Genomic DNA, 55174 nt, shown 5'->3' on the forward strand with positions numbered 1-55174 from the left:
CGGGACGGCCTGTCCCGCGCCATGCGCATGCTGCTCGGTCATCGTGTACGGATCTCCGTCATTCTCCTGATCGGCCCGCCTGAGCGGCCTGGTGCACCTCATCGAGCACACCGGGCAGCACCCGGAGGAACGCGTCGGTCTCCGCGTCGCCCACGACCAGCGGCGGGGCGAGGCGCACCACCCCGGGGACGGCCGCGTTCACCAGGAGCCCGGCCTGCTGCGCCGCGCGCTCGACCTTGGCGGCCAGCGGCTCGGTGAGCACGATACCGATCAACAGCCCGGAACCGCGCACGTGATCGACGAGCGGGTGGTTCAGCGCGGCCACGCCCTGCCGCAGTTTCTCGCCCTGCCGCTTGACGTTGTCGAGCAGGTCCTCGGCCGCGATGGTGTCCAGGACGGCCAGCGCGGCGGCGCAGGCGACCGGGTTGCCGCCGAAGGTGGTGCCGTGACTGCCGGGGGTGATCAGCTCCGCGGCCTCGCCGAACGCGATCGCCGCACCGAGCGGCAGGCCGCCGCCCAGGCCCTTGGCCAGGGTCATCACGTCGGGCTCGACGCCCTGTGCCTGGCACTCGAACCAGTGGCCGGTCCGGCCGACGCCGGTCTGCACCTCGTCGAGGACCAGGAGGGTGCCGGTGGCCGCGGTGATCTCCCGGGCCGCCCGCAGATAACCGGCCGGGGGCACCACGACGCCGTACTCGCCGAGGATCGGTTCGAGGATCACCATCGCGGTGTCGGTGGTGACCGCGGCGCGCAGCGCGGCCTCGTCGCCGTACGGGACGTGGGTGACGTCGCCGGGCAGCGGCTCGAACGCGGCGCGCTTGGCGGGCTGGCCGGTGAGCGCCAGGGAGCCCATGGTGCGGCCGTGGAAGGCGCCCTGGGCGGCGACGACATGGGTGCGGCCGGTGAGCCGGCCGATCTTGAAGGCCGCCTCGTTGGCCTCGGCGCCGGAGTTGGCGAAGAAGACCCGGCCCGGGCGGCCGGCCAGCTCGATCAGCCGCTCGGCCAGTGCGACGGTCGGCTCGGCCAGGAAGAGGTTGGAGATGTGGCCGAGCGAGCCGATCTGCCGGGTGACGGCCTCGACGACGGCCGGGTGGGCGGTGCCCAGGGCGTTGGTGGCGATGCCGCCGACGAAGTCGAGGTACTCGTTGCCCTCGGCGTCCCAGAAGCGGGCGCCCTCGCCGCGGGCCAGCGGCAGCCGGGGGACGCCGTAGCTGTTCATCATCGCGCCCTGCCAGCGCTGGGCCAGCTCCTCGTTGGCGGTCACCGTGCTCCCCCTTCTGCGGACGGGTCCGCGGTCGTCGTGTGGTCGGCGACAAGGGCGCCGGGCGGCGCCGGGTCCTGCGCCGGGTCCGGGTCGGGCACGACCATCGTGCCGATGCCCTCGTCGGTGAAGATCTCCAGCAGGATCGAGTGCGGCACCCGGCCGTCGATGACGCGGGCGGTGCTCACCCCGTGGCGTACGGCGTGCAGGCAGCCCTCCATCTTGGGCACCATCCCGCTGGACAGGTCCGGCAGCAGCATCTCCAGCTCGCTGGCGGTCAGCCGGCTGATCACGTCGTCGCTGTGCGGCCAGTCCTCGTACAGGCCCTCGACGTCGGTGAGCACCATCAGCGTCTCGGCGCCGAGGGCCGCGGCCAGCGCGGCGGCGGCGGTGTCGGCGTTGACGTTGTAGATGTGGCCGTCGTCGGCGGAGCGGGCGATCGAGGAGACCACCGGGATACGGCCGTCGGCGAGCAGCGCCTCGATGGCGCCGGTGTCGATCGCGGTGATCTCGCCGACCCGGCCGATGTCCACCGTCTCGCCGTCGATCGTCGGGCGGTGCTTGACGGCGCTGATGGTGTGGGCGTCCTCGCCGGTCAGGCCGACCGCGAGCGGGCCGTGCCGGTTGAGCAGGCCGACCAGTTCGCGCTGCACCTGGCCGGCGAGCACCATCCGGACCACGTCCATCGCCTCGGGCGTGGTGACCCGCAGGCCCGCCTTGAACTCACTGACCAGGCCGTGCCGGTCGAGCTGGGCGCTGATCTGCGGGCCGCCGCCGTGCACGACGACCGGCTTGAGCCCGGCGTGCCGCAGGAACACCACGTCCTGCGCGAACGCGGCCTTCAGCGCGTCGTCGACCATGGCGTTGCCGCCGAACTTCACCACCACGGTCCGGCCGTGGTGCCGGGTCAGCCAGGGCAGCGCCTCGATCAGGACCTGCGCCTTGGGCAGCGCGGTGTGCTTGCGCGGGGTTCCCCCGGGGCGGGGGTCGGTGGTGGTCATGAGCTGTACGCGCTGTTCTCGTGGACGTAGTCGGCGGTGAGGTCGTTGGTCCAGATCACGGCGGACGCGTCGCCGGCGCCGAGGTCGGCGGTGATGACGACCTCGCGGAAGCGCATGTCGACCAGGTCGCGGTCCTCGCCGACCGAGCCGGCCCGGCAGACCCACACGCCGTTGATCGCCACGTCGAGCGCGTCGGGGTCGAAGGCGGCGGAGGTGGTGCCGATCGCGGACAGCACCCGGCCCCAGTTGGGGTCCTCGCCGTGCACGGCGCACTTCAGGAGGTTGTTGCGGGCGATGGAGCGGCCCACCTCGACGGCGTCGTCCTCGGTCGCGGCGTGCACCACCTCGATCCGGATGTCCTTGCTCGCGCCCTCGGCGTCGCCGATGAGCTGCCGGGCGAGGTCGGCGCAGACCGCGCGGACGGTCTCGGCGAGCTCCTCGTACTCCGGGGTGACGCCGGAGGCGCCCGAGGCGAGCAGCAGCACCGTGTCGTTGGTGGACATGCAGCCGTCGGAGTCGATCCGGTCGAAGGTCAGCCGGGTGGCGTCCCGCAGCGCCTTGTCCAAGGTGCCCGGGTCGGCGTCGGCGTCGGTGGTGAGGACCACGAGCATGGTGGCCAGGCCCGGGGCGAGCATGCCCGCGCCCTTGGCCATGCCGCCGACGGTGAAGCCGGACGGGCCGGTGGCCACGGCGGTCTTGTGCACGCTGTCGGTGGTCTTGATGGCGATGGCGGCCTTCTCGCCGCCGTGCTCGGACAGCGCGGCGGCGGCCGTGCCGATGCCCGCCAGCAGCTTGTCCATCGGCAGCCGCAAGCCGATCAGGCCGGTCGAGGCGACCGCGACCTCGCCCGCGCTGTGGCCCAGCACCTCCGCGACCCGCTCGGCGGTCGCGTGCGTGTCCTGGAAGCCCTTGGGGCCGGTGCAGGCGTTGGCGCCGCCGGAGTTGAGCACCACGGCGGTCACCTCGCCGCCCTTGAGCACCTGCTCCGACCACAGCACCGGTGCGGCCTTCACCCGGTTCGACGTGAAGACGCCCGCGGCGGCCCGGCGCGGCCCGGCGTTGACCACCAGGGCCAGGTCCGGGTTGCCGTTCTCCTTGATCCCGGCGGCAACCCCCGCCGCCGTGAACCCCTTAGCTGCCGTCACGCTCAAGGCGCCACTCCGATCATGGAAAGTCCCGTCGCCTCCGGGAGCCCGAGGGCGATGTTCATGCTCTGTACGGCGCCGCCCGCGGTGCCCTTCGCGAGGTTGTCGATCGCGCTGATCGCGATGACGCGCCCGGCGTCCGGGTCGTGGGCGACCTGGACGTGTGCGGCGTTGGAGCCGTAGACCGAGGCGGTCGCCGGCCACTGGCCCTCGGGCAGCAGGTGGACGAACGGCTCGTCGGCGTACGCCTTCTCGTACGCGGCGCGCACGTCGGCCGCGCCGACGCCCGGGAGCGCCGCCGCGGAGCAGGTCGCGAGGATGCCGCGGGGCATGGGCGCGAGGGTGGGCGTGAAGGACACGCTCACCCGCTGCCCGGCGACCGCGCTGAGGTTCTGGATCATCTCGGGGGTGTGCCGGTGGCCGCCGCCGACGCCGTAGGGCGTCATGGACCCCATCACCTCGGAGCCGAGCAGGTGCGGCTTGGGCGCCTTGCCCGCGCCGGACGTGCCGGACGCGGCGACGACCACCGCCTCGGGCGCCACCAGGCCGGCCACGTAGGCCGGGAAGAGGGCGAGCGAGACGGCCGTCGGATAGCAGCCGGGCACCGCGACGCGCTTGGACCCCTCCAGCGCGGCGCGGCCACCCGGCAGTTCGGGCAGCCCGTACGGCCAGCTGCCCGCGTGCTCCGACCCGTAGAACCGCTCCCAGTCGGCGGCGTCCCGGAGCCGGAAGTCGGCGCCCATGTCGATCACGAGCACATCCTCGCCCAGCTGCTCGGCGACCGCCGCGGACTGGCCGTGCGGCAGCGCGAGGAAGACCACGTCGTGGCCGGCGAGCACCTGCGCGGAGGTCTCCGCGAGCACCCGGTCGGCCAGCGGCACCAGGTGCGGCTGGAGCGCGCCCAGCCGCTGCCCGGCGTTGCTGTTGCCGGTCAGCGCCCCGATCTCGACCTCGGGGTGCCCGACGAGCAGTCTGAGCACCTCTCCGCCGGCGTATCCGCTGGCCCCGGCCACCGCCACCCGTACCGTCATGGCTCCTCCTTCGACGGCATGACTATACGGGCGGGTGCACTTTTATGCAATGAGCCGAACGGGGGTCACCCGCGGGCGCACCCCGGGGCGGGGTCAGCCGGCGGCGAGGCGGGCCACCAGCAGGCCGACGCGGCGGTCGGCCTCGGTCGCAGGCAGGCGCCCCTCGCGGGTGAGGGTGGCCAGGCCGTGCAGGGCCGCCCAGAACAGCTCGGTGAACAGTCCGGGGTCGGCGTCCCCGGCGACCGGGCCGAGGGTTTCGAGCAGGGCGGCGAAGGCGTCCTTGAGCGACGCCGGGGTGTCCTCGCGCGCGAACGCCAGACCGCCGTCGAGCCGGAACAGCGCGTCGTAGACCGCCGGGTTGCGCGCCGCGAAGTCGAGGTAGGCCCGGGCGAGTGCCGCGACCCGGTCGCGCGGCCCGGGCACGGCCGAGACCGCGGAGCGCAGCGCGGCGGCCAGCTCGGCGGCCCCTTCGACGGCCACGGCGCCGATGATCTCGCGCTTGCCCCGGAAGTGGCTGTAGAGGACGGGCTGGCTGTACTCGATCCGCTCGGCGAGCCGGCGGGTGGTGACCGCGTCCCAGCCCTGCCGCTCGGCGATCTCGCGGGCCGTCGCCACGATCAGCCGCTCGCGGTCCGCCCGCTCGCGCTCCTTGCGTTCCTGTACCGACATGAGTCGATCCTAGCACCGCTAGACAACCGAGCGGCAGCAGGTCTAGCGTTGGCCCTAGTCCTAGCAACGCTAGATTCCAGAAGGGGTCACCCATGCTCAACGCACTCGAGGTCGTCACCACCGTGGTCGTCGGCGTGATGGTGGGGGTGGAGTTCTCGGTCGCCTTCGTCGTCAACCCGATCCTCGGCGCGCTGCCCGTCGACAGCTACCAACTCGGCCGCGCCCACGGGGGCCGGATGCTCGGCGCGGTGATGCCGTTCTGGTACATCGGCTCACTCGTCCTCGTCGCGCTCTGGGCGGCGGCGGGCCGGCACCACCAGGGGGCCGGGCTCGTCGTCACCGCCGGCGCGCTGCTGGTCACCAGCGTGGTCATGTCGCTGCTGCTGCTCGTCCCGATCAACAACCGCACCAAGGCGTGGACCCCCGAGAATCGGCCCGCGGACTGGCGGGAGCAGATGGACCGCTGGGACCGCTTCCACTACGTCCGCGTCGCCGTGATCGTCGCGGCCTTCGCGGCGCTGGCCGCCGCTCTGGTCTGAGGCAGGGGCCGGGGCAGGGCGGGACGGACGGGGCCGGGGCCGGGCGGTGTCCGGTTGTCCACAGGAATCCGGGGGCTTGTTCGAGGAGAGGACGGCGACGGGATATCTTGATATCAAGCAATGTTGGAGACTGGACGGAGAGCAAGCGGTGGCTGACTCGACCATCATCTACACGCACACCGACGAGGCCCCGGCCCTGGCCACGTACTCGTTCCTGCCCGTGATCCAGGCGTACGCCTCGACCGCCGGGGTCACGGTCGAGAGCCGGGACATCTCGCTGGCGGGCCGGATCATCGCCGGCTTCCCGGAGTACCTGGAGGAGGGCCAGCGGATCGACGACGCGCTGGCCGAGCTGGGTGAGCTGGCGCAGCGGCCCGAGGCGAACATCATCAAGCTGCCGAACATCTCCGCGTCGATCCCGCAGCTCAAGGCGGCCGTCGCCGAGCTGCGCGAGCAGGGCTACGCACTGCCGGACTACCCGGACGACCCGAAGACCGACGAGGAGCGCGACATCCGCGCCCGGTACGACAAGGTCAAGGGCAGCGCGGTCAACCCGGTGCTGCGCGAGGGCAACTCCGACCGCCGCGCGGCCGCCGCGGTGAAGAACTACGCCAAGGCCCACCCGCACCGCATGGGCGCCTGGTCGGCGGACTCGAAGACGAACGTGGCCACGATGGGCGCCGACGACTTCCGCTCCACCGAGAAGTCCGCGGTCATCGCCGCCGACGGCAGCCTGCGCATCGAGCTGCACGGCGACGACGGCAGCACCAGCGTGCTGCGCGAGTCGGTGCCGGTGCTGGCCGGCGAGGTCGTGGACGCGTCGGTGCTGCGGGTCGGCGCGCTGCGCGAGTTCCTCACCGCGCAGGTCGCCCGGGCCAAGGCCGAGGGCGTGCTGTTCTCGGTGCACCTGAAGGCGACCATGATGAAGGTCTCCGACCCGATCATCTTCGGCCACGCGGTGCGCGCGTTCTTCCCGAACACCTTCGCGGAGTACGGCGCGGTGTTCGCCGCCGCCGGCCTGACGCCGAACGACGGCCTCGGCGCGATCCTGGCCGGCGCGGAGAAGCTGCCGGAGGGCGAGGCGATCAAGGCGTCCTTCGCCGCGGAGCTGGCCGCGGGCCCGGCGCTGGCGATGGTCGACTCCGACCGCGGCATCACCAACCTGCACGTGCCCAGCGACGTCATCGTGGACGCCTCGATGCCCGCGATGATCCGCACCTCCGGCCACATGTGGGGTCCGGACGGCAAGGAGGCCGACACCCTGGCGGTGCTGCCCGACAGCAGCTACGCGGGCGTCTACCAGGTCGTGCTCGACGACTGCCGGGCGCACGGCGCCTTCGACCCGGCCACCATGGGCTCGGTGCCGAACGTCGGCCTGATGGCCCAGAAGGCCGAGGAGTACGGCAGCCACGACAAGACCTTCGAGATCGCCGCCACCGGCACCGTCCGGGTGGTCGACGGCAGCGGTGCGGTCGTGCTGGAGCAGGCCGTCTCGGCCGGCGACATCTTCCGGATGTGCCAGACCAAGGACCTGCCGATCCGCGACTGGGTCAAGCTCGCCGTCACCCGCGCCCGCGCCACCGGCGACCCGGCTGTCTTCTGGCTGGACGCCGAGCGCGCCCACGACGCGGCGCTGATCGCCAAGGTCGAGGCGTACCTGCCGGAGCACGACACCGAGGGCCTGGACATCCGGGTGCTCTCCCCGGTCGAGGCGACGAAGCTGTCCCTGGAGCGCATCCGCCGCGGCGAGAACACCATCTCCGTCACCGGCAACGTGCTGCGCGACTACCTGACCGACCTCTTCCCGATCCTGGAGCTGGGCACCAGCGCCAAGATGCTGTCGGTGGTGCCGCTGATCAACGGCGGCGGGCTGTTCGAGACCGGCGCCGGCGGCTCCGCGCCCAAGCACGTGCAGCAGCTGGTCAAGGAGGACTACCTGCGCTGGGACAGCCTCGGCGAGTTCCTGGCGCTCGCGGTGAGCTTCGAGCACCTCGCGCAGACCACCGGGAACACGCGGGCGCAGATCCTGGCCGACACCCTCGACCGCGCCACCGGCACGTTCCTCAACGAGGACAAGTCGCCGTCCCGGCGGGTCGGCGGGATCGACAACCGCGGCAGCCACTTCTACCTGGCGCTGTACTGGGCGCAGGAGCTGGCCGCGCAGTCCGACGACACGCAGCTCGCGGAGGCGTTCGCTCCGCTGGCGAAGACCCTCGCGGAGCAGGAGGAGGCGATCGTCGCCGAACTGATCGCCGTCCAGGGCTCGCCGGCGGACATCGGCGGGTACTACCAGCCCGACCCGGCGAAGGCGACGGCGGTCATGCGGCCGTCGGCGATCTTCAACGCCGCGGTGGCGTCGCTGGGTTGATCGGCGGACGGGGCGCCCTCCTGTACGAGGGCGCCCCGCCGTGCGGGTCCCGCCGTGTGGGCCCCCGCTGTGCGGCCTCCCCGCTGTGAAGGCGTCCGCCAGGGAGCGCTTCGTGCCGGGAGCGGGTGCGTGCGTGCCCCGGAGCGCAGCTACCTGGTGCTGCGCAGCACCACGTACTTCGGGTTCGCCGCGGCCACCTCGCCGTTGCCGAACAGGCGGCGCAGCCGCGGCAGGTAGGCGAGGTGGCGGTTGGCGACGACCCGCAGCTCGCCGCCCGCGGCCAGCGCCGCGTGCGCCGTGGTGAACATGCGGCGGGCGGCGGCGTCGGTGGTGGCGCGGTGGGAGTGGAAGGGCGGGTTGAGCAGCACCAGGTCGGCGCTGCCGGGCGGCACCGCGGTGAGGGCGTCCCCGACGGCGAAGCGGGCCTTGCTGCCGGGCGCGGCGTTGGCGTGGAAGGTCTCCTCGGCGGAGGCGACGGCCTGGTAGGACTCGTCGGTGAAGAGCACCTCGGCGTCGGGGTTGGCGAGGGCGGCCGCCGTACCGAGGACGCCGTTGCCGCAGCCGAGGTCCACCACCCGGTCCGGGCCGGTGCGGTCCGGCAGGTGCGCCAGCAGCAGGCGGGTGCCGAGGTCGAGCCGGTCGGCGCAGAACACCCCGGCGTGGTTGACGACGGTGCGCCCGGACATCGGGCCGATGCCGTCGGGCAGGGCGTAGCGCAGCGGCCAGGGGTTGGCGCCGCGGGCGAGGCCGGGCTCGGGCGTGCAGAAGACCAGCCGGGCCTTGCGCACCGCGAGCGAGGTGGTGGTGGGGCCGATGATCCGCTCGAAGAGGCGGAGCGTGGAGGTGTGGATCTCGCTGACCATGCCGGTGCCGAGCACGGTGGTGCCGGGGTGGACGGCGGGCGCGAGCCGGTGCAGCTGGTCCTCCAGCAGGGCGAGGCTCTTGGGCACCCGGATGATCAGCAGGTCGATCCGCGCGGGCGGTGCGTCGCGGGTGGTGCGCAGTTCGGCCGGGGCGCTTGCGGGTGCGCCTGCCGGGGCCCCGGGGATGGCGCGCCGCAGGTTCGCCTCCGCGGCCTGGCGGCCGAGGTAGGAGTCCGTGACCAGGGTGGGGCGGGTGGTGCCGCCCGCGGCGAGCGCGGTGGTGAGGGCGCCCCAGCGGTCCCCGACGACGACGGTGCGGCCGCCTTCGGCCGCTCTCCCGGTGTCGGCGAGGTGCTGGAGCGCGTACGCGTCGGCGGCGTCCCAGGCCCGCAGCTGCTCGCGCGGCTCGGCCGGGTAGCGGGTCAGGTCGAGGTCGCCCCACGGCGAGCTGAATCGGTGCATCGTGCGCCCAGCGTATCGCCGGTACGGGCCCCGCTCCGGCCGCGGCCGCGGGCTCCCTCGCGCGGGGGCGTCAGGCGGGGGGCGAGCCGGTGAGCCAGGCGCCGAAGACCGGCAGCGCGCCCGGCCCGTAGTCGGCGTTCATGCCCGCGACGAGGTCGGCGATCGAGACGCCGCGCAGGGACTCCCGCCAGGCCGTGTCCGCCGCGGACATCGCGCGGGAGATGGCGCAGGGCACGGTGCAGGACTCGGGCGGGGTGGCCAGCGGGCCGCGCTGCCGGATCTCCGTGCAGACGAAGGCGCGCTCGGGGCCGTCGACCGCCTCGACCACGTCGAGCACGGTGATCGAGGCCGGTTCGCGGGTGAGGACGTAGCCGCCCGCCTTGCCCTGGACCGACCGCACCAGGCCGGCGCGGGACAGCGCCTGCAACTGCTTGGCCAGATAGCTCGCCGAGACGTCGTGCAGTTCGGCCAGCCGGGTCGCCGGCACCGGTTCCTCCACTGACGTGAGCACCACGCAGCAGTGCAGGGCCCACTCGACTCCGCCGGACATCTTCACCTGATCACTCTAACCAGCCCGCTCGCGGGCCCACTCGGTTCGGGACGCACCACGTCCGCGCCACGCCCGCCCCCCATCTTGACTCGGACAAGTCCCATCCGCGTATAGTCTCGGACAGGAAGTGTCCGAGTTCACGCGGCACCTGGCCCGCCGGGCACGTACGCCTCGGCACGGACGGAACGGCACCCGACGGAAGGCATGTCATGAAGATCGCGGTCATCGGCGGCACCGGGCTGATCGGCTCCCAGGTCGTCACAAGGCTCAAGGCCGCCGGGCACGACGCGACCCCGCACTCGCAGTCCACCGGCACGGACGTCATCAGCGGCAAAGGACTGGACGAGGCCCTGGCCGGCGCCGGCACCGTCGTCAACCTGACGAACTCCCCGACCTTCGACGAGGCGTCCGCCGGCTTCTTCCGGACCTCGATGGACAACCTCGTCGCCGCCGCCGGACGCAACGGCGTCCGGCACTTCGTGGTCCTCTCGATCGTCGGGGTCGACCAGGTGCCGGAACTGGACTACTACCGGGCCAAGGTGCTCCAGGAGGACATCCTCAAGGCCGGGCCCGTGCCGTACTCGATCGTGCGGGCCACCCAGTTCATGGAGTTCGTCGACGCGATCCTGTCCTGGACCACCGACGGCGACACCGTACGGCTGCCGGCCACGCCCATCCAGCCCATCGCCGCCGCGGACGTGGCCGCCGCGGTGGCCGAGGTGGCCGCGGGCGCCCCGCTGGGCGGCGTCCTCGACGTCGCCGGACCGGAGGTCTTCGCGCTGGACGAGCTGGGCCGGCTCACCCTGCGGCACCGCGCGGACGCGCGCACGGTCGTCACCGACCCGGCCGCGGGCATGTTCGGCGCGGTCAAGGGCGACGTGCTCACCGACCGGAACGCGCGGCTCGCGCCGACCCGCTACACCGACTGGCTCTCCTGATACACCGACTGGCTCGCCTGAAACCGCCCGCGGGCGGGCAGCCACGAAGGCGAGGGCGGCCACGAAGGTGGGGCCCGGGGCCTTGTCCTGGCCCCGGGCCCCGCTGGTGCCGCCCTGTGCTGCCGCCGGCCCCTGTCACCGCCCGGGTGAGCGTCACCTCGCGCGTGATGCCTTTTCACTACCGCCGCACGAGAGCGGCGGGCCGGAGTCGAACCGGCATTTCGCGATCCCTTGGCCCGAAGCGGCGGGCCGGCGATCGGCGGCCCGTGCTGAGTCTGGAGCGAGAGTCTGAGTCTGGCCGCGGCGCCGCTGTGCGCGGCCGCCGCCTCACGACGAGCTTCAGTTTCAGCTTTGCGCTCCCGCGCACTCCCCCGCACTCGGGCGGGGAAGCCCCTCCGCACGCGGCGGAGGGAACTTGTGGGGTCAGGCCCCGAGCAGGTAGCCGAAGACGGCGTCCCCGACCCGCCGGTCGGCGACCTCGGCGCCGTTGGCCTCCTCACGGGCGAACTGCACGGCCTGGTGGAGCTTGTCCACCCGCTCCAGCAGCTCGTTGACCCGGCGGGCCGGCAGCGCGCCGGAGAACTTCACCGTCGTCCAGTACCCGACCGCGATGTCCTCGTAGTAGACCTCGACCTGCGCCGGGTGCTGCTCGGTCGCCTCGGCCTTCACGTGGTTGCGCGGCACCTTGCGGGTGCGGATGGTGCGCACCGGCTCGGTCTTCCAGGCATCGGTGGAGGCGTCGAGGTTCCACGCCTCGGCGGCGTCGAGCACCGGCAGCTTCCGGATGAACTGCCCCAGCTCCACGAGCTGCTTCTCCAGGAAGAGCAGGTAGGTCACCGGCACGTCGCGGACCAGCTCGCGGCCGTCCACCGTGATGTCGGCGCGCGCCTCGCAGTTCGCCCAGTCCTTGGTGGCGGTCACGTCGAAGAGCCGGCTCAGCGCGGTCGTCGCGGACCGCAGCACCTGCTCGGCCTGGACCTGCACCCGGGTGGACTCCGGCGGCAGTTGCTCGCCCTCCTCGTCCTTGGGCTGGTAGGTCCGGGCGATGCCGGACAGCAGCGCGGGCTTGAGCAGGTCGCGCTGGGCGGACGCCAGCTCGTGGTGGGCCTTGGACTTGGCGCCCTTCTCGACTGCGATGATCTGATTGAGTTTCGCCACGCGGAGAACGTAGCAGCGCGGGCGATCGGCACACGAACGTTTATCCGCCCGCGGCCGGGCCGCGAGGTGCTCACAACCGGCCGCGGACAGAGGAAAATTGACTGCCCGTCACCTCACGGCGTGCGCACCCTCGTCGGGTAGTGCTCGGCGACCACCTCGCTCATCGCGCCCAGCGGGTCGGCGCCCACCTGCGTCGCGGAGAAGTAGATGTTGCCGCGCACCTGCGGGTAGCCGGCGTCGAAGGCGAGGTGGCGGGAGAGCTCGGCCGGGTCCTGCCAGGCCGCCGGCTGGCCCGCGGCGCCGGCCTTGTACAGGGCCTCCCCCACGTAGAGCCTGGCGCGGGTGCCGGCCACGACATCGGACCACCACGGCACCAGCACCGCGTAGTCGGCGGCCGCGAAGCCGATGTTCCAGTAGACCTGCGGCGAGGTCTATTCGTTGGCACAAGGCGCTAGTCTCTTGTCATGTCTACCGAACTGACGACGCCCCCGATCATCGGCGTCACCTGGTCCGCGGCCGAGTTGGCGGAGCTCGAAGAGCTGAAGAGGATCAACGAAGCTCTTCCGGAGGGCGCTTCCAGGGCGTTGCTCTCCGTACGCCTGTCCGTCCTCACGGATGACACCACCTCCCCCATACGCCAGGAACTTGATCTTTGGCGGCAGGCGAACAACGACCGGGCACGGGTCGTTGGAGTAGCGCGGGACCTGAACGTATCGGCAACCAAGATCCCACCGTGGAAACGGAAAGACCTGGGCGAGTGGCTGAACAACCGCGCACCGGAGTTCGATGTCCTCTACTTCTGGAAGCTGGACCGGTTCGTCCGCCGCATCCTTGACCTGCAAGTGATGATCGAGTGGTGCACCAAACTTGAGAAGAACCTCAAGTCCCTCCACGACCCGATCGATCTGTCCAGTCAGATCGGCAAGACGATCGTCTCCCTGATCGCCGGTATGGCGGAGATCGAGGCAGCGAACACAGGGCTCCGAGTCTCGTCTCTCTGGCAGTACGCCAAAACTCAGGAAAAGTGGCTGGTCGGAGCCCCGGTGTACGGCTACATGTCAGAGCGGGGCCAAGACGGGAAGAACGTGCTGGTCCTTCACCCGCAGCGGTTCCGAGTGCTGCGCTACGTCATCAACGCATTGCTCCGCGAGAGGCCGCCATCTATTTACCGCCTATGCAACGTACTCAACCGGGCCCAGGTACCTGGCCCGAGCGGCGGCGACTGGCACGGCACCTCTCTGCGGATCATCCTCCGCAACCCGGCGCTCACCGGCGTGCGCACGGAGATGAGCAAGAACCCCGCCAAGAACAAGCGGTCTCAGATCGTCTGGGGCACCGACGGAAAAACAATCAAGGTTGCGCCTCCGATATCGCCATCGGAGGAATGGGATCGAGTGCAGAAGGTATTGGACCGGCTTGCGGCCCGACGTGTCAACTCACGGCCGTGGACGAAGGGCTCCACACAGTTCCTCGGCGTCATCATCTGCCATAGGTGCGGAGGCAACTACACCAAGCGCACCAACCGGACGGAAGGGAAGACGTATTTCTACCTCCGCTGCCGGACCTGCAAGAGCGCCGGAGAGAACCCCGACCAGATATACGGTTCCCTGGTCGAAACGGTTCTGGAAGAACTCGGAGATCACCCTGTGGAGTACCGCGAGTACGCCCGCGGCGAGGAGATGCGCAAGCGACTGCGCGAGGTAGAGGCCGGCATCGAGCACTACATGCAAGGTCTCGCGCCAGGTGGCAAGTTCGCCGTGGGTGGATTCGTTCAGGAGACAGCGGAGAAGACGTTCGCCTCGCTGATGAAGGAGATGGCCGCCATCGATCCGGAGAGCACCAAGGATCGTTGGATTCTGACTCACGGAGGCAGGACCTACCGGGAGCAGTGGGAGGCCGGTGGGATGGAGGAGATGACCAAGGATCTGTTGCGCGCAGGCATCAAGTTCTCTATCCGCCGAGAGATGACATCGGGCCCGAATGGGCGAGGCACGGTCGAAACGGTCGGCGAACTCCTCATCCCTGAAGACGTGAAGGAACGTCTGGCGATCCGGGAGGATCAGTTCAGCCAGGCTGGCTTCTGAAGAGGCATAACAACGCCCCTGGCGAGGCACCAGGGGCGTTTGCGTTCACTCCTTGACGCGGACGAGCGTCTTGTTTCCATCACGACCAACGCGATACACGAAGACCTTGAGGCCGCTGGCTTTGCTGCCACGACCGGGTTCAACAAGGGGCGATGTCTGCGCCGCTACTGGCCTCATGGGTCCTCCCCTCAGCCAATCGCAGGCTCTCGCGGATGATCGCGGCAAGTAGTTCTTCTCCGGGGGCGTAGCCGAGACCGAGGTACTGCCAGGCGGATTCGGTGACGAGGGTCGTGTGTTCCCGTTCGTGGTCGGGGAGGGCGGCGAGGATGCGTTCGTGGGCAGCCTTGGTGCGCCACTGACGACGGGTGTCGCGAAGCGCGCCGAGGGTGGTGGAGTAGTGGCGGGACTTGGTGGAGAAGTGGCCCCGGAACCCGAGCATGTGGGCCCACTTGCGGAGGTTGAGGTGGGCGAGTGCGGGTGAGCCGCCGAGGTCCCATGCGGTGCGGATGATCTGGCGGATGTGCTGCTGGACGACGAGGTGACGTACGGGGAAGCCTTCTCCGGTGCTGTCGCATGCGACGCAGTCGGCGCGGCCGGTGGGTGTGGTGCGGAAGCCGCGCCCTTTGCAGTGGGGGCAGGTGACGGTTCGGTCTACGGTGCCGGTGTCTTCGGCGCCTTTGGTGACGTACTTGGCTACGTAGGCGGCGACCTTGTGGCCGGTGAGCTTGTCCGAGTCGGTGCTCATGGGCCGGATGCGGATCTGTTCGCCGAAGCGGAAGACATGCCGTCCCACGGTCGCGTCGTCTTCCAGGGCGACGGTGACGGCCTTGACCGCCGGTGCGATGGCGTCGGTGAGGACATCCGTGGTGGCGTTGGCCGGCGGGGACTCGGTACCGCCTTCGGGGCCGTCGAGACGGATGATGGCGTGGTAGTGGATCAGGCCGCGCTTTTGGTACTCGGCAACCTTGGCGAAGGAGATTCGCAGCACCTTGTTCAGTGCGGCAACGTTCTTCAGTTTGAGTTCGGCGGCGATCTGGCGGCGCAGATAGGTGGTGAAGCGGGCCCATAGGGCGGAGGCGTGGGCGTTCCACAGCACTGCGCCCGCGTAGTCGTAGGTGCGGGGATTGACCGGGGTGCCCAGGGCGGGGTCATCGGGAGTGTGGCGGCGGCCGCAGGTGCAGGTGAGGCGGGTTCCTCGGCTGTTCTTGTCGTAGTTGTGGACGGCGCCGAAGGAGGGCGCGGTGAGGGTGACGAAGACCCGGGGGTGATCTTCGACGGCGTCAGGGGTGCCCTTGCCGCCGGTGAGTCCGGCCTTGATCAGGTGAAAGGTGTCGGCGGCGTAGGTACGCGAGCAGGCGGCACAACGTGAAGCACGGCGGTTGCCGCATGCGATGAGGAGGCGTCCGGTGGGGTGGTCGAGGGTGGTGAAGACGTGGAGGGCTTCTCCGGTGTCGGCATTGAGGGTGGCGCTGTAGCCGGTGAGCTGGACGGGTTGGGTGCAGCCTTGGAGGCGTTCGATTTGCTGCTGTACCTGGGGGAAGCCGGGGTCGGCGGCCAGCGCTAGCAGGTCACGAAGGCCCGGGGTCAGGGCGGGGGCGGTCATCGCGGCGGGTCCTTCCAGGGCGGTTGAGGGCGTGCGGGGATGGAGTCCCGGCCAGAGGCGGTGTGGGCAGGGGTGCCCCTGGCCGGGACTTCCCAGGGGGTGCGGCAGGGCGGTTCAGCCGTCGAGGTGGGCGGCCAGGGTGGTGGCCAGGTGAGGGGTGATGCGCAGGCGCGCGGCCAGCTCGGGGGCGGTGATGGCGCGGGCGTGTTCGCTGCGGTGTGCGTCGGCGATCTGGCGTCCGGCGTGGATGAGCGGGGCGGGCAGCGGACGCGGCCCCGGATGCGCGGGTGACGCGGTCGGCGGGGGCGCGGCGGGGAATCTTGAGGGGTCGGGTGCAGTCGTGTCGGGTGCTGCTACCGGGGTGGCCGTTTCAGCGGCCGGTGCGGGTGGGGGTGTTGGCTCTGGGTGGGTGGTGTGGAAGTGGCCGAGGAGGAGGGGGCCGACTTTGCCCCAGCCGAGCAGGAGCAGGGGCGCGACGGTGTCGAGGGCGGCGCGTCCGTAGTGGCGCACGGTGAGGGGTTCGGCGGTGTTCAGGGCGAGGGTGAGCAGGCCGCACAGGTGCATCAGCCGGGTGGCCGGGCGCAGTTCGCGGGCGGGGACGCCTTGGAGGGTGAGGCGGCGCAGGGCGACCAGGAGGCCGATGACGGACAGGTCCACCATGGGGGCGATCAGGGGGGCGATGGGGTGGGCGATGCCAAGGCGGAGTGCGAGGGCCCAGACGTTCCCGAAGGAGAAGGTGAAGGCGAGCGTGGCGATGACCGCCATCACGGCGGTGACGGTGGCTTGCGTCAGGGTGTCGGAGCGGGCGGCCATCGCGGGTGTTCTCCCTTCTTGTGGGTGGGTTGCCGGTGGGTTATCGGGCACGGTTGCGCGGGCGGGTGGGACCACCGGGCCGCTTGGTCAGTCGGGGCGAGGGGATGGGGTGGTGGTCGAGGAGCTGGGCGGGGTCGGCGGTGAGGTGTGCGGTGGTTTCGGCGGTGTGCGCGACGTCGTCGGGGTGGACGAGGGGCGTGCGGACGCGGGTGAAGCCGGGGCGCCCCGCGACCGACATGGAGGCCACGCCGACGTAGAGGGGGTCTTGCAGGGCGACCGGGTCGGCGTCGGGCCAGTTGCGGATGTCCTCCCCGAGGGCGGCAACGGCGGCGTCGGCGGTCTTCTGCGCGAAGGACATCCCGACCGGGCACACGTCCCGGATGAACGTGGGGATCGCGTCGCCGGTCGCCTTCTGCGTGGCCAGGATGACCACGACTCCGACACTGCGGCCCTTCTTCACCAGGTCTTCCACGAGCCGGGCGTTCTCCGAGGCCAGCGCGGCGAGCTGCTTCGTCTTCTGGTCACTGCCCTTGTAGTCGCGGAAGTAGGTGTGTGCCTCGTCGATGACGAGTACGACCAGCGGCCACGAGGTGGTGGGGCCGCCGTGCCACATGTTGGGCCGCCCCAGCAGCCGGCGGATGCTGGTGGAACGGCGCCGCCGCAGGTCCACCAGCCGCTTGAACAGCGCGTTGGCCTCTTCCAGGTCGTCCCCGACGAACGCGAAGCACCGCTTGACGATGTCGGCGTAGTCGCCCTCGCCCGCAGAGGTGACCTTGCCGTCCGCGACGGCGAATTGCACCGCCCCGGAGGGTGCCAGCGCACAGAACAGGCGGGCGATCAGCGACGTCTTGCCGTAGCCGGGCAGCCCGGCCACCGTCATTCCGGGGATGTTGGCCATGCGCAACGCGACCGGTTCGGCGTACTCGTCCACCCCGAGATCCCACACGCTCACGTCGGGCGGCTGCTTGCCGTCGGGGCGGAAGGTGGTGGGCACGGTGATGGGGTCGGTGCGCACCGCCCGCATGCGGACCTTGCCGGGCCCGTTGGGCAGGACCGATATGCGGACCGCTCCCCATGCGTCGGCGAGGTAGGGGGCGGCTTTGGTGTACTCGGCCAGGCCCACCTTGGGCAGGCAGGTGGCGTCCACGATGACGCCGAACCGGTCCGGTGTCGTGGACACCTTCGGCGTCAGCACGCGGGGCTTGGGCGTCTGTCCCTCCTTGGTCTGCAAGGAGGCGAGGAAGGTGGGGGTCTTGTCGGTGACCGACAGGCCCGCCATGGGGGCCAGGCGCCGCCACCTGCGGCGGATGCGGTGCGCCTGACGGATGCTGGCCCGCGTGTGGGTGTCGGCCCGCAGGTAGCGCACGACCACGAACACCCACCAGGCGAGCAGTCCGACCGCGCAGGCCACCGCCAGCACCAGCCAGTCCCGTTCGATGCTTTCGGGGTTCACGGCGTTTCCTCCCGGTTGTCGTGGAACAGGAACCCGGCCAGCGCCGTTTCGAAGTTCGCCCAGTCGTAGGGGTTGTCCAACGGCGGGTAGCCGTGAGCGACCAGCAAGGCCGCCATGGACTTCACGAGCTGTTCGCTGAACCGCTCATCGGGGCCCGTGACCGTGAGCGGATACGCCCGAGGCGGGCCGAAGGAGAACCGCTGGTGCTCGCCGGTCACTTCTGCGCCTCCGAGCCCTTGGGCTGGGCCTGTCCGGCCGAAGCCGGGGCGGGGGCGGTGTGGAGTTCGATGCGCTCGGCCCGGTAGGACAGGCCGGTGTTGATCTGCCCGTTGAACCCCGGGGTGCCCCACGGGGAGCAGACCAGGCCCACCGGCCGCACCTGCGTTCCCGGCACCGCACCCTGGGGAACCTGGGACTCCGGAACGGTGATCTTGATGACCTGCGCGCGCCCGTCGGACACCTCGGTCAGCGAGATCACCGCCATGGCCTCAGCCGTGACGGAGTTGAACACCTGCACCGCAGGACTCCCGTCGTCGCTCTGCCGCATCTTCGGCGCCGCCGGAAGCGCCACCAGGAACAGCGAGCCGTCCACCTGCACACGTGCCATTGCGTTTGCCATCTCGTGTTTCTCCTTCTTGATTGCCGGACCGCCGGTTGGCGATACCGGAAGACTGTAGCGCTACACCCGCACATGCGCAACACCGATACACGCGTGCGTCGCGCTACAGATGGGTCACAGGGGTAGCGCGCCTGTGCCATCCATGCGGGGGCGCCGCTATCCTGCGGTCATGACGCTGCCGCTCGAAGAGGACCCAAGGCCGCCCTACGTGCAGGCCGCCGCGGTACTGCGCGGTGAGATCACCAGCGGGAGGCTCAAGCCCGGCGACAAGCTGCCGTCAGCGCGTGACCTGCAAGACCGCTACGGCATCGCCAGCTCCACCGTTCAGAACGCGCTCCGGATGCTGAAGTCCGAAGGGCTGATCTACTCCGTCCAGGGGCGCGGCAGCTTCGTACGCCAGAACGCCACCGGGCCGACCACCAGCGGCAGCCGTGCGGCCTCGTCGCCCCGCTCCGCCGGATCTGGTGAGGCCGGCGGGCGGGACGAAGGCGAGGCCGTCAAGGAACTCAAAGCGCGGGTGGCCCTGGTGGAGGAACAACTCAGCACGCTTCAGCAGACGCAGGAGAAGTTGCTGACGCTGGTTCAGCAGTTGCTTGGACCGGACGGGAAGTAGCGGCTGTCAGGGCGGCTACCAGTGCGTCAGCGCGGTCTTGCAGATCGGCGATTTGCTCACTGAGCCCGGCCAGGCGCCGGGAGAGTTCGCCAACGTCCCGCGCGTTCATATCCGCCGCTCCCGTCGTGCACTGCCGATCACGCCATCCCACGCGTTCCATTCCGTGCCGCCCCTCGTCGCATCCGTCGCCGAGCGATCCCGGCGGGACGTCCAAGACTCCGGGGCATCGCCGGTTACGGAAATACGTGATCTCGTGCTATGCGGCAGCCCCACGCGACAACCCGCCCCGCCCTGCCCGCTACAGCCGTGCGTCACCAGAGCCGGACCGCCCACCGAAGCCACCTCCCCCTTCTCGTCCATCCATGTCACGCACTGCCGCAGGCTGCTCCGGCGACGTCTACAAGCATCCACAGAAAACGCGTTTTGCCTGACGGTACTTTCCGTGTTATCCACCCCCGGGCGCGGCTCGATCTCCCTTCTCCCGCCACACTCGCGGCCCGCCGGTGACCGGACTGTAGACCCGAATCCCGGACGCACCAAACGCCGAAGATTCACGCGCCACCGATACCCAATACGCAGTGAGACGCAGTGATTTCCTCTGAAACCCTCTGACTGCCTCTGGGACACCCCCCGTACAAAACTGCCGTGACACACCTCACACACCGCGCCGGTCATGTCCGCTCCCTTTCGCCACCGCACCGACACCTCCTGACGTACCGCCATCCTCGGCGCCCCCAAGCGAGGAACCGCCCCAAGACAGCCCCCGGCCTCATGGGTCGGGACGCCGAGCGCTCCCGCGTTCCGTCCAGCGGGAACCCGACCGCCCGCGGCACGGGCCGAGCGGCCGACCGGCGGACCCATCCTCAAATCCCCACCCTGTGGACAGCGCCCCGCCACCACCGGAACGGAAACTGTCAAAACACACCACATCCGTACGAACCTCCTGCGCGTCGTGAGAACCGAGCTGTTCACCTGCTACAGGTCTCCGCAGACGGCTCCGTGTGACACGAGAACGGAAAAACTTCGGGCCTGGACGGTGGCAACCCTGCGGACCGCTCGGCAGTCGATGACCAACGCCGAACACGGCAGCACGCCGACATCACTGAAAAGGTCACTGAAACCGGGGGGTGCGCATCACAGTTCGGCAACGCACTCCAGTGATGTCCCCCATGCCGCTTCCCCGACATCACTGATGCAGGTCAGAGGGCGCATCCGCGCAGGCCCCACCCGGGACATGCCGCTTGCCCGCCCGGAGCAGTGATGTTCCGACCCCACACCTCACCCCACGCCACGCGCCCGTAACTACGCAGCACCGGCAAGCAGCACGCCAGCAGCAACCCGGACCGGCAGCGCTCCGAGCCCACGCCATGCCCAGACCGCCAGGCGCGCAGCAGCGGCAGCCGTCAACGCCGCACGGCCGAAGCGCTGTTCAAAGTTTCTTTACTGGATCAAGGGCGGCCCGCTACGCGGACCGCCGCGCGCTGGCGGCCAGGGCCGCCGCCGCTCCTGTCTACCGCCCCGCTCACGCCGGCCCCCACCGCTCAGCGCGCAACAACAACGACAGCGGACAACCCACAACCCCGCACAGACACCCAACCAGCACCAGGCCAACACCACACACGACACCCCGCCCGGCACCAGCCGACAAACACGGCACGGCACGACCGCAGCCACCCGAACACAGCCACCGCGCCACCACGCCAAGCCACGACCACAAACCACGAAGCGTGGCTGAGCCGAGCGGGGGCACAGCGAGACACACGCGCACCACCCCACCCGGCCAACCCACCGCCCTGGCTCACTTTCCGTGGCCAGGGTCCGGACATGCCAAGACGGCCCGCTTGAAGAGGTGGGCCGGTGATCAAGAATTCAGTTGTTACCGCCCGGGAGATGGACTAACCGATGCTACGCACCATCGCCATCAAGACGGGCGAGTCCGGCGACGGCTGACTCTCGCCGATATCGGCGTACCCCCATGACTCGTACAGGGCGTGCACCTTTCCGTTCCCAGCAAGCGGATTCACCATGAGCGCCGCCTGAGTTTCGCGCCGCTCAGCAAGAAGCGTGTCGTGGATTCGGCGAGAAGTTCCCGTCTTACGCCACGGCACGCGGACCATGATCTCTTTGAGGGCCAGAGTCGGCGTAGTCGTCACAGTCTCCGGAAGAGCGCTCGTGATCCGCTCCCAGAATCGGTCACCGCTCTCAATCGAATTTCCGTATGCGTATCCGACCGCCTCATTTCCGTCATACCCGACGACAGCTTCAAACCCTGCCTCGGAGCCGTGCCGCGCGAGACGCTCCCCGTAGCGCTCGACAGAATAGTGTGGATCATGGAGACGATCGGCGCGAACTTCGGCGTACACCTCGATCAGAGTGTTCCAAATATCATCCAGGTTGCCGAATCGGCGAAGTTCAACTCCGGCAGATTTCACAAATCATCCCTTCGGCGTTCGATATATTCATTCCACAGTTCCAACACGCTACTGTGCGGAGCGACGAGGCGTAGTCTACTCCCGAAGAGATCCAGCATCCGAGTAACGCGTGGATGGGATGACCCGGTACTCATGGCCGTTGTCGCCGCAGCCTCAATTTCGCCTTGCCCAAGTTGGGCGTGCGCCAATCGAGCCGTCGCAATGGCCCTGCTTCGAACCATGTGGGGTCTGAGCAGCGAGATGCTGCGGTGAGCATGAGACTCCGCCACTGCAAAATTTCCCAGAGAAAGATGCGCCGTCAGAGCAAGGCTCTCAATTTCGGCCTGATCGAAAAATGCTTGCATCCAGGCCGGCCGAGGGGATTCCAAGTCGGCATTAGCGTAAGCGGATTGCGCTCGGCCAATAGACCTTTCCACTGCAACAGAATCTCTTGTGAGGCCGAGGATCGCCGCGTGTCGCGCATGCCCGAGAGAAGCAAACATCGGGTCGCGGCGCGCAATCGGCAGGCCCCGTGCGACATCATTTGCCGCCAATGCGTCAATGGGTCGCCCGAGGTGTCGATACAAACTCCCAGCGTGAGACCAGATACGGAATTGAATTGAAGCATCCCCGGACATCGCAGCAAGCGTCGAAGCCCGATCAAGATAACGCTGAGCCTCATTGAATCGGCGCCCATCAATGGCGGCCCAAAGAGCGCTGGACGTAAACGAAGCAGCACAGGCGTAGAGATTACTTCTGACCCGTTGGCTGGAAGTACCTCTTTGCAGGAGGGACAGCGCCTCACCCGCCAAGGCGGATGCGTGTGTCTCGGTGCTGACTAGCCCGCCGTACTTGTGATCTTGGTCAAGGATTGCGGCGAACTTGACCTCCAGACGCCGCACGTCGCTACTCCCAACTCGGCGCGGAGCCGTGAGGTCGGGGGGCATGACCGCACCCGCCGCCGACATCACGAAAGTGCGACGAAGCACATCATCCTCCTTCTGCGCGGTGGAGCGAGGCGGGCGGAACCCTAAGTCTTCGACGGGGCATCCGAACACATGCTCCAAGGCCACGCGGGTTCGTCCGCTGGGCCGTTTAGTGCGACCGCTCAGAAGGTTGCGGACGGTGCGATCTGAGACGGCCCCTTGCCGACCGGTGATCTCTCTCAACGCCACGCACATCTGCTCGGCCAACTCGTCCTGAGTCAAGCCTAGTTCACGCATGCGCCGCTTCAGGATGGAGTTCACTTCCATGCGCCGAACGTAACGTCACCGCCACGTCCAGCACCAGCGCCAGGGTCACGAGAACGCAAAGTCTTCCGGTCCCCCCTGCGATGCAACCTCCGGTCCTTCCTGTTGCTGGGAGGCGACGAGTTCTTCACTGGTCTCGGCACAGATGGAGAACGGAGAGTCGGCGAAAGGTGTGATCATGACCCCCAGCGTCCTTCAATGCAGGTTGGACCTGGCCTGCGAGCCTTCCGCCGTCCACTTTGCTCGGAGCCACACCCAGGACGTCTTGCAGAAATGGCAGATGCCCGAGGAGGTGTCCTTTGACGCTGAGACGGTCGTCTGTGAGCTGGTGACCAACGCCGTCCGGCACGCCGGCCAGGCCGCCATACCGTTCAAGAAAGACGGCGGACAGCCTCCCGTCCCCCAGTGCGCTTTGACCCTCTGGGTGGCGAACACCCGACTCCACATCGGGGTGTGGGACCAGAGTGCCAAGCGTCCCGTACTCCGACCGCCCTCGGCCGAGGCGGAGAGCGGTCGTGGGCTCCTGCTGGTTGCCGGGCTGACGGAGGGACAGTGGGGCGTGGCCGGCGTGGCACCCGAAGGAAAGATCGTCTGGGCGGCCCTGCCTCTCCCCGCTTCCTACCGCCGCCGCCTGGCGCTCGGCTGGTTATCCCGGGGCGCCAGTGAGGCGGTGAGCGCATGACCATGCCGCCGGTACTTGCAGTCAGCACCACTCCGGACACGCTGGTCCGCTTGAGTACGGCACTGCGCGCAAGCCTCAGTGCGGACATCTACGGCGACCTGGACTCGATCCTTGACGAGCTGGACGAGGTTCTGGACCCGCACACCGACCTGACGGACCAACAGGTCGCCGACAGGTCGGGGAGCTTGCACTCCACGCTCCGCGCGATGCTGCACCTTGCCACGCCCAGCCCTGGACATTTCCACCTCACCCGCGCACTGCTGCTGGAACAGCGCCCCGCATCCGACGCGGACGCACTGGGCTACACCCGACGCTTGGCCATTGCCGTCCTCGATCTCGCCGATGAAGCCGTGAAGTCCCCGGCCCCTCCGTAACCCCAGAGCCCCCACCGTCGCTTGTGCCACGGCGACGGTGGGACACCACCCTTCCCCGGCCTTCCTACGGAGACGGTCGGCCAGGGAAGGCCACATCTCCACCCCCGTCGCAGCCTCTTCCTCTCTCTACCATCCCTCGGTCCGGAGGAAGAGGTGCGACCCACCCCCCGCGGCGGCGGGGGTGGAGAACCCAACCCCTTGTACCTCAGTCAGGAAGAGCCCGACGCGCCTGAGCCTCAATCCAGATCAAGGTAATTCAGGTGCTCGGAGACCCCGGTTCGAGTCCGGGCAAGGGGACGAATTCGCAACAACACTCAGGAGCCGCCGCCCATTGAGGGCATGGGGAGAATCAATGCCCGTACCGCAAACGCAACGACCGATCTGCGGCCAACGCACATTGGTCCCGGAAGCCCTGGCGCCAACAGTGCTCAACCTTGCCCGAGGCGCCCAGGGAGCGAACAGTCGATACACAGAAGACGACCTCCTCGACACCCTGATCTGCACGCTCGAAAGGCACCCGCACCGGTCCGTACACCACGGCGTCGTGCTGAACCTGCGGGGCCCGCAAGCAGGCACGATATGGGCTCTATGGCGGGGCGATAGCGCACCGCAGGCCGCCGTCCTACTCCCCGACTGCCCGGCCACCAATGGGGAGGATTTCTGTTCAGAATTCCAATCCCACTGGGGTGCGCACAGCTGGGACCTCTACGACTGACCGTCCACCGCCCATCCCTTGTAGCTCAGTCAGGAAGAGCCGGACCTACCCCTGTGAAAGAGGCCCGCGACCCCGGTTCGAGTCCGGGCAAGGGAACGCAACACCCATCAACGACCGCAACGGCCTAAGAGCCATATCAAGTAGAGGAAGATCAATGAGCAAAAAGGGCGGCAGCCAGAAGCCCGCACCCGTCGGCGACGCCATGCACAGCCCCAAGGCGAAGGAAGTCCGAATCTACGCGGACCCCAACGGGAACCGCCAGGAGCGCCGCGAGGCTGCGCGGCAGGATCGCCGGAAGAAGTGAGCAGCAAGGACACGCCCGGTTACCCCGCGCCGCAGCCAGATCCGATACCGCGTACGCCGCCAAAGCGGCCGGGGAACCCCTGAAACTCCCGCCTCCGTGCACTGCCAATCACGGCTCTCCCACATTCCGTGTGGCTCGCGGAGGCGGGTCCACACCGCCACCGTCGCTCGTGCTGGGCGACGGTGGCGGTGTCATCCAACCGTGCCCCATTGCGTAAAAGGAAAAAAATCGCACTGTGAACGAGCTTTCCCTGCCAACCTTCAACAAGGGCAGCCAGGTCATCGGCGAAAAGCGCCAGACGCTTGCCGCCGATCTCAAGAAAAAGTACGAAGCCGGCACCGATCTTCGTGAGCTCGCCGAGGAGACCGGGCGTTCTTACGGGGCCATACATCGCTTACTGAAGGAGTCGGGGGTGGTTTTCCGTCGTCGCGGCGGGTACCGGCGCGACAGTAGAAAGGCAGCATCGAACTAAGGACCGCGAGGAGGGGACTACGTTGTTAGACAAAGACCCGCTTTTATCCGCATCCGAGCAGCAGCTCATGGAGCGCTGCTCGGCATACATCCGCGTCGACCGGCGCCCGTACAGCGAACGGAAAGCGCGCTATCAGGTTGCCGCTGACCGACTCCACCGAGGCGGTTTTTGTGACCGTGACATTCTGATGGATCTCGGCGCGGGCGGCACTGAGTTGGACTACTGCCTGCGCACCGAGCACGGGTGGCGCGGCCGGTACGCCCCGGTGGACGGCTGGATCGACGGAACGGATCTGGAGACCTGGACGCCCCGACGCCGTCCGGACTGGTTCGCGGCGCTCGAAATCCTGGAGCACCTTCAGAACCCGCAAGGTCTGGTCGACCTGATGAAGGCGTACGCCGATCGCGGCTTCGTGCTGACCACCCCGAACGCTGACGTGGTCGATGTCCTCGCCATGGATGAGGACCACGTGCACGCGATCAACCGTGAGCAGTTGGAGGGCTGGGGCATCTACGTCACGACACACACCTTCTACGGCACTCCCGGCGACGGCCTGTGTGGCCTCTGGACGAAGGAGCCGATCCGATGAGCCCGCGCCGCATGCTCCCCCTCCTGCCGGTTCAGGGCAACGGATCAGTCGCTCCTTCCACCAACGTGGTTGATCGGCTGCACTCGCTGCCGTTGCAGACGGTCGGCGACATCCGCGCGGCATTCCCCGGCATCCCCGTCGAGGAGATCCGCGCGGAGACGCACTTCCAGAACCTTCGGGTGCTGACCACGTCCACATGCGCGATGCGGTGCGGGTACCCGGGCGAGGGCACGATGTGGTGTCACAACGAGGGCATGGAACGCAACGCCATCCACGACTCCGACCTGTCAGAGGCCCGGAAGGTCGTCGCGCGTTTCCGTCGCGAGAGGGGGATCACACAGGTCACGCTGGCCGGCCTCGAACCGCGGCTGAACGACGAGTTCGTGACGTTCATCGCCGGGATGCGCGCCGACGGCATCGAGAAGATCTCGCTCGTCAGCCACGGTCTGAAGATGCTGGATTGGCTTCCGCGTCTCCAGGCGGCTGGGCTGTCCGACATCGTGCTGTCCGTCCAGGCATTCGAGAAGCAGGCGTACGCCGACATCATGGGCCTGGACGCCTTCGACAACGCCCTGCGGGTCATCGACCTGGCCGGCGGCATCGGCCTGCCGGTCGCAGTCAACCGGGTGATCCTTCGAGGCTTCCACGAAGACATTCCCGGCTTCCTGGACTGGATCGACAAGCGAAAACTCCGCGTGCGCCTGTATGACGTGATGTGGATGCCCGGTCAGGAAGACCAGTGGCTCCGCAACCACATCTCGTGGCAGGAGATCACGCACCTGTGGGCCGACCGTACCGAGCGGATCACCGTATGGACGTACGGCCTGCCGGGCCGCGTCAACATGGTGTGGTGGCTGAACGGCGGCGCCTCGATCGAGACGAATCTGAACTACCCGCGCACTCAGCACACCGCGCCGGTCTGCCGCGACTGCCGCGTCAAAGACGCCTGCCTGGAGGGCTGGATGGGGTGCGGCATCCGCATCACCGCCGATCTCAAGGCGTCCGGATGCGTGCTGCGGCCCGACCTCGCGATGCCACTCACCACTCCGGACCGTGGATATGTTGAACCGTCCGCGCTGGACTCGTACCTGTCCGGCAAGCTCACCTAGGAGAACCACCCTCATGCTGCTCGACGGCAAACGCCTCGTGATCAGTGGCGTCCTCACAGAGGACTCCATCGCCTTCGCCATCGCCCGCCAGGCGATGGATCACGGCGCCGAGGTCATCCTGACGAACGCCCCCGGCCGGCCGTCCTCGATCATGGGCCGCATCGCCAAGCGCCTCCCCAAGGAACCGGTCGCTCTGCTGTCGGCGGACGTCACCAACCCCACCGAACTGGAACAACTCCGGACCGACACGGCCGCCGTGTGGGACCACGTAGACGGCGTGTTGCACGCCATCGCGTACGCACCCGCTGACGCACTCGGCGGGAACTTCCTCAACACCCCGTGGGAATCGGTCAGCACCGCCATGCACGTCTCGGCGTACAGCCTCAAAGCCATGACGGTGGCGCTGCAACCGCTCTTGGAGAAGGCACCGAACGGCGCGTCGGTGATGTCCCTGGACTTCGACGCACAGGTGGCCTGGCCGGTCTACGACTGGATGGGACCGACGAAGGCCGCGCTGGAGGCCGTCACCCGCTACCTGGCACGCGACCTGGGGCCGAAGGGCATCCGCGTCAACACCATCTCGGCCGGGCCCATCCGCAGCATGGCGGGCAAGTCGATCCCCGGGTTCGAAGTCCTGGCCGACAACTGGCACGAACGCGCTCCCCTGGGCTGGGACGTCCAGGACTCCGACGTGGTCGCGGGTACCGCGACGTATCTGTTCAGCGACCTCTCCCGCGGCGTGACCGGCAGCATCCTGCACGTGGACGGCGGCTACCACGCCATGGGCGCTCCCGTGAAGGGGTAGTTGCCCGCCTCGTTCGCCCCTGCACGAGCGAATGAATGAATGAATCAATTGATCGGTGCGCTGGAGCTAGCCCGACCGTCGCCCCTCCCCCGGCGGCGGTCGGGTTCCTGCACGTCGCCTACACCGGGCCCCCGCGCCGAACCGTGACCCTCATCCCGGACCCGCTTTGCCGTGGAAGCGGGAGGGGCGTTCGAGACGAGCTTTCCTGCGGCTCTGCACGCCCCTCCGGGGCCCTCTGAAGACGCGCGAATATCAGGGCTTGGTCCGCGTCAGAAAGGTCGGCCAGGAGTCCCACCATTTGCTCTAGCGGGCCCACTGCCCACCCCGCCGTGCATAGCGATCCTGGATGAGCGTCATGGCCCCCAAGGGATCGGCGCGAACCTCCTTCGCCGAGAAGTAGACGTTCCCCCGGACCTCCGGATGTTCGGCACAGAGGTCCAGGTGCCGGAGCAGTTCTCGGGGGTCCTGCCACTGCGCTGGCTGGGCCGGATCTCCCACCTTGTACAGCGCCTCACCGATGTACAGATCCACCCCGGTGCCCCGCACCACGTCCGACCACCACGGCACCAGAACCGCGTAGTTCGCAGGAACCTGCTGGTCAAGCGGTTGTGCCAACCAGTAGACCTGCGGGGCGATGTAGTCCAGCCAGCCGCGCTCGACCCAGCCGCGGGTGTCGGCGTGCAGGTCGTCGTAGGTCTGCACCCCGGCCGCGGTGGCCGAGCCGAGCGGGTCGGTGGCGGCGTTGCGCCACACGCCGAACGGGCTGATGCCGTACTGCGTGCCGGGCCGGACCTGCTTGATGCGGGCGGCCATCTCGCGCACCAGCAGGTCGGTGTTGTGGCGGCGCCACGCGTCGCGGTCGGGGAAGCCGGCGCCGTAGCGGGCGTAGCTCGCGTCGTCGGCGAAGGTCTGGCCGGCCACCGGGTACGGGTAGAAGTAGTCGTCGAAGTGCACGGCGTCGACCGGGTAGCGGCGCACCGCGTCGAGCATGGCGTCCTCGACGAAGCGGCGGACCTGCGGCTGCCCGGGGTCGTAGTAGAGCTTGCCGCCGTAGGGCAGCACCCACTCCGGGTGCAGCCGGGCCGGGTGGGTGGGGGCGAGGGTGCCGGGGTCGTCGGTCATCGCGACGCGGTACGGATTGAACCAGGCGTGCACCTCCAGCCCGCGGCGGTGCGCCTCATGGACGGCGGTGCCCAGCGGGTCCCAGCCGGGGTCGCGGCCCTGGGTGCCGGTGAGGTACTGCGACCAGGGCTCATAGGGCGACGGCCAGAACGCGTCGGCGGTCGGGCGGACCTGCACCATCACGGCGTTCAGCCGCCGTTCGACCGCGAGGTCCAGCAGGCCGGTCAGTTCGGCGCGCTGCGCTTGCGGGGACAGGCCGGGCGCGGAGGGCCAGTCGGTGTTGGCGACGGTGGCGATCCACATGCCGCGCAGCTCGCGGCGGGAGGTGCCCGGGGCCGCGGCGGGGCCGGCGGGACGGGCCGGGTCGGCGGTACGGGCGGCGTCTGCGGTACGGGCGGGGGTCGCGGTACGGGCGGCGGTCGCGGCCTGTGCGGTGCCGACCGCCGCGGCCGAGGCCAGCGCTCCGGCGGCGGCGACGGTCAACGTCCTCCGGGAAAGCGGGTGCAGCGGGTCCAGCGGGTCCATACGGTCCTCCTGATCGAGCCGATCTGCCTGATCCACCGTCCAGATCCGCCGATGATGGTGGCCCGGGCCGATGGCGGCAAGCACCGACTGGTCCAGTCCACTGGAGCGGCAGGGCGGCGGCCCCGCCGATCCTCCTGGGCGGTAACGTCTGTCCGGTACCCGATCGGGGCAGTGATCAGGGGCCGGTGATCAGAGGTACGAGCCAGCGCACGGCAGGCAGCGACGGGGCCGGACACGGCCGGCGATCGGGAGGCGGACGAGTGAGTGACATCCAGCGCGTCGGAGTGGTGGGCGCGGGCCAGATGGGTTCGGGCATCGCCGAGGTGTGCGCGAAGGCCGGACTCGACGTCCGGGTCGCCGAGACCTCCGGCGAGGCGCTGGAGCTGGGCCGCGCCCGGCTGGCGAACTCGCTCGCCAAGGCCGCGGAGCGCGGCAAGCTCACCGAACAGGAGCGGGACGCGGCGCTGGACCGGCTCACTTACACCACGGACCTGGCCGAGTTCGCCGACCGGGACCTGGTGATCGAGGCGGTGGTGGAGGACGAGCAGGTCAAGCTCGGCATCTTCAAGACACTCGACCAGGTCGTCACCCGCCCCGACGCCATCCTCGCCTCCAACACCTCCTCCATCCCGCTGGTCCGGCTCGCGGTGGCCACCTCGCGCCCCGACCAGGTGGTGGGCATCCACTTCTTCAACCCGGCCCCCGTGCAGCGCCTGGTCGAGATCATCCCGGCGCTCACCACCGGCAGCGAGACGGTCAAGCGCGCCGAGGCCCTGGTCACCGACGTCCTCGGCAAGCACCCCATCCGCGCCCAGGACCGCTCCGGCTTCGTCGTCAACGCCCTCCTCGTGCCCTACCTGCTCTCCGCGATCCGCATGTTCGAGTCCGGCATCGCCACCCGCGAGGACATCGACAACGGCATGGAGCTGGGCTGCGCCCACCCGATGGGCCCGCTCAAGCTCTCCGACCTGATCGGCCTGGACACGGTGGCCGCCATCGCCGACTCGATGTACAGCGAGTACAAGGAGCCCCTCTACGCGGCCCCGCCCATCCTCCAGCGCATGGTCGACGCGGGCCGACTGGGCCGCAAGTCCGGCGCGGGCTTCTACGCCTACTGACGGCTCCCGGCGGACGGGCCGGACCGTTCCGGACCGTGCCGCGGCGGTCACGCCGTCGCCCCTCACGACGGGACTGCGGGCCCCCGGCAGCGCGCATCACCCGGACGGAGCCGTGGATTTTGGGGCGGGCCGGGTAGTCCACCGCTGAGGAGAGGGTGGTGGCGGTCGTGGCGGCTGGGGTGGAACCCGTGGACGTGCTGGTCGTGGGGGCAGGTGCGGCTGGGCTGGCGTGCGCGGGCGATCTGGCCGCCGCGGGCCTGACGGTGCGGGTGTTCGAGGGTTCCGACGGTGTGGGCGGGCGGATGCGCACCGACGTCCGGGGCGGGTTCCGCCTCGACCGCGGCTTCCAGGTGTTCAACACGTCGTATCCGCAGGTCAAGCGGCGACTTGAGCTGCGGGGGCTGCGGCTGCGGCCGTTCGCCCCGGACCTGCTGGTGCACACCGGCGAGGGGCGGCTGCGGGTGGCGGACCCCACCCGCGGGCCCGTCCGGCTCGGCCGGCTGGCCGACCTCGTGCCCGGGCGGCTCGGCTCCGCCCGCGACCTCGCCGCGCTCGGCGTGCTCAGCGGCCGCGACCTGCTCGCACCGCCGCACGTGCTGAAGCACGGCGCCGACCGCACCACGAGAACCGCCCTGTCCGCGGCCGGGCTCTCCGAGGAGTTCGTGGACCGGGTACTGCGGCCGTTCCTGTCCGGGGTCTTCCTGGAGGACGAACTGGAGACCTCCAGCCGCTTCTTCCATCTGGTGTGGCGGTCCATGCTGCGCGGCACCCTGTGCCTGCCGGCCGAGGGGATCGGCGCGGTCCCGGCGCAGCTCGCCGCGGCGTTGCCGCCCGGCACTGTGCGTCTGGAGTCCCCGGTCGAGGCCCTGACGGACGACGGCGTGCTGCTCACCGACGGGCGGGAGGCGACCGCCACCGCCGTGGTGGTCGCGACCGGGCCCGGCGCCGCGGTCCGGCTGCTGCCCGGGCTCGCGCCGGTGCCGACCCGCGCGGTCACGACGTACTACCACGCCGCCCCCGAACCGCCGCTCACCGAGCCGGTGCTGGTCACCGACTCCGCCCGGCGCGTGCTGAACACGGCGGTGCTGAGCGCGATCGGACCGACCTACGCTCCTCCGGGTCGGGCCCTCGTCTCCACCTCCGTCCTCGGCGTGACCGGCACCCCGGACGAGGCCGAAGTGCGCCGCACCCTGGCGGAGTTGTACGACACGGACACCGACGGGTGGGAGCCGGTGGCGGAGTACCGCGTACCGGAGGCGCTGCCCGCGATGCCGCCGCCCTGGCCGCTCACCCGCACCACGCGCCGGCCCGCGGGCGACGGGTCGGCCATGAGCGACGCGGGCGGCGCACGCCGCTACCTGTGCGGGGACCACCGGGCGACCGGCTCGGTCCAGGGCGCCCTCGCGTCGGGGGCCCGCGCCGCCAGGGAGGTCCTGGCGGATCTGGGGGCGTGAACGGCCGCGCCGGGTGCGGCGCGGGGTCGCCCTATCCCGCGGAGGCGACGGACAGCGAGCCGGAGGTGACGGCCAGGGAGAGCCGGTGCGCGGAGGCGGGATTGCGCGGCACCGTCACCTGGGTGCTCGCGGACGACGCCGCGGTGGCGACGGCGTAGCCGTCCGGGGAGTGCGGCAGGTGCGCGGTGACGGACGCGGACGTCTCGTGCAGGTCGAAGTCGTCGGGCACGCCCGCGAAGGACAGGTCGGCGCTGCCCGAGGTGACGGTGAAGTGCGCCAGCCGGGACCGCAGGCCGGCCGTGGTGAGCTGGATCGAGGAGGCGTCGACGGTGACGTCGCCGCCCAGCCCGCTCAGCACGGCCTGGCCCGAGGTCTGGCGCAGGCGCAGCCCGGTGTGGGCGGGCAGGGTCAGGACCAGGTCCCCGGCGCACGGCACGCGGACCCCGGCCTGGTCCTCGCACCCGACCTCGAGCGCGTCACGGTCGGCGGAGGCGTCGTGGACGGTCCGTCCGCGCAGTCGGTCGGCGGTGCCGTCGGTGCGGTGGAAGCTGCCGGTGACGGCGTGGGCGTGCGGATCGGCGGTCAACTGGATGCGGCCGGACACACCGTCGAGGACGACCAGGGCGGTGTCGCCGGCATGGAAGTCGTCCGCCCCCACGGGTCCGGTCCCGCCGCCGGCGGGCGAACCGTCCTGGTGGCGACTGCCGTTGCCGGTCAGCACCAGCACGAGGACGACGGCCACCGCGGCGGCGAGCATCGAGAGCAGCACCGGCCCGCGGAGACGTCGCGGGCCCGGTTTCCGGGAACCGCCGGCGTCGCCGTAGGGCGGTTGCCCGGGCGGCTGGGACGGCACCGGCGGCGCCTCGCCGCTCCCGGCGTACGGAGCCGCGCGGCGCGCGGAAGACGCGGGAGACGCGGGAGACGTCGGGGGTACGGGCGGCCGGTCGGGCTGCGGAGGCGTGTCGGCGGTGTCCATGCCCGTCGTCTGCCCCGGTCGCGCGCTGCTCACCCGGTCCTGACGCCGCCTCGGCGGCCGGCCCGGCCCCGGGCCGGGACCGTGGACGGCGGCGCCGTCGACGCGCCGCACCGCGCCGCACCGCAGCGCACACGGGTGTGCCCGCCCGGAGGGTCCTGCGCCTCCGGGCGGGCACACCCGTGTTCCGCCACGACGTCGATCGTCGAGGGGCGTCAGTCGTCAGTGTGGAAGACGTCCTCGGCGGCGTCCTTGGCCTTGTGGCCGGCCTGGCGGATGTCGGCCCCGGCCTGGTCGGTCCGACCCTCCGCCTCCATGCGCTCGTTGCCGACGGCGTGGCCGACGTTTTCCTTCACCTTGCCCTTGGCTTCGTCGAGCTTCGCCTGCGTCTTGCCGTGGTCACTCATGTCGTCGATCCTCTCTGTCGGTCGGTCCGGGAATCTCCTGGATCGAACGGCGATTTCCGGGAAACGGAATTCTGGGAATTTCTCCACCCTGGCGCCGTTGCCCATGGCCGGTCGGTGGGACAACTCCCGGGCGCGGCCGGAAGGGTGGGCGGATGTCCGCGTCAGGAGCGCCGGCCGTGGGTGACCGCCCGGTAGAGCGCCAGGAGGATCATCGAGCCGACGATCGCCGCGATCCAGGTCGACAGGTGGAAGAACCCGTTGATCGAGTGGACGTGGAAGATGACCTTCCCCAGCCAACCGCCGAGCAGACCGCCGAGAATTCCGATCACCATGGTGATGATGATTCCGCCCGGGTCGCGACCGGGCATGATCGCCTTGGCGATGGCCCCCGCCAGCAGTCCGATGATGATCCACGCGAGAATTCCCATGACCCGCTCTTCCCTCCGAGACGTGAAATCGTGATAGCCACCGCCTTTACGGTCCCGGGCTTTTCAAACCCCGCCCCCGGTGTGCTTTTCCGGACGGCCGTGCCACGAACGCCCGGTCGGAAGTGGCCCCACGGACCCGCGCTCACCGGTGCGCGCTCACCGATCGACGCTCAGTGGCCTTCGGCGGCGGAGGTGACCGCGGCGACGCGGCGGACGACGACGTCGATCGCCGCGTCGATGGCGTACTCGTAGCCCTCCTCACGGTCGAAGTGCGCGAGTTCGGCGACCGCCTCCGCCACGTGGGGCAGGCCGGAGCCGGCCAGCAGGGCGCGGCGCTGGGCGAGGCCGCCCGCCTCGACGACGCCGTAGGTCGGCCCGGTCCTGACCTCGCGCAGCAGGATGCCGACGAGGGCGGCCACCAGCAGCCGCAGCAGTTGGACGGCCTCGCCGACCGGGCAGCCGGCGCCGCGCAGCACCGCGAGCATCGCCTCGACGGGGGCGAGGGCGGCGAGCGAGGTGACCTGACGGGTCAGCACCAGTGCGGCCGCCTCGGGGTGCAGCAGCGCCCGCGCGCGGAAGGCGTCGGCGACCGCGCGCAGGTCGGTGGCGAAGTCCCCGGTCAGCTCGGGCAGCGCGATCCCGCCGAGGAGGTGCTCGGCGACGGCGTCCAGCAGCCCGTCCTTGCCGTCGACGTGGTTGTAGAGGCTCTTGGCGTCGACCCCGAGGGTGCGGGCGACCGAGCGCATCGAGACCGCGGCGGTCCCGTCGGCGTCTATCACCTTCAGCGTGGCCTCGACGATCCCGTCCCGGGAGAGCTGGGCGGTGCCCTTGGGCGGTCGGCCGCGGCGCGCCGGGCCGGGCTCCGCGCAGGTCGTGCCGGTCTCCGGGAGTCGCGTCATAGCAGCTCATTGTGCCCTGCCTTGCACAAACCCACAACGTGGGTATTGAATGGCCCGCGGATTACCCACGGTGTGGGTAATGAGGATGAGGAGCGCCGATGCAATTTCCTCCGACCCGCCAGGTCAAGCAGGTGGTGCGCTGGGGCGCCAACCACGCCCTCCCCCGCACCGCGGTCGCCCTCGGTGCCCGGCGCGGCGACCTCCAGGGGCGGCTCGTCGCGAAGATGGCCGGCGGCACCAGCGCCGAACTGTTCGCCCTGCTCGACGACATCCGCGCCCAGGGACCTGTGCTCACCTCCAGGTTCGGGAGGGTCGTGACCTCCCACGAGGCCGTCCGGGAGGCGCTGGCCAACCCCGATGTCGAGGCGGGCCGCTTCGTGGCCGCGGACACCCTGCTCGCCAAGGTCGGTGCCTGGTCGGAGATCGAGGTGCTGCACCCGGTCCGGCCGCCGTCGCTGCTCGCGGTCGAGCCGCCGCAGCACACCCGCTACCGCAAGCTCGTCACGAAGGTCTTCACCGCGCGGGCGGTGGCCCAACTCCAGGAGCGGACCCAGCAGATAGCGGACGAACTGGTCGGGACCATACCGGCCGACGAGCCCGCCGACCTGATCGCGCGCTACTGCGCGCTGCTGCCCGTCACGGTGATCTGCGAGATCCTGGGCATCCCGCCCGCCGAGCGGCACCGCGTGCTGGAACTCGGCGAGGCGGCCGCGCCCAGCCTCGATGTCGGCCTGCCCTGGGGCGAGTTCCGCCGGGTGGAGTCCGCGCTCGGCACCTTCGACCAGTGGCTCAGCGGCCACCTGGACCGGCTGCGCGCCGACCCCGGCGAGGACCTGCTCAGCCAGCTCGTCACCGCCCAGGAGGACGGCACGGGCCTGACCGACAAGGAGCTGAAGTCCACCGCCGGGCTGGTGCTCGCGGCCGGCTTCGAGACCACCGTCAACCTGCTCGGCAACGGCATCGCGCTGCTCTCGGCCGACCGCGACCAGCTCGCCCTGCTCCGCGAGCGGCCCGACGCCTGGGGCAACGCGGTCAACGAGATCCTCCGCTACGACCCGCCCGTGCTGCTCACCGGCCGCATGACGGTGCGGCCGACCACCATCGCGGGCACCGCGGTGCCGGCCGGGCGGCTGGTCAGCGTGGTGCTGGCCGGGGCCAACCGCGACCCGGAGGTCTTCGCCGACCCGCACACCTTCGACGTCACCCGCGAGAACGCCCGCGACCACCTGTCGTTCGGCGCCGGACGCCACTACTGCCTCGGGGCGTCACTGGCGCGGATGGAGGGCGAGGTGGGGCTGCGCACGCTCTTCGAACGCTTCCCCGCCATCGAGCTGCGGGCCGGGGCGCGCCGCCGCCCGACCCGCATCCTGCGCGGCTACGGCACCCTGCCCGCCGTGGCGCGCACACGCCGGTGAGTTCCGTCAGTGCAGCACCTTCTCTTTCGCCCGTTCGTACTCGCGGTCGGAAATGGCGCCCTTGTCGTGCATGTCGGCGAGCTTGGTGAGCTGTTCGACTTCGGGCGCGTTCGCCCCGGCCGTGGTACGGACGTAGCTCTCGAACTCCTCCTGCCTTGCTCGGGCGTGGGCCTGCTCGCGCGCGCCCATGTGCCGGCCGCGGGCGACGACGTAGACGAACACGCCGAGGAACGGCAGCAGGATCACGAACAGCAGCCATCCTGTCTTTGCCGCCCCGCCCAGGTCGTCATCGCGGAAGACGTCCACGATGACCCGGAAGAGCAGGACGAACCATAGAACGGCCAGCGCGAGCAGGAAGACCGTCCAGAACGCCCCGAGGATCGGATAGTCGTAGGCCAGGGTCACGGTCCCTGCCATGGTCTTCTCCCTTCCGCGTCAGGCCGGTCCTTCGTCCTCGGCCACCGTGATCGCGATGCCCAGGGCCTTGGTGATGTTGGCCGCGGCGGCCATCACCCGCGCGGTGCCCACGACCGGGGCGATCGCCACCAGTACGTCCTGCACCCGCTCGGCGGTCAGGCCCGCCTCAGCGGCGGGACCCAGGTGCGCGGCATAGGACAGCGCGGGAGCGTCCATCGAAGCCAGAGCCGCGACCCGGGTCAGCAGCAGCGTCCGGTCGTCCAGACCGCAGCGCTCCAGGGAGTCGACCGTCATGGCGGCAAGGGTGTCCAGGACAGGTGTCTCCGTCGGTGCGGCCATGATCGGGTCACCTCATTCCACTACAGGAGAAAATGTGACTTTTATTCCATCGTAAAGCGACATGACCGCGGGTAGGGGTACTGGACGGAAGGATGTGGGGCGTCAGCGCTCCAGCAGGCGCATCTGCGCCGCGTTGTGGGTCTCGCCGGCGGCCGGGGGAAGGCTGCTGAGCTTCGCCAGCTGCGCGTCCGTCAGGTGGACCGCGTCGGCGCCGATGTTCTCCTCGACGCGGGCGACCCGGCGGGTGCCGGGGATCGGGGCGATGTCGTCGCCCTGCGCGAGCAGCCAGGCGAGCGCGACCTGCGCCGGGGTGGCGCCGATCTCCGCGGCGACGGCCGCGACCTCGTCGGCCAGCCGGAGGTTGTGCGCGAAGTTCTCCTGGGTGAAGCGGGGGTTGTCGGCGCGGAAGTCCTTCGGGTCGATCTGGTCGGCCGAACGGATCGACCCGGTCAGGAAGCCGCGGCCCAGCGGCGAGAAGGGCACGAACCCGATGTTCAGCTCGCGCAGCACCGGCAGCACCCGCTGCTCCGGGTCACGGGTGAACAGCGAGTACTCCGACTGGAGCGCGGTCACCGGGTGCACCGCGTGCGCGCGCCGGATGGTGTCGGGACCGGCCTCGGACAGCCCGATGTACCGGATCTTGCCCTCGGCGACCAGCTCGGCGAGGGCGCCGACGGTCTCCTCGATCGGCGTGCCCGGGTCGACGCGGTGCTGGTAGTACAGATCGATCCGGTCCGTACCCAGCCGCTTCAGCGAACCCTCGACCGCGGTGCGGATACTGGCCGGGCTGCTGTCGGCGCCGCCCTCCCGCCCGGTGTGCGAGATCAGCCCGAACTTCGTCGCCAGCACCACCTGGTCCCAGCGGCCCTTGAGCGCGCGGCCGACCAGCTCCTCGTTGACATACGGCCCGTAGACCTCGGCGGTGTCGACGAACGTGAGGCCCAGCTCCAGGGCCCGGTGGATCGTACGGATCGACTCCGCGTCATCGCTCCCCGCCCCGGCGTACGCGTGGGACATGCCCATGGCGCCGAGCCCGATCCGGGAGACGTCCAGGTCGCGCAGCTTGATGTGCTTCATCGCTCCTCGTTCCTCGTCATGATCTCCTCGTGATGATCTCCTCGTCGCCAACGCGCGGCGCCCGGCCCGCATTCCGCGCCGCGCCGGGCGCGGGCCACCCGGCGGCGGCCCGCGCCTGCCGACACCGCGGCTACTTGCGCCAGAACAGGTGGTGGGTCACCCCGCTCGGGCTGGGGACGACGTCCACGTGGAAGCGGTCGCGCAGGTCGTCCGGCGAGTCCCACAGCCGCAGCCCGGAGCCGACCCGGACCGGGGCGACCACGATGTGGAGGGTGTCGACCAGGTCGGCGTCCAGGAACTCCCGGATGGTGCTCACCCCGCCGCCGAGCCGCACGTCCTTGCCCTGCGCCGCCTCCCGCGCCTGCGCGAGGGCCTCGGCCGGGTCCGCGTCGACGAAGTGGAAGGTGGTCTCGCCCAGGGTGAAGGACGGCCGCTCGTGGTGGGTGAGCACGAACACCGGGGTGTGGAAGGGCGGTTCGTCGCCCCACCAGCCGCGCCACTCCTCGTCCTGCCAGGGCCCGCGCTGGGGCCCGAACTTGTGCCGGCCCATGATCTCGGCGCCGATGTTGTGCGCGAAGTCGCGGGTCATGTAGTCGTCCAGCCCGCGGCTGCCGCCGCCGTCGGTGCGCATCGGCCAGCTCGCGGTGGCCCCGGCCCACGCGAACAGCTGCCCGGGGTCGACATGCCCGAACGGCCGCTCGAGCGTCTGCTCCTCGCCGGCGCCGACGCCGTCGCTGGACACGGTGAAGTTCTGTACACGCAGCAACTGCGCCACGGGTTCCTCCTGTGCGGTCGGTGACGGACATGAGACCGCCGCCGCCGCGGAAACTCATCGCTGCCCGCGGCGGCGGCCCGCCCGTGCCGGAAGAGATACCGGACGCCGTACCGGAACCCGCACCGGAGGAACCCGGACGGACACCTACGCCTGCGTGAACAGCGGGTCGTAGGCGGTGGAGGCCGCGCGGCCCGACATGAAGGACAGGAAGTCCTTCACGAACGCCGCCCGGGAGTAGCGGACTTCGCCGCCCGCCACGCTGCGGTGGAAACCGGTGCGGAACAGCGCCCGGTACTCCTCGGCGTCGATGTACTGGTTGCCGTCGGCGTCGGTGACGTCGAAGAGCACCTCGGCGACCCTGATCAGCGCCGGACCGGCCAGGGAGGGGACAGCGTCGGCGTACTCCTGCGCGCTGATCCGGCCGTCGCCGTTGACGTCGAGGTCCACCTGGAGCTCCTTCCACCAGGCGGCGAAGGCGTTGTAGAGCCGGGTCTCCTGCGGCTCGTCCAGATCCAGGCGGAAGGACAGCTCCCGGGCCATGGCGGCGAGGTCGGGCCAGTCGAGGTAGCCGTCGCCGGTCTGGTCGAGGACCGCGGTGAAGAACTCGCCGGAGCCGCGCACCCGGGCCGCCGCCTCCCGGGAGTCCGGCGCCCGCTCCGCACCGCGCGTCCCGGGCCGCTGCCCGGCCTGTTCCGCGGTCCGCTGCGCGGGCAGCGGCGCGACCAGCCGGAACAGCGCGCCGGCCCGTTTCACCTGGCCGCGCAGCGCGTCCAGCGCCGCCGCCCGGGGGTCGTCGCTGCCCGGGGTCAGCGACAGCAGGTCGGTGACGGCCTCGGTCCGCACCCAGCCCTCGGGCAGGAACCGCGCCAGCCCCGCCGCGAGGTACGCGCCCTGCATCAGCGTCTGCGCGCCCGGCGTCTCCGGCAGCCCGGCGCGGCGGCGGAACGCCTCGGGGAGCGAGGCCACGGTGATCGCGCCGATCACCGGCCCGGCGACCGTCCGTCCGGCGGCCCACGCGGTGGGCAGGCCCTCCAGCAGCGGCGGCGCCGGAAGGTGGTCGAAGAGCTTGTAGAGGATCAGGCGCACCGCGTCCGTGTTCTCCAGTTCCTCCTCGACCACGCGGTCGTAGTACCGCCAGAACTCCGGCAGCGTGGGCGGCAGGTGCCCGGCCCGGTCCCCCAGAGCGGCCAGGTACGCGCGGAACTCCGCGTACAGCTGCTCCATCGTGGCCTGGTCGAGCGGCTGCCCGCTGAGCCGGCACATGGTCACGGAGCTCTCGAAGAGCGTCGCGACCACCCACGCGCGGACCGCCGGGTCCATCGCGTCGTACGCGCGGTTCTGCGCGTCGGTGCCGGACAGCCTGGCGTGCAGCCGGTTCAGGCGGGCCGCCTCCCGCTGCCGGGTGCGGTCGTCGGCCCCGAACATCCGCTGGAGGCTGACGAGGGTGTTGCGCAGCCGCCGCCACGGGTGCGCCACGAACGTCGAGTTGTCGATCAGGGCCGCGCCGACCTGCGGGTGTGCCGCCTCCAGCACCGTGGCCCGGACCACGGCCAGCGCCCAGCGCGGGTCGTTGAAGAACCGGTGGAACTGCGCGTCCGGCCCGAACAGCGAACGGCCGCCGCCGTCCTGGGGATGGGCGCGGGGGCCGGTGCTCCCCGCGCCGCTGCTGCCTGCTTCGGTCACAGGTGGACCTCTCCGTTCGGGGACGGGGCGACACCGCCGAAGCGGCGGTCGCGCTGCTGGTAGGCGCGGACGCACTCCAGGAAGTGCGGCGCGCGGAAGTCGGGCCACAGCACCGGGGGGAAGACCCACTCGGCGTAAGCGACCTGCCAGAGCATGAAGTTGGAGATGCGCTGCTCACCGGAGGTGCGGATGACCAGGTCCACGTCCGGGGTGTCGGGGAAGGGCAGGTGCGCGGCGAAGTGGCGTTCGTCGACCGCGTCGGCCGGCACCGCGCTGCGGATCAGCGAGCGGGCCGCCTCCACGATGTCCCGGCGCCCGCCGTGGTCGAACGCCACGGTCAGCGTCATCCCCCGGTTCGCCTCGGTCAGCGTCATCAGGTCCGCGAGGTCGCGGGCCAGCGGCGCGGGAATCCTCGGGTCGCTGACGCCGAGGAAGCGGCAGCGGATGCCGCGCACGTGCAGCAGCGCCGCGTGCTTGCGGACCACCCGCCGCACCAGCCCCATCAGGAAGTCGACCTCGCCGGCCGGGCGGCGCCAGTTCTCCGTGGAGAACGCGTACAGGCTCAGCCACCGCACGCCCGCCGAGCGCGCCGCCTCGATCACGTCGATCACCGGTGCCTCCGCGGCCCGGTGCCCCGACGTCCGCGGCAGGGACCGCTGCTGGGCCCACCGGCCGTTGCCATCCATCACGCAGGCGACGTGCCGCGGCACGTCCCGCCCGTCGAGCGTCACCTGTGCTCCCCCACTGTCGCGCAGTCGCCGCCGACCGGCGGTCCGGCACTCAGCAGGGTCCCGCCGGCCGGGCCCCGACACACCGCGATCCCGCGCGATTCACCCGCCGTACGCCCGTCCGAATACGTCGACGGCGGGGGTCTCAGCCCTTCTCGTACGCGTCCACGACCTCGTCCGTGGGGCCGTCCATGAGCAGCTCGCCCTGCTCGATCCACAGGGTCCGGCCGCACGTCTCACGGATGGACCTGTTGTTGTGCGACACCAGGAAGACCGTCCCGGCCTCCTCGCGCAGCTCCCGGATGCGTTCCTCCGAGCGCTTCTGGAACGCCCGGTCGCCGGTGGCCAGCGCCTCGTCGATCATCAGCACGTCGTGGTTCTTCGCCGCCGCGATCGAGAACCGCAGCCGGGCCGACATCCCGGAGGAGTACGTCCGCATCGGCAGCGAGATGAAGTCGCCCTTGTCGTTGATCCCGGAGAAGTCGACGATCTCCTGGTAGCGGGCCTCGACCTCCTCCTGGTCCATGCCCATCGCCAGCGCGCCCAGGACCACGTTGACGCCGCCGGTCAGGTCGTTCATCAGCGCGGCGTTCACCCCCAGCAGCGACGGCTGGCCCTCGGTGTAGACCCGGCCGCGCTCGGCCGGGAGCAGCCCGGCGATCGCCTTGAGCAGGGTGGACTTCCCCGACCCGTTCGAGCCGATGATCCCGATGGCCTCCCCGCGGTACGCCACGAACGACACACCCCGCACCGCGTGCACCAGGTGGACATTCGGCGAACCCCGGCGCAGCAGCATCCGGGCCAGCGCCGTCGCCGCGCTGCCGCGCCCCGCGGAGGCCGTATGGATGCGGTACACCACATGCAGGTCGTCCACCACGACCGTCGGCGCCGCCCGGCCCTTCTCCGCACCCTCGTCCACCACCCCACCATGTCCCCCACCGCCCCCCTCCACACCCTCCCCGCCCCCATCCCACCCGGGTGGACGGTGGATGCGGGTCCTCCCGCAGAAGGAGGGCGCCCCAAAGGGGCGCGGGGAACTGCGCGACAAGCCCCCCACCGGGGGGCGGGTCCACCAAAGGCTTTCGGCGCGAGCTTCTTTCGCAGGAAGAGCCGAGCCAACCAGGGGCGCAGGGAACAGCGCGCGAAACCCCCCACCGGGGGGCGGGTCCACCAAAGGCTTTCGGGCGCGAGCTTCTTTCGCGGGAAGAGCCGAGCAAATCAAGGGCGCGTGGGGGTCCTTCCCAGGCGAAGCCCTGGGGGAGAACGGAGCGCAAGCCCCCCACCGGGGGGTGGTCCCGCAACCGGCAGAACCACCCACCCCGGAGGGTCCAGCTAGCTAGCCCCGCAGCACCGCCTCCGTACGCTCCGCGGCGCGGGCGACCGCCGCTTCGCGGGCGGCGGACGCCTCCTCGGCGGTGAGGGTCCGATCGGCCGCACGGAAGCGCAGCGCATACGCCAGGGACTTGCGCCCCTCCCCGATCTGCGGCCCGGTGAAGACGTCGAAGAGCCGCAGCGACTCCAGGAGTTCACCGGCGCCTTCGCGCAGGGCGGCCTCGACCTCGGCGGCGGGCACGTCGGCGGCGACGACGAGCGCGACGTCCTGCGTGGCGACGGGGAAGGTGGACACGCGCGGCCCGGTCGGCCGGCGGCCGGCCCCGGCGAACTCGACCAGGTCGAGGTCGACCTCCATCGCGGAGGTGCGCTCGGGCACGCCGAGCGCCTTGGTGACGCGCGGGTGCAGCTCACCGCCGTGGCCGACCAGGACCTCCGTGCCGTCGGGGGCGACGGCGTAGAAGGCCGCGCACCGCCCGGGGTGGTAGGGCGCGTGCTGGTCCTGCCGCAGGATCAGCTCGACCCCTGCCTCGCGGGCGACCGTGCGGGCCGCCTCGATCGCGTCGGCCCAGCCGGCCTGGTGCCCCGGGCCCCACCAGCCGGCGAGCTCACGGGACCCGGCGAGCACCACCGCGGCGTGCCGCGGCTGCTCCGGCAGCGCGGCCTCCAGCGCGGCGATCTCCTCGGGCGTGGGCCGACGGTCGGCCGGCAGCCGCGGCGGGGTGCCGGCGCCGTCCTTGGGGTGGAAGACCAGGCCGGTCTCGAAGAGCGCGAGGTCGTGGCTGCCGCGCCCGTGGTTGCGGCGCAGTGCACCGAGCAGCCCGGGCAGCAGGGTGGTGCGCAGCGCCGGTTCGTTGTCGGAGAGCGGATTGGCCAGCAGTACGGTGCGGCGGCGCGCGTCGTCCGCGTCGAGGCCGAGCGCGTCGAAGACGTCGGCGCCGACGAAGGGGTAGTTCGGCGCCTCCACGTAGCCGGTGCCGGCCAGGGCACGGCCGATCCGGCGGCGCAGCAGCTGGGAGTCGGTCAGGCCGCGCTGCGAGGGCACCTTGGGCAGGGTGGAGGGCAGGTTCTCGTAGCCCTCCAGCCGGATGACCTCCTCGGCGAGGTCGTTGGGGAAGGCGAGGTCGGGGCGCCAGCTCGGCACGGCGACGACCAGCTCGTCGGAGCCGGTGACGTGGCAGCCGATCTGCTGGAGGCGGCGCACCACCGTCTCGCGGCCGTACGCGGTGCCGGCCACCCGGTCGGGGTGGTCGGCGGCCATCGCGACGGTGCGCGGCTGCACCGGAACGGCGACGTCGGTGACGCCGGGCTCCGCGGTGCCGCCGGCGAGCAGCACCAGCAGGTCCACGGCGCGCTGTGCGGCGGCCGCGGTGGCCTGCGGGTCGGTGCCGCGCTCGAAGCGGCGGGCCGCCTCGGAGCCGAGCTTGTGGCGGCGGGCGGTGCGGGCGATCGACACCGGGTCGAAGTGCGCGGCCTCGATGACGATCTCGCTGGTGCCGGAGTCGATCCCGGAGTCGGCGATCTCGGTGTGCGCGCCGCCCATGACGCCGGCCAGGCCGATCGGCCCGGACCCGTCGGTGATCACCAGGTCCTCGGCGTCCAGGACGCGTTCGACGCCGTCGAGGGTGGTCAGCTTCTCGCCGGCCTCGGCGCGGCGCACCCCGATCGGGCCGGTCAGCCGGGTCCGGTCGTAGGCGTGCAGCGGCTGGCCGACCTCGAACATCACGTAGTTGGTGATGTCCACGGCGAGCGAGATCGGCCGCATGCCGACCTTCTGCAGCCGGCGCTGGAGCCAGATCGGCGAGCGGGCCTCGTGGTTGACGCCGGTGACGGTGCGGGCGGTGAAGCGGTCGCAGCCGGCCGGATCGGCGACCTGCACCGGGTAGCCGCCCTCCTTGGGCGCGGGCACGTCGATCAGCGCGGGGTCGCTCAGCGGCAGCCCGAACGCGGTCGCGGTCTCGCGGGCCACCCCGCGCAGCGACAGGCAGTAGCCGCGGTCGGGGGTGACCGCGATGTCCAGCACGTCGTCGACGAGTTCGAGCAGGCTGATCGCGTCGGTACCGGCCTCGTGCTCGGGCGGGAGCACCACGATGCCGTCGTGGTCGTCGCCCATGCCCAGCTCGCGGGCGGAGCAGATCATGCCGTGCGAGACCTTGCCGTAGGTCTTGCGGGCGGAGATGTGGAAGTCGCCGGGCAGCACACCGCCGGGCAGGATCACCACGACCTTGTCGCCGACCGCGAAGTTGCGGGCGCCGCAGACGATCTCCTGCGGCTCGCCGGTTCCGTTGGCCTTGCCGACGTCCACGGTGCAGAACCGGATCGGCTTCTTGAAGCCCTCCAGCTCCTCGATGGTCAGCACCTGGCCGACCACGAGCGGCCCTTGCAGCCCGGCGCCCACGCGCTCGACGGTCTCGACCTCGAGACCGGCGGAAATGAGCTTGGCCTGGACGTCGCGGCCGGTGGTGCCGGCCGGCAGGTCGACGTACTCCCGCAGCCAAGAAAGCGGGACCCGCATCAGATCTCCATCCCGAACGGAAGGGTGAAGCGCACGTCACCCTCGACGATGTCTCGCATGTCCTCGACGTTGTGGCGGAACATCATCATCCGCTCGATGCCGAAGCCGAAGGCGAAGCCGCTGTACTTCTGGGGGTCGACACCGCAGGCCACGAGCACCTTCGGGTTGACCATGCCGCAGCCGCCCAGCTCGATCCAGCCCTCGGAGGAGCAGGTGCGGCAGGGGCGGTCGGGGTTGCCGACGGACGCGCCGCGGCAGACGTAGCAGAGCATGTCCATCTCGGCGGACGGCTCGGTGAAGGGGAAGAAGTTCGGCCGCAGCCGGGTGGTCATCCCCTCGCCGAAGAGCGCGACCACCATGTGGTCGAGGGTGCCCTTCAGGTCCGCCATGGTCAGGCCCTCGTCCACGGCCAGCAGCTCGACCTGGGCGAACACCGGGGTGTGGGTGGCGTCCAGCTCGTCGGAGCGGTAGACGCGGCCGGGCGCGATCACGTAGACCGGCAGCTCGCGGGCGAGCAGCGCGCGGATCTGCACCGGGGAGGTGTGGGTGCGCAGCACCATCCCGGACGCCTCGGAGCCGTCGGGGCCGGCGACGAAGAAGGTGTCCTGGGCGTCGCGCGCCGGGTGGTCCGGCGGGAAGTTCAGCGCGTCGAAGTTGAACCACTCGGCCTCGACCTCGGGGCCCTCGGCGACCTCGTAGCCCATGGCGACGAAGATGTCCTCGATCCGGTCGCTGAGGGTGGTCAGCGGGTGGCGGGCGCCCGCCGGGACCCGGCCGTAGGGCAGCGTGACGTCGACCGCCTCCTCGACCAGGACCCGCGCGTCGCGCTCGGCCTCCAGCTCGGCCTGGCGGGCGGTGAGCGCCTTGTTCACCTGGCCGCGGGCCTGGCCGACCCGCTTGCCGGCCTCGGCCTTGGCCTGCGGGGGCAGCGCGCCGATCTCGCGGTTGGCCAGCGCGAGCGGCGAACCGCCGCCCGCGTGCGCGGTCCTGACATGGGTGAGGGCGTCCAGATCGGCGGCGGCCGCGATCGCGGCGAGCGCTTCGTCGCGCATCCGCTCGATCTGCTCCGGCTGCAACGCCTCGACTTCGACTGGGTCGTACGACTTGTTCGGTGCCGACATCTCTTCCCGTTCCGAATGCGGATGCTGTGGCGGTGACCCCGAGGCGGTGCCTCCGGGGGAGGATCTTGCCCGACCGGACCCGTGCCGAAGGACGAGTCTATCGGCCGTGGCGGTCGCGCCCTGCTACGGCCGTGGTGGCGGCCGTGGGCCGCTCGGGTGGTGGCGGCCGGCGGGCGGTGACGGCGGCGCCCGTCGGGGCGGCTTCCGCGCGCTGTTCCCGGTCCGTTGGGTGCCGGCTGGTGCCGGCGGCCGCTCAGGCCAGGTAGGCGGGGGCCCCGACGGGCAGGGTAAATCGGAATTCCGCGCCGCCGCCGGGCGCCCGCCCGACGCTGATGGTGCCGCCGTGCGCCTCGACGATGCCCTTGACGATGTACAGCCCCAGGCCGGTGCCGCCGCGCTTGCTGCCCCGCCAGAAACGGGTGAAGACGCGGCTCATCGACTCCTCGGGGATGCCGGGGCCTTCGTCGCTCACCGTGACCGCCGTGCCCTCCGTCGTACGGTCGTCGCCGGTCGGGCCGGCGGCGCGGGTCACCTCGATGGTGACAGTCCCCTCGCCGTGCCGCACCGCGTTTTCCAGCAGGTTGCCCAGGATCTGGTCGACCTTGTCCGGGTCGGCCCACAGCGCCGGCAGCGGGCCGGGCACCTTGACCGCGAACCGCTCCGCGCTCTGCCCGGCCGCGACGTGCGCGTCCACGTGGTGCCGTACGGCTGCGGCCATGTCCACCGGCTGGCGGCGCACCTCCAGCCGGCCGGAGTCGATCCGGGAGATGTCGAGCAGCTCCGCGATCAGCCGGGTGACCCGGTTGGCGTCGGCGTCGACGGTCTCCAGCATCAGCTTCTTCTGGTCGTCGGTGAACCGCTCCCACTTCGCCAGCAGCGTCTTGGTGAAGCCCTTGACCGAGGTGAGCGGGGAGCGCAGCTCGTGGGCGACGGTCGCGATCAGCTCGGCGTGCGAACGCTCGGTACGGCGCCGCGCCTCGGTGCCGCGCAGCGTCACCACCAGCCGCCGCACCGGCCCGCCCGGCACCTGCCGGACGTACCGCGCGCAGACCAGCACCTCGCGGCCGCCGGGCAGCAGCAGGTTCCGCTCGGGCTGCGCGGAGCGGATGGCGAGCCCGCCGTACGGGTCGGTCAGCTGCCACCAGCGGCGCCCGTCCAGGTCCTCCAGCGGGAGCGCCTGCTCCACCGGGCGGCCGAGTACGTCGGCGGGGCTCAGCGCGGTGATCCGGGCGGCGGCGGCGTTGAAGCAGACCACCCGCCCGTGCTCGTCGGCGACCACCAGCCCGTCGGGCAGGTCGTCGGGGTCGATGCCCAGGGCGTACGGGGACGCGCCGTCGGGCAGCGCGGCCGATCCGCCGCGTACGCCGTGCTGCGGCATCACGTCCAACGCAGCCACCCCCCTCTCCGGGCCCGGACCGGCCACCCTACTAGCTGGAGGTGACACCGCGGCACCCCGCGGATGTGCGCTGTGACCGCGCCGAGGCGTAGAGGCAGACCGCGGCGGCCGTCGCCAGGTTGAGGCTCTCGGCCCGGCCGTGGATCGGCACCCGCACCACCTCGTCGGTGAGCGCCCTGGTCTCCTCGGGCAGCCCCCACGCCTCGTTGCCGAAGACCCAGGCGGTCGGCCCGAGCATCCGGCCCTCGTCGAGCTCGGTGTCCAGGTCCCGCTCCCCCGCGCCGTCGGCGGCCAGCACGCGTACGCCCTGGGCCCGCAGGCCCGCCACGGCCGTCTCCACCGGTACGCCCACCGCGACCGGCAGGTGGAAGAGGCTGCCCGCCGAGGCCCGTACGGCCTTCGGGTTGTACAGGTCCACGGAGGCGTCGGTGAGCACCACGGCGTCCGCGCCGGCGGCGTCGGCGCAGCGCAGGACGGTGCCGGCGTTGCCGGGGTCGCGGACGTGCGCGAGCACCGCGACCAGCCGCGGGCGGGCGGCGAGCACCTGGTCGAACGGGGTGTCCAGGAACCGGCAGACCCCGACCAGGCCCTGCGGGGTGACGGTGTCGGAGATGTCGGCGACCACCTCGGGGGTCGCGGTCAGCACGGGCGCTCCCGCGGCACGGGCCGCCGCCACGATGTCGGGGTGCCGCTCGGCCGCCTCCGCGGTGGCGTACAGCTCGACCAGTGTCCTGCCGTCCGGCCCGCCCGGATGCGCGGCCGCCTCCCGCACCGCCTGCGGCCCCTCCGCGAGGAACCGCCGCTCCTTGGCCCGGAACGACCGCTTCCCGAGCCTGCGGGCCGCGACCACCCGCGTGGACCGCAACGAACTCAGCTCGGTCGGGGGCGTACTCACGCGGGCTGCTCTCTTTCCATCAACGGGCGGGGTTGTCCGGGGGCGCGGGGAACTGCGCGGGAAGCCACGGGCGGCGGTACTCAGGGGGCGCGGGGAACTGCGCGACCGGCCACCAACCCAAGGAAGGTCCCGCAAGCGACAGCACAACCCACCCCGGAGGGAAACGCACCGCGGGCCCGCAGACGGCAAACCGCCTGCGGGCCCGCGCACCGTCACTCCGGCTGAGCCCAGCGCAGCGTCACGCGGCCTTCGGCGCGTTGACGTCCGACGGCAGCGCCTTCTGCGCGACCTCGACCAGCGCGGCGAACGCGGGCGCGTCGTTGACCGCCAGCTCGGCCAGGATCTTGCGGTCCACCTCGATGCTGGCGGCCTTCAGACCCTGGATGAAGCGGTTGTAGGTGATGCCGTTCGCACGGGCAGCGGCGTTGATCCGCTGAATCCACAGCTGCCGGAAGTCGCCCTTGCGCTTCTTGCGGTCGTTGTAGTTGTAGACCAGGGAGTGGGTGACCTGCTCCTTGGCCTTGCGGTACAGGCGCGAACGCTGACCGCGGTAACCGCTGGCCTGCTCAAGAATCGCCCGGCGCTTCTTCTGGGCGTTGACTGCCCGCTTGACGCGTGCCACTTGATAACTCCTTCTGCGGGACCGCGGTATTCGTCACGCGGTCCGAAAGCGATGGGGGTCCCGGATCGGACCGCGCGCCCCGGTCGGGGGCGCGCGGCTCACTTGCCGAGAAGCTTCTTGATCTTCTTGGCGTCGGCCGGGGCAACCTCGACGGTGCCGGTCAGGGCGCGCGTCTTGCTGGACGGCTTGTGCTCGAGCAGGTGGCGCTTGCCGGCACGCTCGCGAAGCACCTTGCCGGAGCCGGTGATCTTGAAGCGCTTGCTCGCACCACTGTGGGTCTTGTTCTTCGGCATGGCGCCGTGGTCTCCTCGTCGCTGGCCCTCCCGGGCGCCCGGTGGAGGGCGTACGGGGAGCGTCAGTTCTGCTCTTACCACCCGAAGCCGCCCGGGCGGGCGGCCTGCGGGGTCCTTCTCGAACCGCGGTGTCAGCCGGCGTCGGCCGGAGCCTCGACCTGCGACTGCTCGTCGGCGGTGTCGCCGTCGTCACCCTGGCGGCCCGCCTTGCGGGCGGCCTGGGCCTCGCGGGCCTCGGCCATGGCCTCGGTCTTCTTCTTGTGCGGACCGAGGACCATGATCATGTTGCGGCCGTCCTGCTTCGGGTTCGACTCGATGAACCCGAGGTCCTGGACGTCCTCCGCGAGCCGCTGGAGCAGGCGGTAGCCCAGCTCCGGGCGGGACTGCTCACGACCGCGGAACATGATCGTGATCTTGACCTTGTCGCCCTGCTTGAGGAACCGGACGACGTGACCCTTCTTGGTGTCATAGTCGTGCGGGTCGATCTTCGGCCGGAGCTTCATCTCCTTGATGACCGTGTGCGCCTGGTTCTTGCGCGCCTCACGGGCCTTCATGGCCGACTCGTACTTGAACTTCCCGTAGTCCATGAGCTTGCACACGGGCGGACGGGCGTTCGCCGCGACCTCGACCAGGTCGAGGTCGTACTCCTGCGCAAGCTCCAGGGCCTTGGCAAGCGGCACAATGCCGACCTGCTCGCCACTGGGACCGACAAGTCGCACCTCGGGAACGCGAATCCGGTCGTTGATGCGGGGCTCGGCGCTGATGGGGCCTCCTCGGTTGCACGACGCGACTGACTGGCCGACAGCCGCGCTTCGGGTCTTCTTCTGCTTCTACCCTGTGCACCGTGCCCGAACGTCAGAAACGCCCCGTACGGCACACAGGCGGGCTCCTCACAACCGGGAGCACCGCCGCGTTATTCCGCGGGGCGCATCGGACGGCGAAGGCCGGGCGCGCGACGCACCGACCGAAGCCGTCTGACCGGGGACCCCTCGGCCGACAGGCCGAGCAGGTGGGAGTTCGGAGCCTCCACTTGGTGGCCGGACACGCTGATGTCCGACCGGTCGTTGTCCAAGCATAGCAGCGCGGGCCCGAGGGCCGTAATCGGCCGGACGGGGCATATCGTGGCGGCCATGAGCGACGCACCAGCCTCCCGCCCGGCCGCCTCCCCCGCGGCCGACACCCCCGCCACGGGGCCCGGCTTCGACGACCTGACCCGCGACATCGCGGACGTCCCCGCGGTGGAGGTGATCACCACGGTGGCCGTCCACCTGATGAGCGCGGCCGCGGTGAACCTGGGGCTGGCCGAGGAGGGCGCGCAGCACAAGGACCTCGACGAGGCCCGCAAGCTCATCCAGGCACTGGCCGGGCTGGTCACCGCCAGCGCCACGGAGATCAGCTCCTTCCACGCCGCCCCGCTGCGGGACGGCCTGAAGTCCCTCCAGCTCGCCTTCCGCGAGGCGTCCGTGGTGCCGGACGAGCCCGGCCAGGGCCCCGGCGAGAAGTTCACCGGTCCGGTCTACGGCTGACCGCGGGCGGGGATCGGCCGCCCGCCTCAGGGACCCTCCTCCGTGGTGCGGGCGGCGGCCTCCTCCTCCACCGCGGCGGCGCGGGCGGCCTTCACCGCGGCCATCGCCGGGTGCGTCGCCTGGTGCACGAGCGCCGCGATCGCCGCGCCGACCAGCGGGGCGATCAGGAAGAGCCACACCTGGGTGAGTGCCGGGCTGCCGGCGAACAGCGCGGGCGCGAGGCTGCGGGCGGGGTTGACGCCGGTGCCGGTGAGCGGGATGCCCACCAAATGGACCACGGCCAGGGCCAGGCCGATCGCCAGCCCGTCGAAGCCGACCACCGCGATCCGGTGCGTCACCGAGAGCACCACGTAGACCAGCAGGAACGTGAGGATCACCTCGGCGACGAACGCGCCGAAGATGCTGATGCCGACCGCCGAGCGCGTGCCGTAGCCGTTGGTGCCGAAGGCGCCGTGCCGCCTGAAGCCGGGCACCTGGTCGGCGACGAGCAGTAGGAGCGCGGCGCCGACGATCGCGCCGAGGAACTGCGCCACCCAGTATTCGACCGCCCGGCGCAGCTCGATCCGCCCGGCGAGCAGCATCCCGAGCGTCACCGCGGGGTTGACGTGGCTGCCGGAGATCGGCCCGATCGCGTAGGCGATGGCCAGCAGCACGAACCCGAAGGCCAGCGCGATGCCCAGGGTGCCGATGTACGCCCCCGACACCACCGCCGCGCCGACCGCGAAGAAGACGAGCGCGAGGGTGCCGACGAACTCGCAGCCGACGGCCCGGGGGTCGCTGAGCCGGTAGTTCGTCACGTCCGCCGCGGTGAGACGTCGCCGGTCCATCGTGCCTCCTCGAACGAGAGGACCACTGCCCTTTGCATTGTCACCGCAATGGGCGAACCCCACATCTCGGGGCATATGCGGCGAGATCCGGGCGAGGTGTCTCGGGCGCCCGGTGACGAGCGGCGGGCTCGGCGCGCTCAGCGGGTGAAGAGCGGCTCCCCCGGGGGGTTCGCGGTCGGCGGGAGGACGGCGAGGTCCAGGCCCTGGACGAGGGCGGCGCGCAGGGTCTCGTCGGCGGCCAGGACCTCCGCCACGCGGCGGGCGGCGGCAGCCACGTCGGCGTCCGGGGCGAGCACCAGGCCCAGGGTGCCGTCGGAGGCCGCCCCGCCGGGGGTGAGGTGGGCGCGGGCGATGCCGGGTGCGGCGGCGACCGCGGCGCGCAGCGCCGAGCGGACCTCGGGGTCGGCCAGCGGGTCGGTTCTGGCCGGACCGGCCGCGGCGGCGCGCAGGGAGGCGCCGGTCAGCTCGTAGGCCACCGGGCCGGCCATGTCGATGAGGAGGGTGTCCGCCTTCTCGTGGGCGAGCGCCTGGAGGGCCTGGTGCAGGGGCACCGCGACCGGCCGGGCGTCGGCGCGCCAGCGGGCCAGGGCGGCGGTGGAGGTGAAGGCGGGCAGGGCCCGGCGCCCGTCGGGTGCCTGGATGGTCGGCACCGCCATGTCGCTGCTCTTCTCCCGGGCCAGCCCGTCGGGCCCGGTCTCGGCCTCGCCGAGCACCGCCACCACCGGGACGAGCAGCCGGGCGCCGTGCAGCGCGGCGACCACGTCCGCGTCGGTCGCGCGGTCGGCCGCGTAGGCGGCGAGCGCCTGGGCCAGGGCCGGGTCCGCCGAGCCGTCGTCCGTCGCGAACCCTGGGTCCGGAATATTCTTCAACGCCACCCCGGCACCCTATCCGCCGCTCCCGCGGCCGGGCGCGGGGCGGTCGGCGGGTGCGCGGTCACCGGGTGGGCCGCTCGGCGGGCGAGGTGCTCCGGGGGTACGGAAAGGGCGGTCAGCTGCTGCGGCGCAGCCGGAAGTACAGCAGGGCCGCCAGGGCGATCAGCGCGGCGCCGACCGCCGCGAAGGCGGTGGCCGCACCGTTGGCGAGCAGCTGCGAGGAGGACGCCGCCTTGGCCGGGGTGGTCGGGCCGGGGGCGAAGTAGGCGTGCGGGTAGGCCGCGGGGGTGGGCAGCACCGGCGCCGGCCGGAGCTTCTTCGCCGCGGCGAGCGCGGCGGCGGGGTCGATCAGCCCGGTGCCGACCTCGTCGTTGCGGCCGCCGGCGGGCTTGTCCCGGGTGGTGTCCTCCAGGATCTGCTTGACCTGCGCCGGGCTGAGCTTGGGGTAGGCCGAGCGGATCAGCGCCACGGCGCCCGAGGCGTACGCGGAGGCCGCGCTCGTCCCCCAGCCGTTGTAGTACGTGCGGTCCGGGTCGGCGATGACGACCTCGACGCCGGGTGCGGACACCGACGTGTACCAGCGGTGGGTGGAGAAGGAGGCGTGCTCGCCGTGCCGGTCGACGGCCGCCACGGAGATCACCCCGGGGTAGGCGGCCGGGTAGGAGGAGCGGTCGGCGGCGTCGCCGCCGTTGCCCGCGGACGCGACGACCACGACGCCCTTGCCGAGCGCGTAGCGGATCGCGTCGTCCTCGGCGGCGACCGGGGCGGCGGTGGCGCTGTCGTCGCCGAGCGAGAGGTTGATGACGTCGGCGCCGTGGTCGACGGCCCAGCGGATGCCCGCCGGCAGCGCGTCGCCGCGGTCGGTCCTGGCCTTCTGCCGCTGCGGGTCCTTGTCCTCCAGGATCACCCGCACCGGCAGGATGCGGGCCTGGGGGGCGATGCCGAGCACGCCGTCGCCGTCGCCGGGCCCGTGGCCGTGCCCGGCGATGATCGCCGCCATGCCGGTGCCGTGCTTGGCCCACGCCTTGTCGCCGGGTTTCGCGCCGAAGCCGACCTCGTCCTTGCCCGCCAGGACCTGGCCGGTCAGGTCCGGGTGGGTGGAGTCGACCCCGGTGTCGAGCACGGCCACGGTGACGCCCGCGCCCTTGGTGGTCTGCCACGCCTGCTGCGCGTGCAGCGCGGACAGCGCCCAATCGGAGGCCCGCGCGCTGTCGGCGGCCGCGGGTGCGGCGGCCAGCGCGACGGTGGTGCCGGCCGCGGCGAGCGCGGCCAGGGCGCGCGCGAGGGCGCGCGGGCGGCGGCGGTCCCGGCGGTCGGCGGCAGGGCGGGCGGCGGGGCGCTGCCAAGGTGCGGCGGCGGGGGTCATCCGTGGTGCTCCGAGCCGGTGGTGGTCTGCGGGTGGCGGAGGGCGTCGACGGCGGTGTGCACCCGCGCGTCGACGGCGGCGGCGAGCCCGGTGGCGTCGAAGCCGAGGCCGGCCTGCGCGGAGGGCGTGGTGGCGCCCTGCGCGTCGGCCTTGTCCGCCGGGTCCGGCTGGGCGACGGTGCGGCCGTCGGCGAAGCCGCTGACGGCGTAGACCACGAACGGCAGGTCCGCGGCGATCCGGACGTCCCAACTGCCGCGCTGGCGGTCGCCGAAGGCGGCGGCGGGGGTGCCGGGGAAGGCGACGGGGCGCGGCAGCAGGTCGGCGCGTTCGCCGAGGTGCTGGCTGCTCCACCGCTCGGCCAGCGCGCTCATGGCCGCGGCCTGGCCGGAGCCGACGAGCAGCCCGACGGTGGTGACGGTGGTCGAGGTGCTGTCGACGTAGGTGGCGCGCAGCAGGCGGACGCAGCCGGCCGGGGCCAGCACTTCCGTGAGCAGCGGGTCGAAGGCGCCGGTGCAGCCGGCGGGGGCGGCCACGCCGATCCGGGTCCAGGAGCGGTCGGCGCCGCCGGGCCCGCCGCCCTTGCCGTCGACGGTGGGCGGGAACAGCGTGTCCACGGGGGTGTCGCGCCACACGTCGCGGGCCTGCGCGAACGCCTGCGGGCTGCCGTCGGCGACGGGCGCGGGCCGGTCCGGGGTGTGGGTGATGGCGGCGCCCGCGACGGCGCCGCCGACCAGGCCGAGGCCGACGACCAGGCTGGCCGCGGCCAGCAGCCGGCGGCCGCGGGTGGAGGTGCGCGGTGCGGGCGGCTCGGGCGCGTACGTGGGAGCGGCCGGGTAGGCGGGCGCAGGCGGCACCGGCGGCGGTGTGAACGCGGGCGCGGGCGCCGACGGTGGGTCGACCGGCGGCCGCGGGGCGGGCGTCGGCGGTGCGGCCTGCGGCATCGGGCGCGCCTGCGGCGCCGGCTGCGGCACGGACCGCACGGGCTGCGCGGCGGTCGGCGGCATCGAAGGCGGCGGCACGGACGGCCGCGCGGCGGGCCGGGGCGGCGTGAGGGGCGGCGCCGCCGGCGGTGCAACAGGCGGCGGGGGGACGGGAGTTGAACCCCCGTGCAGCGGCGGACCGGGAGGCGGCGGCGGGTTCGGCGGTTCGGGCGGGGAGGCGGGCGGCG

Annotated in this window: 56 protein-coding genes, 1 tRNA gene and 2 pseudogenes (1 of these 59 cut by a window edge); 18 read left to right on the top strand and 41 right to left on the bottom strand. The window is 71.3% G+C overall.

What is annotated here, in order from left to right; genetic code table 11:
- From AC3ERT_RS10590 to AC3ERT_RS10615, 6 genes are all read right to left on the bottom strand, one after another.
- Positions 1 to 42, bottom strand: the 5' end (the start) of a protein-coding gene (locus AC3ERT_RS10590) for an arginine repressor (protein ID WP_335975549.1). 492 nt of this gene lie to the left of the window's left edge; the window shows 42 of its 534 coding nt (coding positions 1–42); the start codon lies at positions 40 to 42; its stop codon lies off the left edge, out of view.
- Positions 43 to 58: 16 nt separating this feature from the next.
- A complete protein-coding gene (locus AC3ERT_RS10595; protein WP_435173827.1) occupies positions 59 to 1222 on the bottom strand; it encodes an acetylornithine transaminase in 1164 nt (387 codons plus the stop codon).
- Positions 1223 to 1260: 38 nt separating this feature from the next.
- A complete protein-coding gene (argB, locus tag AC3ERT_RS10600) occupies positions 1261 to 2262 on the bottom strand; it encodes an acetylglutamate kinase (protein WP_335975547.1) in 1002 nt (333 codons plus the stop codon).
- On the bottom strand, positions 2259 to 3413 hold the full coding sequence (gene argJ, locus AC3ERT_RS10605) for a bifunctional glutamate N-acetyltransferase/amino-acid acetyltransferase ArgJ (protein ID WP_435136038.1): 1155 nt from the start codon (positions 3411 to 3413) through the stop codon (positions 2259 to 2261). Before argJ ends, argB begins: the two co-directional genes overlap by 4 nt.
- Positions 3410 to 4438 carry an N-acetyl-gamma-glutamyl-phosphate reductase gene (gene argC / locus AC3ERT_RS10610; protein ID WP_435173744.1) on the bottom strand — a complete coding sequence of 343 codons (1029 nt, stop codon included), beginning with the start codon at positions 4436 to 4438 and terminating at the stop codon, positions 3410 to 3412. The genes argJ and argC overlap by 4 nt, the downstream gene beginning before the upstream one ends.
- A gap of 93 nt (positions 4439 to 4531) precedes the next feature.
- The gene (locus tag AC3ERT_RS10615; protein ID WP_435136042.1) at positions 4532 to 5107 is read right to left on the bottom strand and encodes a TetR/AcrR family transcriptional regulator; all 576 of its coding nucleotides are present in this window, start codon (positions 5105 to 5107) and stop codon (positions 4532 to 4534) included.
- A gap of 92 nt (positions 5108 to 5199) precedes the next feature.
- On the opposite strand from AC3ERT_RS10615, the gene AC3ERT_RS10620 reads away from it, so the two are divergent.
- Complete coding sequence (locus AC3ERT_RS10620; RefSeq protein WP_435136044.1) at positions 5200 to 5646, top strand: anthrone oxygenase family protein; 447 nt, start codon at positions 5200 to 5202, stop codon at positions 5644 to 5646.
- Positions 5647 to 5794: 148 nt separating this feature from the next.
- A complete protein-coding gene (locus AC3ERT_RS10625; RefSeq protein WP_335975530.1) occupies positions 5795 to 8014 on the top strand; it encodes an NADP-dependent isocitrate dehydrogenase in 2220 nt (739 codons plus the stop codon).
- A 149-nt stretch (positions 8015 to 8163) separates the two neighbouring features.
- Here AC3ERT_RS10625 and AC3ERT_RS10630 read toward each other — a convergent pair whose 3' ends face one another.
- Positions 8164 to 9339 (bottom strand): methyltransferase, encoded by a 1176-nt coding sequence (locus AC3ERT_RS10630; protein WP_435173746.1) that lies wholly within the window; start codon positions 9337 to 9339, stop codon positions 8164 to 8166.
- 70 nt (positions 9340 to 9409) lie between these two features.
- A complete protein-coding gene (locus AC3ERT_RS10635; RefSeq protein WP_435136166.1) occupies positions 9410 to 9889 on the bottom strand; it encodes an RrF2 family transcriptional regulator in 480 nt (159 codons plus the stop codon).
- A 209-nt stretch (positions 9890 to 10098) separates the two neighbouring features.
- On the opposite strand from AC3ERT_RS10635, the gene AC3ERT_RS10640 reads away from it, so the two are divergent.
- Positions 10099 to 10827 carry an SDR family oxidoreductase gene (locus AC3ERT_RS10640; RefSeq protein ID WP_435173748.1) on the top strand — a complete coding sequence of 243 codons (729 nt, stop codon included), beginning with the start codon at positions 10099 to 10101 and terminating at the stop codon, positions 10825 to 10827.
- A 423-nt stretch (positions 10828 to 11250) separates the two neighbouring features.
- Here the strand turns inward: AC3ERT_RS10640 and AC3ERT_RS10645 are convergent, their stop codons facing one another.
- On the bottom strand, positions 11251 to 11985 hold the full coding sequence (locus tag AC3ERT_RS10645; RefSeq protein WP_335975522.1) for a DUF7873 family protein: 735 nt from the start codon (positions 11983 to 11985) through the stop codon (positions 11251 to 11253).
- Positions 11986 to 12098: 113 nt separating this feature from the next.
- A pseudogene (locus AC3ERT_RS10650) lies at positions 12099 to 12410 on the bottom strand (hypothetical protein); the annotation flags it as partial.
- A gap of 39 nt (positions 12411 to 12449) precedes the next feature.
- On the opposite strand from AC3ERT_RS10650, the gene AC3ERT_RS10655 reads away from it, so the two are divergent.
- Positions 12450 to 14069, top strand: coding sequence for a recombinase family protein (locus AC3ERT_RS10655; protein WP_435173750.1), 1620 nt, complete (start codon positions 12450 to 12452; stop codon positions 14067 to 14069).
- A 139-nt stretch (positions 14070 to 14208) separates the two neighbouring features.
- Here the strand turns inward: AC3ERT_RS10655 and AC3ERT_RS10660 are convergent, their stop codons facing one another.
- From AC3ERT_RS10660 to AC3ERT_RS10680, 5 genes are all read right to left on the bottom strand, one after another.
- Positions 14209 to 15672: a replication initiator gene (locus AC3ERT_RS10660; RefSeq protein ID WP_435173751.1), complete on the bottom strand. Its 1464-nt coding sequence runs from the start codon at positions 15670 to 15672 to the stop codon at positions 14209 to 14211.
- A gap of 114 nt (positions 15673 to 15786) precedes the next feature.
- Positions 15787 to 16485, bottom strand: a complete 699-nt coding sequence (locus tag AC3ERT_RS10665; RefSeq protein ID WP_435173753.1) for a DUF2637 domain-containing protein — start codon at positions 16483 to 16485, stop codon at positions 15787 to 15789.
- A gap of 40 nt (positions 16486 to 16525) precedes the next feature.
- Positions 16526 to 17938, bottom strand: a complete 1413-nt coding sequence (locus tag AC3ERT_RS10670) for an FtsK/SpoIIIE domain-containing protein (RefSeq protein WP_435173754.1) — start codon at positions 17936 to 17938, stop codon at positions 16526 to 16528.
- Positions 17935 to 18156, bottom strand: coding sequence for a hypothetical protein (locus AC3ERT_RS10675; RefSeq protein ID WP_435173755.1), 222 nt, complete (start codon positions 18154 to 18156; stop codon positions 17935 to 17937). The genes AC3ERT_RS10670 and AC3ERT_RS10675 overlap by 4 nt, the downstream gene beginning before the upstream one ends.
- A complete protein-coding gene (locus tag AC3ERT_RS10680; protein ID WP_435173757.1) occupies positions 18153 to 18545 on the bottom strand; it encodes a hypothetical protein in 393 nt (130 codons plus the stop codon). Before AC3ERT_RS10680 ends, AC3ERT_RS10675 begins: the two co-directional genes overlap by 4 nt.
- A 181-nt stretch (positions 18546 to 18726) precedes the next feature.
- On the opposite strand from AC3ERT_RS10680, the gene AC3ERT_RS10685 reads away from it, so the two are divergent.
- Positions 18727 to 19170 (top strand): GntR family transcriptional regulator, encoded by a 444-nt coding sequence (locus AC3ERT_RS10685; protein ID WP_435173759.1) that lies wholly within the window; start codon positions 18727 to 18729, stop codon positions 19168 to 19170.
- Positions 19171 to 21065: 1895 nt separating this feature from the next.
- Here AC3ERT_RS10685 and AC3ERT_RS10690 read toward each other — a convergent pair.
- From AC3ERT_RS10690 to AC3ERT_RS10700, 3 genes are read right to left on the bottom strand one after another with little or no spacing between them, the layout of a single operon-like run.
- A complete protein-coding gene (locus AC3ERT_RS10690; protein ID WP_435173761.1) occupies positions 21066 to 21602 on the bottom strand; it encodes a GNAT family N-acetyltransferase in 537 nt (178 codons plus the stop codon).
- Positions 21599 to 22834 carry a helix-turn-helix transcriptional regulator gene (locus AC3ERT_RS10695; RefSeq protein ID WP_435173762.1) on the bottom strand — a complete coding sequence of 412 codons (1236 nt, stop codon included), beginning with the start codon at positions 22832 to 22834 and terminating at the stop codon, positions 21599 to 21601. Before AC3ERT_RS10695 ends, AC3ERT_RS10690 begins: the two co-directional genes overlap by 4 nt.
- 45 nt (positions 22835 to 22879) lie before the next feature.
- Positions 22880 to 23011, bottom strand: coding sequence for a hypothetical protein (locus AC3ERT_RS10700; protein WP_435173764.1), 132 nt, complete (start codon positions 23009 to 23011; stop codon positions 22880 to 22882).
- Here AC3ERT_RS10700 and AC3ERT_RS10705 point away from each other — a divergent pair.
- The 9 genes and pseudogenes from AC3ERT_RS10705 (at position 23010) to fabI (ending at position 27881) form a co-directional block, all read left to right on the top strand.
- Complete coding sequence (locus AC3ERT_RS10705) at positions 23010 to 23513, top strand: ATP-binding protein (RefSeq protein WP_435173766.1); 504 nt, start codon at positions 23010 to 23012, stop codon at positions 23511 to 23513. The genes AC3ERT_RS10700 and AC3ERT_RS10705 overlap by 2 nt on opposite strands.
- Complete coding sequence (locus AC3ERT_RS10710; RefSeq protein WP_435173767.1) at positions 23510 to 23887, top strand: hypothetical protein; 378 nt, start codon at positions 23510 to 23512, stop codon at positions 23885 to 23887. The genes AC3ERT_RS10705 and AC3ERT_RS10710 overlap by 4 nt, the downstream gene beginning before the upstream one ends.
- A gap of 194 nt (positions 23888 to 24081) precedes the next feature.
- A tRNA-OTHER gene (locus AC3ERT_RS10715) sits at positions 24082 to 24184 on the top strand.
- Positions 24185 to 24616: 432 nt separating this feature from the next.
- Positions 24617 to 24698: pseudogene (locus AC3ERT_RS10720) on the top strand.
- A 58-nt stretch (positions 24699 to 24756) separates the two neighbouring features.
- The gene (locus tag AC3ERT_RS10725) at positions 24757 to 24906 is read left to right on the top strand and encodes a hypothetical protein (protein WP_435173769.1); all 150 of its coding nucleotides are present in this window, start codon (positions 24757 to 24759) and stop codon (positions 24904 to 24906) included.
- A gap of 235 nt (positions 24907 to 25141) precedes the next feature.
- Complete coding sequence (locus AC3ERT_RS10730) at positions 25142 to 25378, top strand: helix-turn-helix domain-containing protein (RefSeq protein ID WP_435173770.1); 237 nt, start codon at positions 25142 to 25144, stop codon at positions 25376 to 25378.
- A gap of 22 nt (positions 25379 to 25400) precedes the next feature.
- Positions 25401 to 25967, top strand: a complete 567-nt coding sequence (locus AC3ERT_RS10735) for a hypothetical protein (protein WP_435173772.1) — start codon at positions 25401 to 25403, stop codon at positions 25965 to 25967.
- Complete coding sequence (locus tag AC3ERT_RS10740; RefSeq protein ID WP_435173773.1) at positions 25964 to 27076, top strand: radical SAM protein; 1113 nt, start codon at positions 25964 to 25966, stop codon at positions 27074 to 27076. Before AC3ERT_RS10735 ends, AC3ERT_RS10740 begins: the two co-directional genes overlap by 4 nt.
- Before the next feature lie 13 nt (positions 27077 to 27089).
- The gene (gene fabI, locus AC3ERT_RS10745; RefSeq protein WP_435173774.1) at positions 27090 to 27881 is read left to right on the top strand and encodes an enoyl-ACP reductase FabI; all 792 of its coding nucleotides are present in this window, start codon (positions 27090 to 27092) and stop codon (positions 27879 to 27881) included.
- Between the two features lie 303 nt (positions 27882 to 28184).
- Here fabI and AC3ERT_RS10750 read toward each other — a convergent pair whose 3' ends face one another.
- A complete protein-coding gene (locus AC3ERT_RS10750; protein WP_488180728.1) occupies positions 28185 to 29510 on the bottom strand; it encodes a glycoside hydrolase family 10-like protein in 1326 nt (441 codons plus the stop codon).
- Positions 29511 to 29788: 278 nt separating this feature from the next.
- Here AC3ERT_RS10750 and AC3ERT_RS10755 point away from each other — a divergent pair, with 278 nt between their 5' ends.
- A complete protein-coding gene (locus tag AC3ERT_RS10755) occupies positions 29789 to 30646 on the top strand; it encodes a 3-hydroxybutyryl-CoA dehydrogenase (RefSeq protein ID WP_335975518.1) in 858 nt (285 codons plus the stop codon).
- Positions 30647 to 30813: 167 nt separating this feature from the next.
- Positions 30814 to 32100, top strand: a complete 1287-nt coding sequence (locus tag AC3ERT_RS10760; RefSeq protein WP_435173829.1) for an NAD(P)/FAD-dependent oxidoreductase — start codon at positions 30814 to 30816, stop codon at positions 32098 to 32100.
- A gap of 31 nt (positions 32101 to 32131) precedes the next feature.
- Here the strand turns inward: AC3ERT_RS10760 and AC3ERT_RS10765 are convergent, their stop codons facing one another.
- The 4 genes from AC3ERT_RS10765 to AC3ERT_RS10780 all read right to left on the bottom strand — a co-directional run bounded on the left by AC3ERT_RS10765 (position 32132) and on the right by AC3ERT_RS10780 (position 34807).
- On the bottom strand, positions 32132 to 32869 hold the full coding sequence (locus AC3ERT_RS10765) for a hypothetical protein (protein ID WP_435173777.1): 738 nt from the start codon (positions 32867 to 32869) through the stop codon (positions 32132 to 32134).
- Between the two features lie 419 nt (positions 32870 to 33288).
- The gene (locus tag AC3ERT_RS10770) at positions 33289 to 33480 is read right to left on the bottom strand and encodes a CsbD family protein (protein ID WP_435173778.1); all 192 of its coding nucleotides are present in this window, start codon (positions 33478 to 33480) and stop codon (positions 33289 to 33291) included.
- Positions 33481 to 33641: 161 nt separating this feature from the next.
- Positions 33642 to 33908, bottom strand: a complete 267-nt coding sequence (locus AC3ERT_RS10775) for a GlsB/YeaQ/YmgE family stress response membrane protein (RefSeq protein WP_435173779.1) — start codon at positions 33906 to 33908, stop codon at positions 33642 to 33644.
- Positions 33909 to 34078: 170 nt separating this feature from the next.
- A complete protein-coding gene (locus AC3ERT_RS10780) occupies positions 34079 to 34807 on the bottom strand; it encodes a TetR/AcrR family transcriptional regulator (RefSeq protein ID WP_435136059.1) in 729 nt (242 codons plus the stop codon).
- A gap of 98 nt (positions 34808 to 34905) precedes the next feature.
- On the opposite strand from AC3ERT_RS10780, the gene AC3ERT_RS10785 reads away from it, so the two are divergent.
- Complete coding sequence (locus AC3ERT_RS10785) at positions 34906 to 36222, top strand: cytochrome P450 (protein WP_435173781.1); 1317 nt, start codon at positions 34906 to 34908, stop codon at positions 36220 to 36222.
- A 6-nt stretch (positions 36223 to 36228) separates the two neighbouring features.
- On the opposite strand, the gene AC3ERT_RS10790 is transcribed toward AC3ERT_RS10785, so the two are convergent.
- The 14 genes from AC3ERT_RS10790 to infC form a co-directional block, all read right to left on the bottom strand.
- Positions 36229 to 36639 carry an SHOCT domain-containing protein gene (locus AC3ERT_RS10790; protein ID WP_435136065.1) on the bottom strand — a complete coding sequence of 137 codons (411 nt, stop codon included), beginning with the start codon at positions 36637 to 36639 and terminating at the stop codon, positions 36229 to 36231.
- Between the two features lie 18 nt (positions 36640 to 36657).
- The gene (locus AC3ERT_RS10795; RefSeq protein ID WP_435136068.1) at positions 36658 to 36978 is read right to left on the bottom strand and encodes a carboxymuconolactone decarboxylase family protein; all 321 of its coding nucleotides are present in this window, start codon (positions 36976 to 36978) and stop codon (positions 36658 to 36660) included.
- 102 nt (positions 36979 to 37080) lie between these two features.
- Positions 37081 to 38055: an aldo/keto reductase gene (locus AC3ERT_RS10800; RefSeq protein ID WP_335975495.1), complete on the bottom strand. Its 975-nt coding sequence runs from the start codon at positions 38053 to 38055 to the stop codon at positions 37081 to 37083.
- A 130-nt stretch (positions 38056 to 38185) separates the two neighbouring features.
- The gene (locus AC3ERT_RS10805) at positions 38186 to 38830 is read right to left on the bottom strand and encodes a dihydrofolate reductase family protein (protein WP_335975491.1); all 645 of its coding nucleotides are present in this window, start codon (positions 38828 to 38830) and stop codon (positions 38186 to 38188) included.
- Positions 38831 to 38974: 144 nt separating this feature from the next.
- Positions 38975 to 40513 carry an oxygenase MpaB family protein gene (locus AC3ERT_RS10810; RefSeq protein ID WP_435173783.1) on the bottom strand — a complete coding sequence of 513 codons (1539 nt, stop codon included), beginning with the start codon at positions 40511 to 40513 and terminating at the stop codon, positions 38975 to 38977.
- Entirely contained in the window at positions 40510 to 41244 is a 735-nt protein-coding gene (gene uppS / locus AC3ERT_RS10815) for a polyprenyl diphosphate synthase (protein WP_335975489.1), read from the bottom strand. Before uppS ends, AC3ERT_RS10810 begins: the two co-directional genes overlap by 4 nt.
- Positions 41245 to 41386: 142 nt before the next feature.
- Positions 41387 to 42160 carry an ABC transporter ATP-binding protein gene (locus AC3ERT_RS10820; RefSeq protein WP_335975485.1) on the bottom strand — a complete coding sequence of 258 codons (774 nt, stop codon included), beginning with the start codon at positions 42158 to 42160 and terminating at the stop codon, positions 41387 to 41389.
- Positions 42161 to 42577: 417 nt separating this feature from the next.
- Positions 42578 to 45088, bottom strand: coding sequence for a phenylalanine--tRNA ligase subunit beta (gene pheT / locus AC3ERT_RS10825; RefSeq protein ID WP_335975481.1), 2511 nt, complete (start codon positions 45086 to 45088; stop codon positions 42578 to 42580).
- Complete coding sequence (gene pheS, locus AC3ERT_RS10830; RefSeq protein WP_435136082.1) at positions 45088 to 46209, bottom strand: phenylalanine--tRNA ligase subunit alpha; 1122 nt, start codon at positions 46207 to 46209, stop codon at positions 45088 to 45090. The genes pheT and pheS overlap by 1 nt, the downstream gene beginning before the upstream one ends.
- Positions 46210 to 46462: 253 nt before the next feature.
- Entirely contained in the window at positions 46463 to 47587 is a 1125-nt protein-coding gene (locus tag AC3ERT_RS10835; RefSeq protein WP_435173831.1) for a sensor histidine kinase, read from the bottom strand.
- Positions 47588 to 47636: 49 nt separating this feature from the next.
- Positions 47637 to 48500 (bottom strand): TrmH family RNA methyltransferase, encoded by an 864-nt coding sequence (locus tag AC3ERT_RS10840; RefSeq protein ID WP_435173785.1) that lies wholly within the window; start codon positions 48498 to 48500, stop codon positions 47637 to 47639.
- Between the two features lie 238 nt (positions 48501 to 48738).
- On the bottom strand, positions 48739 to 49122 hold the full coding sequence (gene rplT / locus AC3ERT_RS10845) for a 50S ribosomal protein L20 (protein ID WP_335975471.1): 384 nt from the start codon (positions 49120 to 49122) through the stop codon (positions 48739 to 48741).
- Between the two features lie 98 nt (positions 49123 to 49220).
- The gene (gene rpmI, locus AC3ERT_RS10850; RefSeq protein ID WP_103886374.1) at positions 49221 to 49415 is read right to left on the bottom strand and encodes a 50S ribosomal protein L35; all 195 of its coding nucleotides are present in this window, start codon (positions 49413 to 49415) and stop codon (positions 49221 to 49223) included.
- A gap of 131 nt (positions 49416 to 49546) precedes the next feature.
- A complete protein-coding gene (gene infC / locus AC3ERT_RS10855; protein ID WP_335976254.1) occupies positions 49547 to 50179 on the bottom strand; it encodes a translation initiation factor IF-3 in 633 nt (210 codons plus the stop codon).
- A 366-nt stretch (positions 50180 to 50545) separates the two neighbouring features.
- Here infC and AC3ERT_RS10860 point away from each other — a divergent pair, with 366 nt between their 5' ends.
- Positions 50546 to 50941, top strand: a complete 396-nt coding sequence (locus AC3ERT_RS10860) for a DUF1844 domain-containing protein (protein ID WP_435136090.1) — start codon at positions 50546 to 50548, stop codon at positions 50939 to 50941.
- Between the two features lie 26 nt (positions 50942 to 50967).
- Here the strand turns inward: AC3ERT_RS10860 and AC3ERT_RS10865 are convergent, their stop codons facing one another.
- The 4 genes from AC3ERT_RS10865 to AC3ERT_RS10880 all read right to left on the bottom strand — a co-directional run bounded on the left by AC3ERT_RS10865 (position 50968) and on the right by AC3ERT_RS10880 (position 54860).
- Positions 50968 to 51768: an MIP family channel protein gene (locus tag AC3ERT_RS10865; protein WP_435173787.1), complete on the bottom strand. Its 801-nt coding sequence runs from the start codon at positions 51766 to 51768 to the stop codon at positions 50968 to 50970.
- A 137-nt stretch (positions 51769 to 51905) separates the two neighbouring features.
- Complete coding sequence (locus tag AC3ERT_RS10870) at positions 51906 to 52643, bottom strand: SseB family protein (RefSeq protein ID WP_335975456.1); 738 nt, start codon at positions 52641 to 52643, stop codon at positions 51906 to 51908.
- A gap of 112 nt (positions 52644 to 52755) precedes the next feature.
- A complete protein-coding gene (gene mycP, locus AC3ERT_RS10875; protein WP_435173789.1) occupies positions 52756 to 54006 on the bottom strand; it encodes a type VII secretion-associated serine protease mycosin in 1251 nt (416 codons plus the stop codon).
- Positions 54003 to 54860, bottom strand: a complete 858-nt coding sequence (locus AC3ERT_RS10880; protein ID WP_435173791.1) for a hypothetical protein — start codon at positions 54858 to 54860, stop codon at positions 54003 to 54005. Before AC3ERT_RS10880 ends, mycP begins: the two co-directional genes overlap by 4 nt.
- Positions 54861 to 55174 lie beyond the last annotated feature (314 nt).

It is taken from the genome of Actinacidiphila sp. bgisy145 (genome assembly GCF_057708125.1).

Bases quoted from the DNA above. Each gene is read 5' to 3' on its own strand.
- argC (WP_435173744.1), bottom strand. From the start codon at position 4,438: ATGACGGTACGGGTGGCGGTGGCCGGGGCCAGCGGATACGCCGGCGGA.
- AC3ERT_RS10795 (WP_435136068.1), bottom strand. From the start codon at position 36,978: ATGGCCGCACCGACGGAGACACCTGTCCTGGACACCCTTGCCGCCATG.
- AC3ERT_RS10660 (WP_435173751.1), bottom strand. From the start codon at position 15,672: ATGACCGCCCCCGCCCTGACCCCGGGCCTTCGTGACCTGCTAGCGCTG.
- AC3ERT_RS10655 (WP_435173750.1), top strand. From the start codon at position 12,450: ATGTCTACCGAACTGACGACGCCCCCGATCATCGGCGTCACCTGGTCC.
- AC3ERT_RS10630 (WP_435173746.1), bottom strand. From the start codon at position 9,339: ATGCACCGATTCAGCTCGCCGTGGGGCGACCTCGACCTGACCCGCTAC.
- AC3ERT_RS10665 (WP_435173753.1), bottom strand. From the start codon at position 16,485: ATGGCCGCCCGCTCCGACACCCTGACGCAAGCCACCGTCACCGCCGTG.
- AC3ERT_RS10775 (WP_435173779.1), bottom strand. From the start codon at position 33,908: ATGGGAATTCTCGCGTGGATCATCATCGGACTGCTGGCGGGGGCCATC.
- mycP (WP_435173789.1), bottom strand. From the start codon at position 54,006: ATGACCCCCGCCGCCGCACCTTGGCAGCGCCCCGCCGCCCGCCCTGCC.
- AC3ERT_RS10800 (WP_335975495.1), bottom strand. From the start codon at position 38,055: ATGAAGCACATCAAGCTGCGCGACCTGGACGTCTCCCGGATCGGGCTC.
- AC3ERT_RS10705 (WP_435173766.1), top strand. From the start codon at position 23,010: ATGACCCCCAGCGTCCTTCAATGCAGGTTGGACCTGGCCTGCGAGCCT.
- AC3ERT_RS10740 (WP_435173773.1), top strand. From the start codon at position 25,964: ATGAGCCCGCGCCGCATGCTCCCCCTCCTGCCGGTTCAGGGCAACGGA.
- AC3ERT_RS10860 (WP_435136090.1), top strand. From the start codon at position 50,546: ATGAGCGACGCACCAGCCTCCCGCCCGGCCGCCTCCCCCGCGGCCGAC.
- AC3ERT_RS10695 (WP_435173762.1), bottom strand. From the start codon at position 22,834: ATGGAAGTGAACTCCATCCTGAAGCGGCGCATGCGTGAACTAGGCTTG.
- AC3ERT_RS10710 (WP_435173767.1), top strand. From the start codon at position 23,510: ATGACCATGCCGCCGGTACTTGCAGTCAGCACCACTCCGGACACGCTG.
- pheS (WP_435136082.1), bottom strand. From the start codon at position 46,209: ATGTCGGCACCGAACAAGTCGTACGACCCAGTCGAAGTCGAGGCGTTG.
- AC3ERT_RS10635 (WP_435136166.1), bottom strand. From the start codon at position 9,889: ATGTCCGGCGGAGTCGAGTGGGCCCTGCACTGCTGCGTGGTGCTCACG.
- AC3ERT_RS10615 (WP_435136042.1), bottom strand. From the start codon at position 5,107: ATGTCGGTACAGGAACGCAAGGAGCGCGAGCGGGCGGACCGCGAGCGG.
- AC3ERT_RS10680 (WP_435173757.1), bottom strand. From the start codon at position 18,545: ATGGCACGTGTGCAGGTGGACGGCTCGCTGTTCCTGGTGGCGCTTCCG.
- AC3ERT_RS10780 (WP_435136059.1), bottom strand. From the start codon at position 34,807: ATGACGCGACTCCCGGAGACCGGCACGACCTGCGCGGAGCCCGGCCCG.
- AC3ERT_RS10595 (WP_435173827.1), bottom strand. From the start codon at position 1,222: ATGATGAACAGCTACGGCGTCCCCCGGCTGCCGCTGGCCCGCGGCGAG.
- AC3ERT_RS10835 (WP_435173831.1), bottom strand. From the start codon at position 47,587: ATGCCGCAGCACGGCGTACGCGGCGGATCGGCCGCGCTGCCCGACGGC.
- AC3ERT_RS10770 (WP_435173778.1), bottom strand. From the start codon at position 33,480: ATGAGTGACCACGGCAAGACGCAGGCGAAGCTCGACGAAGCCAAGGGC.
- AC3ERT_RS10640 (WP_435173748.1), top strand. From the start codon at position 10,099: ATGAAGATCGCGGTCATCGGCGGCACCGGGCTGATCGGCTCCCAGGTC.
- AC3ERT_RS10725 (WP_435173769.1), top strand. From the start codon at position 24,757: ATGAGCAAAAAGGGCGGCAGCCAGAAGCCCGCACCCGTCGGCGACGCC.
- rpmI (WP_103886374.1), bottom strand. From the start codon at position 49,415: ATGCCGAAGAACAAGACCCACAGTGGTGCGAGCAAGCGCTTCAAGATC.
- AC3ERT_RS10865 (WP_435173787.1), bottom strand. From the start codon at position 51,768: ATGGACCGGCGACGTCTCACCGCGGCGGACGTGACGAACTACCGGCTC.
- pheT (WP_335975481.1), bottom strand. From the start codon at position 45,088: ATGCGGGTCCCGCTTTCTTGGCTGCGGGAGTACGTCGACCTGCCGGCC.
- fabI (WP_435173774.1), top strand. From the start codon at position 27,090: ATGCTGCTCGACGGCAAACGCCTCGTGATCAGTGGCGTCCTCACAGAG.
- AC3ERT_RS10790 (WP_435136065.1), bottom strand. From the start codon at position 36,639: ATGGCAGGGACCGTGACCCTGGCCTACGACTATCCGATCCTCGGGGCG.
- AC3ERT_RS10700 (WP_435173764.1), bottom strand. From the start codon at position 23,011: ATGATCACACCTTTCGCCGACTCTCCGTTCTCCATCTGTGCCGAGACC.
- AC3ERT_RS10685 (WP_435173759.1), top strand. From the start codon at position 18,727: ATGACGCTGCCGCTCGAAGAGGACCCAAGGCCGCCCTACGTGCAGGCC.
- AC3ERT_RS10785 (WP_435173781.1), top strand. From the start codon at position 34,906: ATGCAATTTCCTCCGACCCGCCAGGTCAAGCAGGTGGTGCGCTGGGGC.
- AC3ERT_RS10620 (WP_435136044.1), top strand. From the start codon at position 5,200: ATGCTCAACGCACTCGAGGTCGTCACCACCGTGGTCGTCGGCGTGATG.
- argB (WP_335975547.1), bottom strand. From the start codon at position 2,262: ATGACCACCACCGACCCCCGCCCCGGGGGAACCCCGCGCAAGCACACC.